Raw genomic sequence first — 57,671 nt, forward strand, 5'->3', positions numbered from 1 at the left:
CCATTGTGGTGTTGCCGCCGATAGAAACTCTTCCCACCTTTTGGGCAGGGATTCCCGCTTCTTTGACCAGTCTTTGGATTCCATTCTGTAAATCCTTACGGATGCTGGCCTGCAGCTCTTCTTTTTTGCCGTCTATGGATGCCTGGATCCTGGAGATCACGTCTGCGCCGTAAGCTCTCTGTCCGTTTATAGCAGTCACTGTATGCAGGCTCCTTTTACTGTCGCGGCCTATCAGCTCCATGGCAATGGTGGTAGTACCGATATCCACAGCAATGTCATAGCCGCTTTCCTCGGAGATTTCCCCGTTGTTTTCATTCTGGTGCTCACTGAGGATCTCAAACTGTGATTCGTCTCCCAGCTCAAAGGAAACGGTAAGCTCCTCCATGGGATAAACCTCGCAGGACAAACGCCATCCCTGTTCCAGCTCTTCTTTGGAAAAGGCTTTTTCATCCTCGGGCGTGATCAGGACTTCCCCATCCAGAACCCGGATCCCGCACTTGCCGCATCGTCCTTTTCCGCCGCAGGGCGCACTGATATAGTATCCCTCCCGGATCAGGGCTGACATAAGGGATTCCGTCCCCTTTACCACGATTTTTCTGGATTCTTCCCCTTTTTTCACCGTTACCTCAGTATCCGGGATATTCCGCATCTTACAATTTACATTGGGGCATTTCCTGCAGTCATGCTGTGCCTTGAAAACCGTTTCATCTTCTGTCAGAATAAATACCTGGCAGGATGTCTTTACCGGATCAAACATATAGCCGCTGCTGATATCAATGCCAAATCGTTTCTGTAATTCCAGGTACTCCCATGCTTTTCTCTGGGATTCCATGGAAATGTCATGAGGCGCCTCAAGCCGTTTCAGGATTCCAACGTGATGCTCGCTGCATACCTCCTGAAGCTTTTCCATCATCCGGCCCTCCAGGGAAAACAATGCTTCATCGGCAATGGCATCGCATAACATGCCTTTTACATAATCTCCTTCCTGGAAGCCTCTTGTACTGCACTGTTTGATTCCATCGCCTATGCTGATGACCGCATAGATGATAGGTGTTCCCTCCTTGTATGCCTTTGTCGCAATTTCTTTCGGCATGGTTCCCACTCCCAGGATTCCCACCGGTTCTGCAAGCGCCAGCATCTCCTCATGGATTTCGTCATACTCCTGCATCACTTCCTCGTACACCGGACTGTCCTCATAGCATTCCATTGCTTTCAGGACTGATTGTTTATTCAATTTTGCCGCAAGGCCGTCAATTTCATAAAATTTCTCCATTGAATTACCCCCATTTTACAAAAAAAGAGCTGTTACAAAAAGGCAATCGCCTTTCCTAACAGCCCCTTTGGTACTCGATTCTGTTTGACTCTTCAGTTTATATTAAGAAGCTTTTCTTGCTTCTACAGCAGCTTTTGCTGCCTCTGCAGCGGAAGTAGCATCCTCTGTATAATAGTCTGCTCCGATCTGATCAGCAAAACTCTGGTTAACCGGTGCTCCGCCTACCATTACGATATACTTGTCACGAAGTCCTTTTTCATTCAGTGCATCGACTACGCCCTGCATGTTCGGCATGGTTGTCGTAAGAAGTGCGGACATACAGATTACATCTGCTCCAACCTCTTCTGCTTTTGCAATGAAAGTATCTGCATCAACATCTGTTCCCAGATCATAGATTTCAAAACCAGCGCCCTTCATCATCATAACAACAAGATTCTTTCCGATATCATGAAGGTCACCCTTTACAGTACCGATCACTGCTTTTCCGATAGGCTCGTTTCCTACCTCTACCAGCTTCGGCTCCAGAATGGTGATTCCTGCTGTCATTGCTCTGGCTGCTACCAGAACCTCAGGTACGAAAACTTCGTTTCTCTTGAATTTTCCACCTACGATCATCATACCTGCGAGAAGTCCATCATTCAGGATCTCCTTTGCATCAACACCCTGGTTTAAAGCTTCCTCAACCAGTTTCTTAACGTTTTTTGCACGGCCTTTCTGTAAAAATTCAGAAATCTCTTCTACAATTGCTGTTGCCATTACTCTACCTCCTATGGTCGCTTTCTTTGGAGGTTCCGCAAGCCTCCAAATCTCCGCTTGTTTTTATGAATCCTATTATACCGTCAATCCCAAATTTTTTTTGATTATTTTTTAGAAAATCTATATATTTTTTTGGTTTTTTGTTGTAATATAATATTTGCAAACGCAATTTTTGTATTTTTTTTGGAATTAAGGAGAGAATTTTATGCAGCCTGTACTATATACCATCATTAAGAAGCAATCACTTCACGAACTGCTGGAAACCTTTTACCAGTGTATTGACCTTCCGATCCAGGTTCTCGATGAACATGGTGAGGTTCTGGACAGCTTTGGAAAGATCCATGAATACTGCAGCATTTTTAAGCAGTTTCTGCCCTCAACGGAATCCTGCGCCAAACTCCATTCCAACGCCGGAAAGCTTGCCATGAGCCTTGGTGAAACCTATATCTTCTCCTGCCATTCCAACCTGAATCATATTGTATTCCCCCTGTCCAATAACGGGGTTTTGCTCGGCTCCATTCTGGCAGGTCCCTTCCTGATGGACAATCCGGATTCCCTCCTGCTTTTTGACATTTCCAAAAAATACGATATTCCCACGGTCAACATTCTGGAAATGTACGATGAGGCCAACAAGCTTCCGATCATTGAGCCTGCCAGAGTTACATATATCAGCCGTTTGCTTTACTATATGTGTTCCGGTCTGGTCACGGACAGCAAGAGCAATTTTGTCCTGAATCACAATAAGCTTTCCCAGCAGTCCAAGATCAACGAATCCATCCAGATGTATAAGGCAACCACCCATATTAATCAAAAAGCCTATCCCTATGAAAAGGAAAAGGCTTTGATCACGAAGCTTAAAACAGGAGATACCGAAAAGTCCAAGGCCCTTCTCAACGATCTCCTGGGTTATGTATTTTTTGCTGAGGGCAATAATCTGGAGGTGGTAAAGTCCCGCGCCATGGAGCTTTCCTCCCTCTTATCCCGTGCTGCCATCGAAGGCGGTGCCACCAGCGATAGCATCTTAAAAATAAACAATCAATTTCTCAAGGATCTCCAGGATATTGATACTCTTGACAATCTCTGTTACAAGCTCCAGGAAACCATTGACGTCTTTACAGACTGCATGTTTAACTACATTCCCAGCAAGAGCAATGAGATTACCAAAAAGGCGATCCGCTATATTTCCAAAAACTTCACACGGAACCTTACACTGGACGATGTGGCAGGTCACGTACACCTGAATCCGGCGTATTTTTCAACCCTGTTCAAACAGTCCACAGGCTCCTCCTTCAAGGAATACCTGAACATGGTTCGGATCGAGGAGAGCAAACGTCTGCTTGCCAACACAGACTATTCCATCATTGATATCGCACTGGCAACAGGCTTTGAGGATCAGAGCTACTTTTCAAAGGTATTCAAAAAGTACACTGGCCTGACCCCTAAGCAGTACCGCTGATTTTCAGCCTGGTCCGATCTTTCCCTGCACGATCGCATGGACGGTCTCCTCCAGAAGAAGACTGCCCAACTTCAATATGCTCTCCTTTTTGGAGATTTCAATTTTCTCCATCAGCTCTCCCGTTGCCCCTCTGCTCCGCGCCTGCCGGACAGCCTTGCGGAGGGCTTCTTCTTTTGCAAATGCAAGAGCTTCCTCGTGCTCTTCAAAGACCACGGATTCCTCTCCCAAAACCATATAGTCCGGCGACGCATTCTGAAAGTTTACCGGTTTAACGATCACCTGGGCATCCACTGTTACATTCCCCACAATAGCCCCTACGGCATTTGCTACCGCGGCGTGAGGAGGAATCACCGCATGGGTTCCGAAAAGTCCGGCAACCTCATCCAGAAAAATATGGGTCGGCGCACCAATCCCTACAAATACTGCCTTTGTGCGGAAAATCGTGCCAAAAAACGCATTTTTTTCCTGACGTGCTTTTCTGTACAGTACCTTCAAAAAGTCGTCCAGATCCTTGCTTTTCTGCGTCAGGGCAAGCCCCTCATATTCAAATTCCAGCAGGATCCTTGCCAGATTGCAGAAAAGCTTTTCTGTGATCAGATCATAGACCACTCTTCCAAGCTCATCCTTGTCAATTCCGCAAGAACGCGCCACGAATTCTGCCCCATAAAGAGCGGCTTCCCGATCAAACGCCTCAAACTCTCCGCGGAGGTGCATAATATCAGTAGGCGTCAGCCCGGCCCGGAGAATAAAGCCTTCCTTTTCCAGCCTGGCTGTATTTATTTCGTAGATCTCCCTGTCCACAGCATCTGCAGCCTCTTCCAGACTGAGCGGGCCTGTTTTTAACGCCCGGCAAAGCCCCCGCTCCACCTTTGTATAGACGGTGCTTTCGGGAAGCTCTTTCTGCAGACATAAAAATTCGTGGAGGTAAAACTCGGATATCCGCTTCTCCTCCTGAAGCTTTCTCAGCTTTTCCAGCACTTCCGGATGATCCTTGGCAAGGCAGCAAAGAGGGATGATCCTGTAATCCTCCAGATAAAGATTCCCCTCATCGTCGTAGTGGACTGCTGTATCGCCGCCCAGGGCAAAGGTGTCCACATACAGCCCCTTTACAAAGGTTTTCCAGCTTCCGATCTGAATTCCGTCCTCTGCTTTTTTGGGTACTCCGTCTTTTACGATTGCCACATCTGTGGTGGTTCCTCCAATATCCACGATCACTGCATCCGGCTCTTCCGTAAGGTGGACAGCACCCACCACACTGGCTGCAGGACCGCAAAGAAGCGTCTCAACCGGACGCCTTCCTGCAAATTCCTCGTTCATCAGAGAACCATCGCTTCGCACAATAATCGTGGGCAACTCCAGATGAAAGTCCCGGAACACCTGCTTTACTGCTGCCAGAAACTCGCATATTACCGGCACAAGGCGGGCGTTTAAAAGCGCTCCTGCCCCTCTTTTCACAGCATTCAAGTCCTGGAACAGATCATGCCCCAGTATGACCGGAAGGTTCCTGTACCTTTTCACGATCTCCTCAGCTTTTTTCTCATACGCGCCGTGATGTTCCCTGGCAAAAACCTGCACGATACTCAGACCGTCACAGTTTTCCAGAAATTCCGGCAATTCCTTCTCAAAGCGCTCCCAGTCAGGCTGCTGACTTTTCTCCACGGAATGATACAGATCACATTCCAGAAGGTAAACATCCTGCGGATCATCAATTCCGTAGGAAGCATATGTTTCCTGAAAATTCTTTTTAGGAATTCCGATGAGGATCAGTTTTCCCCGTCCGCCCTTTCCCTCCACGCAGGCGTTTGTAGCCAGTGTGGTGGAAAGAGCCAGCATCCCACATTTACGCAGGTATTCCTCCGGCAGCTTCTTCAGCACATTTCCGATCCCAATTTTCAGATCTTCTTTTGTAGTCAGAGACTTACCGCTTGCCAGGACCTGCTGTTTCTCCATCTCATATACCACAGCATCCGTATAGGTGCCTCCGGTATCAATGCCGATTCCAATCATTGTCTAAATCCTTCTTTTTATTCTGGCAGCCTTCCGCCGTACAGCAGCTGCCGCTTATTTATTGTAATTCTGCTACACGCACTGGTCTATTCTGCTGACCAGATCCATGATCGAGTCCGCGTATTCAGCCAATGTTTTTCGCCAGTTTGAGAGGCATTCTCTTCCGTCTTCGGTAATACGGAACTTCATCTTATACTTATTTTCCCCTTCCCGGCTTTCGAACTTCAAAAGAAGTCCTCTTGACTCCATGACCCGGAGATATCTGTATACTCCTGTCACATCAGGTTTGTCCTGCCGGAACATGGAAAAATCACCCATTTTCTTGAAGATCCCATAGCCCGTCTCCGGTCCATCCATAAGGATCTGCAGAATGATCGGCTGAATAAACCGTTCCAGATTTCCTCCCTTACAGGCACACTTTTTTTCTTCCTGTTTCAAAACAATCCTCCAATATACTCATCAAGCCATTTCATTTTCCCGGATAATAAGGGCATTTTTCCTTTTTACATTCCTTATTATCCGAAAAGTAATGGCAGGTGATTTTTTCCGGTTTTTTTAATTCGATCCCAAGTCGCTCCTGAATGATCTCCACAGCTTCCTCAAAAGCAAGGAATCCGTTTCTTTTACAGCATCTCGGACCTTCCACAGAAGCAATGTGGATCAGGCTTCTTCCCGTAGCCTCATTCACCCACTGCCAGCTCTTGTCTGATAGCGGTGAGGTTTCCGTATAAACGCTGAGAAAGATCCCCACCCCTACACCGGCTCCGCAGTTTCCATAATAGCCGCAGAAGCCGCCAAGGACTTTCTTTGCCCTCTTTTCCGCCTCGTTCAGCATTTTTGAAAGCTTTTCTTCACTTTGACCGTCCTCACGGGCACAGGCGGTAAGCAGTACGGCTGGAAAAAGAAAGTGATGCTGGGGACAGTGCATAGGCAGGCCCTCCAAATCCATACATTCCATGGCCCATTCCCAGATGGTGCGTGTCTCCTTTTCCTCCAGAAATCCCATACATTTTTCTTTTATTGCCACGTAATAATCCATTTCGTTCCTCCTTTGCCTTTCCCCTGGATCCGGCGCCGCGGTTTCCCTTATTTTTTGGCAGGTCCAAAACTGTCAACTTTGCCGGGATACCATTTCATAGCTTCTTTAATGCTCTTTGCCGCAGGAAGTCCGTTTCCTGCCAGGACCACGATCTCATTGATCCCACTTACTTCTCTGTCATATTCCTCCATCCGGAACAGATTTCCCACACAGTCCAGAAAATAATGTTTTCCCTGAAGGCTTACAAAGCCTTTTACCCGATAGGTATCCTCCAGAAACATTTCTACAAATTTCTCCAATTCATAGGGAGTAAAAGAATCATTTATTCTTAATATGTAGCTGCGAAGGGTGATATCCTTTGTCTGGATCTCCGGTTTTTCTGTCGTCAGCGGCGGCTTTTCCATTTCCTCCAGCCATTGATCCTCGATCTTTCCAAAGCTTGTCTCAAACACCGGGATATCAGGACGGTGATCCCGGATGATCTGCCGGACATTTTCCAACTCCTCCTCGCTTGCCAGATCGGTTTTGTTGATCAGGATAATGTCGCTGATGCTGATCTGTTTTTTCACCACAGTAGCGGTACGGTATACTTTATGGAATCTTTTAGCGTCCAGAAGGCAGATGCTTCCCATATACTCAAGATTTTGGAATTTATCCTTCTGCGCCATGATCTTTCTCACGTTAGTAGGGTTGGATAACCCGGATGCCTCAATAATGATCACATCCGGCTCCTGGCTTAATGCTTTTTGCAGGACCTCCTCGAACTTGTCCAGTCTGCAGGAGCAGAAGATAGAGCCGTTGTTGATCTCATCCAGAACGGTTCCCACCTCTTTCAGAAGCTGGCCGTCGATTCCCTCTTTTCCATATTCATTTACAATAATATGAAGTCTCTGATCCTGAAAAAGCCGGATAAAATTTTTCAAAAATGTTGTCTTTCCGGCTCCAAGGAAGCCTGTCACTAAATATAATCCGGACACTTTTTCACCTCCAAAAAATGTCTCCTATAACGAACCTTTTATCAGACCATGTCTGATAACTATATTCATTATAGGAGACTTTTCCTTTTATTACTATGACTTTTTATTTATTATTTGTATTATTTTTGTGAACTGCAGGGATTACAGAACTTCCTTGATCGCTGCCTCCAGCTCTTCCTTGGACGGAACGATGGAGCTGAATTTAAGCTGACCGTTGATGTAGATGGACGGCAGGTTCTTTACGCCCATTTTCTTGCATCTGGCAATGTTTTCTTTCTCTGTAAATTTATACTCGATCATGTCAATCTGGTCGCCGAAGGTTGCCTTTGCTTCTGTAGCAGCTCCCATCATATAGGTGCAGGCTGCGCAGGTAGCGGAATCCAGGGTAAATACTTCCATGAACGGTTTTGTAAGATTGTCATAATCCGGCAGCTCGATCTCGATGTCATCATCCACTGCCACATAGTTTTTCACCATCTCACGAACCTCATCCGGCTGGGTCACTGCCTGTACAGCGCCGATGGTATTTTCTACCGGTACTGCATATGGCATATCGCATCCAGGGGAAAGGATGAAGTTTCTCTTATCCGGCATGCTGTCCAGAAGGTCGATCACATATTTCATGTTGTCCTGCTGTGTTCCGTGAAGCATAATGGTTGTCAGCGGAATATTTCCTCCGATGCAGACATTGTATTTGTCTGTGATCTCTTTTGCAGCCAGAAGGTTTACATTTTCATCCACAGAGATGGCATCCGGTTTTGTATGGCACATAACCTCGATATTTCTCGTAGCATCGCCGCAAACAAAGAAGGAGGAGCATGCTCCCAGCTCTCTGATATGTGCAAACAGCTCTGTAAACGGCTTTGTCATAAATTCCTCGAAATGGTTGGAGGAAATCTGGGAGATCAGCGGGTCTACTACCGCGATCACGTCCATTCCTGCCTCGATGTAGTAGCCAGCCATTGCTTTTGCCACCTTGCAGCAGTAATCCAGGAAGTCCTCAACAGCCTCCGGATCATCAAACATATCCATAAAAATATCATTTCCGCGAAGATGTGCAGCCAGTGTGAACGGTCCGCAGATCAGTCCGTACAGCGCAGTCTCCTCTCCCAGTGTCTCCTTTACACGCTTCATAACATCCAGGATCATGGGGATACGTCCGTCTTCCTTTGTCGGGATGGTACAGTCACATGGCGTTACCAGGTCCTCATCGTCTTCCATAGGATGAGCGGAAACAGACGGCGGTGCGTCATCTGCCCATGTCAGTTCACAGCCAAGGCACTCAGCCTCTACCTGGAGGTCAAAGATAATGGGAAGTCCGGATGGTTTGTAAAGCTTATGTACCTCCATCAGTGCGTTGTACAGGTTGTCTCCGTTGGAAAGCACCTCTCTTGCGTTGCAGCCTATCAACTGTCCGGCATGTACTCCTGCGAAGGGAACCCAGGCTACCTGCGGGGTCTCCTCATGTCTTAAGGTTGCTAAAATCAGCTCTTTTGGTGTCATTTTCATGTCCGCCTTTCTTTATTTTTTTAGTACGGTTAACTCTTAATTTCATTATAAGTTCTAAAATTTATTTTTCAATAGCTCCGGTCGAAGTGACAAATTACGTCTCAAAATTCAATAAAAACTCGCAAAAACGCAATTCTTTAGACCATGTCTAATATCTATTTTTCTCTTTCCCGAAGCATTTTGGTAATTTTTTTGGAACATATTGTAATTTTCCGCAGAATTGCTTGCTTTTCTTTCAAAATCCTCCGTTTTTCCTGATGGAATGCCTGCATTAATCTATAATTTTTTCATATTAAAAACGGAACAGCCCAGGCAGCCGCTCCGTTTTCTCTTTACTTAGGCCATCAGTCTTCCGATTTCCAGACTGACATCCTCGTATTTTCTCTCTGTTTCATTGAGATCGTTGATCTCTCCCACGATCTCCTGGTCCTTAAATACCAGGATTCTTCTGGCAAGAGTAATCATCTCCGGCATATCGGAGGAAATCAGGATAATGGACTTTCCTTCCTCCTTTGCCAGTGACCAGATCAGGTCGTGGATATACTTTTTCGCACCTACGTCTACACCCACGGTCGGCTCATCAATGATCAGGATATCGCAGTTTGCTGCCAGCCATTTTCCGATGCTGACCTTCTGCTGGTTACCACCGGAAAGACTTCCTACGCTTGTCTTTACACTGGGAGTCTTTACCTTCATTTTATTTACCATGAAGTCGATGATCTTATTTTCTTCCTTAATATCGATCTTCCGGAATTTGTTGATGATCTGGGGCAGTATAGCAATGGAAAGATTTTCTCCCACAGAGAAATCAAGAATCAGGCCTTCTTCTTTACGGTTTTCGGAAACATAGCCAATCTTATATTTTTCTATGCTGTCCTGGACCGATGTAATATGCGCTTTCTGTCCATGGACAAGGATTTCTCCGGAATCCATCTTGTCAATGCCTGCGATCAGCCTTGCCAGCTCCGTTCTTCCGGAACCAACCAGTCCATAAAAGCCTAAGATCTCGCCTTTTTTCAGTTTAAAGCTTTCGCCCTTTGCCCTTCCATAGGCAACTGCATCCTTTACCTCAAGGACCACTTCATCCTGAACATCCAGGAAGCCCATATGTTCTGTGGATTCTTCACGACCGATCATCATCTTTACAATGTCCTGGCGTGTAATTTCCTTACAGCTCTTTGTGCCTACGTATTTGCCATCCCGCAGGACAGAAATCACGTCACACAGCTCCATGACTTCCTCGATCTTGTGGGAGACAAAGATGACTCCCACGCCGTTTTCCTTCAAAACCTTTACCAGCTTGATCAGGTTATTGCTTTCATAGGTAGTCAGGGATGAGGTCGGCTCATCCAAAAGGATATACTGAGCCTGCGCCGACAGAGCTTTTGCAATCTGGATCAACTGCTTCTGGGCTGCTGTCAAATGCTGGATCTTTTCAACAGGACTGACGTCCAGCCCTACCATATCCAGATACTTTTTGGCTGTCTCATTAATCTGGTTCCAGTCAATTCTGCGCCCCTTCTGAAACTTGTCAATTCTGTCAAGCACAATATTTTCCGCAACCGTAGCTTCCGGTATGATCTGGATTTCCTGGCTTACCATACTGATCTCATGGTCTACCGCGTCTCTGTAGGATTTCATTTCAACCTTTGTTCCATCCAGGTAAACCCCACCCATATCCGGCTGGTAAATTCCTGTGATAATCTTCATCAATGTCGATTTTCCTGCACCGTTTTCACCCATCAGTGCATGAATTTCTCCCTTTTTGAAAGACAGGGAAACGTTATCCAGTGCTTTGACACCCGGAAATATCTTACTTATGTTTTTCAATTCCAGCATAGCTTTTACCTCACAATCTTCCTGTCCCTGGTGACTTTATTTTGTTAAATATGTAGTTGTAAGTTCATCCAGAATACCCTGGGTTACCTGATCCAGATCATCCTGGTATGTGTCCATGTTGTCCTTGGTCACAAGTACTGTTTTGGAATCGATAAAGTACTGGTCATCCTTTACCGTATAGCCCTCTCCCAGGTATTTCAGTGCCATACAGGAAATATAGCCATGACCGATGGAGTTCTGTGCGATGGTTGCATCAACAGTTCCGTTTTCAATTCCCTTCATAACACCGTCATCTGTATCAATACCGATTGCGTAAATGTGCTCAGCATCGCTCTGTTTTGCATAGAAATCGTCTAAGGTCTGGGTCATACCAACGCTGGAGATCATACCTGTACAGATGATACCATTGATGTTTCCAAGATTTGCAGTCAGAGCGCTCTCGATCTTGCTTACAGCCTCTTCCTGGGTCTTGATCCCTGCGATCTCCTGGATGATCTCTACATCCGGATATTTTGCAACAACTTCCTCTACACCCTCTTTACGAAGTGTGGTGTTCGGGTCCTCCAGTACCTCCAGGACGTTCAGAATGTTTCCTTTTTCACCCATCATCTGGATCAGGGCTTCTGTTGCGTCCATAGCTGCCTGTTTAACATCTGTTGCTACTGCAAAGGATGCGGTGGTCGGCTTCTCTGTATCAGTACCAAAGTTGATAATGTTTACACCCATCTTGTCATGGATTTCTTCATAAAGTCCGTTTGCTCCGGAAGCATCGCTTGGATAGATGGAGATAGCGTTTACACCCTGCGCTACCAGCGCCTCAACCTTCTCATTTTCACTTGCCTGTGTCCAGTCCGGTCCGATCTGGATGTCTACCTCTACTCCGGTGTCCTCAACAAACTGCTCAACACCTTTTTTTACCTCATCAAAATACGGATGCGGTGCAGGAGCATACCATGCGATCTTTGTTTCGTCCGCCATTACTACGGATGGAGCCACCATACCCATAACCATTGTTCCACAGACTGCCATTGCTGCAAATTTTTTGAACTTCATACCTTTTTCCTCCTTTTGGTATTTATATTTTATTTTATTTGCTTTCATATTGTTTTTTCAGTTCTTGTTTCAGTTTTCTGTTTGCGATAATCTGTTTGATACTGTCAAGAGATACAGCTACCAGCAGGATCAATCCCAGATATGTCTGCTCGTAATATACGTTTGCATTCAGCATAACCAGTCCGTTTTTCACCATAACGATCAGGAAGCCTGCAAAGAATACGCCGATGGAGTTAAATACACCGCCCTTTAACAGGGTACCTCCGATAACCGCAACAGCGAAAGAAATAACCATCCAGTCAGAACCGGTTGTAGGCTGTGCAGAGCCTGTCCTGGAGATCCAGAGGATACCTGCTATGGCTGCAAATAAGCCGGAGCCCACATTTGCCAGAATGATCATTTTGTCTGTATTCACACCGGACAGTCTTGCTGCCTCCAGGTTGCCGCCGGAAGCCAGATAACGTCTGCCTGTTACGGTAAAACGGAACACATAAGCCAGGATGACAAGCGCGATCACTGCAAGCCATAAAAGGTATGGTACATTAAGGAGTCCTTCACGTCCGATATAGGTAAATCCTTCTGAAATATCATTGTAGGGATGTCCCTGTGAAATACCGTTGATAAGGCCAGTATAAATAAAGGATGTTGCCAGTGTTACAACGAAAGAGTTCAGCTTCAGTCTCGTGATGATCAATCCGTTTATAACGCCGGTCAGGATACCGGTCAGAAGACCTGCCAGTACAGCTACGATTGCCGGAAGGCCAAGGATTTCCATGCAGTATCCGGTGATGACTACCGTCAGTCCGCCCTGGTATCCCAGTGCCAGGTTCATGCCCCCTACGATCACTACCAGCGCCTGACCAATGGCGATGAAAATGTAAATAGCTGCTGTCCTGCTCATATTGAACACATTGTAAGCTGTCAGAAAGCTGTCAGAGAAAGCCGTAAAAATGATTCCAAGAACCAGCACCGCCAGTATTACGGTCGTTTCGCTTCTTGAAAGAATCTGTTTGATCCTGCCTTGTGATTTTGTTTCTTTCATAATGTCCTCCTACACTATTTAACACGGCGCATTATAATTTTGCGTCCGCAACGGCCTTATACATTGCCACGATATTTTCCGCAGGAACATCGGGCATAATGTTGTGCTCCTGATTAAATACGAAGCCGCCGTCCTTCATGAATATGTCGATCATTCTGCGTGTGTAATCATAAACCTCCTGAGGTGTGGAACGGTTCAAAACGGTTCTGGTATTGCATCCGCCTCCCCAGAAAGTGATGTCTTTTCCAAATTCCCGTTTCAGAACTTCCGGATCCATCTGTCTTGCAGTGGTCTGGATCGGGTTTAAGATATCATATCCTGCATCGATCAGATCCGGGATGATCGGATAAATGGAACCGCAGGAATGAAGGAAGGTCTTCATCTTGCTGTGGGTATGTACATATTCATTCAGTTTTGTGTGATGCTTTTTGAAATGCTCCTGGTATTTTTCTCTGGACATGAACATTCCCGTATCCATACCAAGGTCATCGCCGAAACGAAGGATATCGACAATATCTCCAACGGATTCGCACACATTCTTTAAGGTTTCCAGATGTCTCTCCATCAACTGTTCGACCAGTGCGTCCACTTCCTCCGGCTCAGAGTAAATATCCATCAGGAAGTTGTCAATTCTTCTGAGGAAGGTCCCCCACTCAAACAGGTTGCATCCGCAGGTGATGACCAGTGCCCGATCTGTGGATTCACGCAGCTTTAAGGTTCTTGTACGAAGCTCTTTCCAGAAATCCTTATCTCCGGAATGATCCCATGGACTGTGTACCAGAGCGCTCCATAATACTTTGCCCATTGCATGGTCCAGATCTGAGTAATCGTCCGGATACTCGTCCAGGTATGGGAAGCAGGTCTGATCAAAGAATGTTGCTCCTACAGGCATCCTTGCGATCTGTGTGCCTTCCTTGTCGAAAACCAGGTAGTCGCCGTTTGGCTGCTTCTGTGGTTTGAACCATACCGGGTACTGTGCTGTGGTTCCATCTGCAACCGTGGTGTCGTACCAGTCGGAATCCTCAGTATTAAATACTCTTCCGATATCAATGGTGTCCACTCCAAAATGATCCATAATTTCGATTTCCGGATAAACCACCTGCTGTACTACGTCAAAAATCCTGGTGTGTCCGCCTTCCATTCCCAAATGTTTTTTCAGACCATTGTAGGCAATTGCAGAAATACCGGAACTGGGTGTAGCTCCCAGGTCAAGCGGAACTCTGTCCGGCTGTTTGTGATTGACAGATGCCATCACTCGCTCTCTCGATGTCATAATCGCTCCTCCTTTTACCGTTTTTTCTAAACGTTTAGATTTTAGTTTAAAAATTAATCCAGATGATAAACTTCTTCCATTAAGCTCCACCATTCACCTGATTTTGCTGAGGGAACAGGTTCCTGGCAGGGGTCTGTTTCTTTCCACCATTCCTGTGTTTTAGGATCCGCAGCCATCTTTGCCATATCCCCGTCAAAATCCTCTCCAACATACTCAAAATAGCTGAACAGATATCCATCTCTGTAATATATGGAGTAATTTCTGATATTGCACTTGCGGATCATCTCATTGACTTCCGGCCAAGGATTGGCATGAAGCTTTTTGTACTTATCCAGAAATTCCGGTTTTACTTTTATAACCTGACCATAGCGCTTCATTTTCTCTGCTCCTTCCGTTGTTTATAGTACACATTATACCTGCAAAAAAATAAAAAACAACCCGTTTTTCAAAATTATAATCTAAACGTTTAGATTATTGACGTATCCTATTTATTGTGTTAAATTAAACATAAAATATGATGACTTTAACTTTCTTATAAAAGGAGAACCCTATGGCCACATTAAAGGATGTTGCAAAGGACGCCGGTGTTTCCATCGCTACTGTTTCCTGCTGTCTCAGCGGAAGCCGCCAGGTAAAACCCGAAACCCGCATGCGTATCATGGAATCCATCGAAAAACTGAAATATATTCCCAATGCTTCTGCCCGAAATCTGAAAATATCCGATTCCAACAGTATTGGTATCGTTTTGACAGACATTGATAACCAGTATCACTCCGAGATCTTTAAAGGAGCCTCCGATTACCTGCAGCGTCACGACTATACCATAAACGTGGCCTTTTCCAATCGCTCTCCTATCACGGAGCAAAAGAAGATCAATGAGTTTATCAGCCAGAATGTAAGTGGTCTGCTGATCATTACTTCACAGCCCCAGAACACAGATTTTTTTAACAGCCGGATCAAAAGCTACTCCATCCCCACTGTTTTCATGGAGCGCCGCCCGGAAAATATCGATACCAGCTTTGCCTGCTTTGATAACTACAGGACCGTGTATTTTCTCACAGAGCAGCTTCTTCTGAAGCATTACCGCCGGGTTGCACTGATCACCGGACCGGACTATTATTCTTCTGAGAGTGACTGCATCCGCGGATACGAAGCTGCTTTCCAGACCTATGGAATCCCGCTGGATAATTCATTGATCCAGCGAACCAACATGTCCAAGGAGGATGCCTTTAAGATGGTTCTCAATAATCTGGATCTGGATACTATCGAAGCGATCATCACTACCTCGGAAAATATTGCGGACGGCATCCTGGAGGCGATTTCCATTCTGGGCATGCAGGTTCCAAGAGATATCCAGCTTCTCACCCTTGGCGAAGAATGCTGGAACCAGTCTGCCCGTAAAACCGGTGTGATCCATACCAGCCGCAATGCTTTTACGCTTGGCACCGAAGCCGCCAGGCTCCTTGTCCAGAATATCCAGTCACCTGCTTTATTTGAGGAGAAGACCCTCTCTTTTGCAGACAAGATCGTATACAGTGACCTGAAGCTTCTTCCTCCTCCCTCCAAGGCTCCCTTTCACCTTGCAGGCGACATGGAAGCTCCCCCTCTGCGCATTCTGATGGCAGATCTGGCAACCTCTCATTCTGTTAAGCTTTTGTCCAGAGCCTTTACCCATCAGACCGGAATCCCTGTACATATCGATTTTGCTCCGCAGACGGCTTTGCTGGAACTGATCATGAAGGATATGGCAAAGGCGTACCATGATTATGATATCTATATGTATGATGTTCCCTGGCTCCAATACATGGTACAAAACGGGCTTGTCAGTGATATTTCCGAATTCATCAGCCAAAATCCGGAGCTGATCAATTCCGTTTTTCCGGAGAACCGCGATAATTGCCAATATGAAGGACATTATTACGGGATCCCCATTGTAGGCGGCTCCCAGATTCTTTTTTACAGAAAGGATTTATTTGAGGATTCCACTATCCTCCGGAATTTCCAGAAGCAATACCAGATTTCCCTGCGTCCGCCCCGTACCTGGACGGAGTTTAACGGGATTGCCCGCTTTTTTACCAGAAAATATAATCTCTATTCCCCAACGCAGTATGGCACCTCCCTGGCGGGGATCACCGATGAGGAGCTGGCTCCGGAAATCCTGATCCGCCTTTGGTCCAGCGGAGGCTCCATATGGGACAAATATAACCGTGTCTCGTTAAATACGCCGGAAATCGCCAAAGCTTTTAACAGTATCTTACAAACTCTGGAATATACAGGACGGGATCCGTTTGAAACCTCTATCAGTCAGACGGTTGCGGATTTTTCCTCCGGGAAAACGGCTATGCTGGTAACCTACTCCGAATACGCATCGGAAATCAGCTCCTCCATATCCAGCAACATCATTGGACGGGTGGGATATGAAGCGCTTCCCGGCCGCACTCCTATCAGTGTAGGCTGGAATCTTGGACTGAATCCATATACCAACCAGTCAGAGGCTGCCTATGAATACTTTAAGTGGCTTTGCAGAAGTGATATCAGCTTTTACATGACCATCGTGGACGGACAGTCACCAGTTATGGCCCCCTATAACAGCCATGAACTGCTGAAGCTCTATCCATGGATGGAGCTGACGGAAAAAAGCTTTGAATACTGCAGAAAACGAACCGGACCTTACCGGCAGAAATCACTTATTATTCCGCAGAACAAGCTTGAGAGAATCCTATGTGAAATACTGAAAAACATTTTACAGAAAGGCATGACCGTATCGGAAGCTCTGCTTGCAGGTCAAAAAGAAATGGAGCTTCTGTTTAAGTCCTACGGCTATCCAAAGCCCCTGCATTTCATCTGATTTTCGAGTACTTTTATAAGCCTTTTTCTCGTAATTGCGGTTTTTTTATGATATAATGTGCAATAGAATGGAGACCTTAAGGAGAAAAAGATGAAATTACTGATTGTAGATGATGAGGAGCTGACCCGCACTGGTGTCATTTCTTCCCTTGACTGGAAAGCTCTTGGCATAGATGAGGTCATTCAGGCTGATGACGGCATAAACGGCCTGGAAATGGCCAAAAAACATAAACCTGAGATTATCCTGTGCGATGTTCGTATGCCGCGCATGGACGGAATCACCATGCTGGAACGGTTGGACAACATCCTTCCTGATGTTGTCCCCATTTTTATGAGCGGCTACTCAGATAAAGAGTATTTAAAAGCAGCCATCAAATTAAAGGCTGTCAATTATATCGAAAAACCGATCGACCCTAAGGAAATCCGGGATGCAGTTTCTGAGGCCAGAGAGCTGTACAACCAGAAAGTCCGTACCCACAGGGGCGAAACCTTTCATTCAATGGAGACAGCCTCCCGTCTGGCTCTCCTTTTAACTGCCCCTTATGATTCCAACCGGGAAGCTATTACCCAGCTTACAGAGGAGTTGAATCTTCCCATTACCTCAACCACATGTTTTACAGCTATCATTATCAAAATCGACACGAGCATGGATTATTCCGCCTCCTCTGAAGATAAAGTTTACCAGGAAATACGGGATTTTCTGGGCCTGTACCGCCTGGACTGCATTTATGTGGAGAAACGCATGCAGTATCTGGTATATTTTGTATTTGGGCCGGCACTGACTTCAGAGACAATATTGGAAAGCATCCGCGACGTATTCTGCCGCCAGTATTCCAGCTACCGCAAGTTTTATCTTGCCGCCGGAGAAACTGTCCAGGGGATTTCCAGAGCTTACCAGTCCTACACCTCCGGAGTGATCCTTCTTCAGAGCAGCTTCTTTTTCCCAATAGGTATTTTCTTAAGTTCCCGGGCTGCTGTTACTCAGGAGCCCTCCGGCAGCCGCCCTACGCTTCCTTCAAACCCTATGGAGGTTTTTCAGGGCCTTTTGGATACACGGGATGAGAAGGGAAGCCAGGATTTTCTTCAGACCTTGCAGCTTTTTTACGACAGGAATAAAAGTGTACTGCCCAATCAGGCAAAGGATTTGTATTACAGGCTTTTCCGCTGTGTGGAGGATGTTTCCATGCAGCTCCAGATCACTTCCGGTTCAGAGCCGGAAAACGTTATTGATACCCTTGAAAATATTTTTTCTTTCCAGGAGCTTCATGAAAAGCTCTGCAGCAAGACAGAACAGTTTTTCAAGGATGCCAGCAGCAATATACAGGAAAATGCCACCATCTTTCTCATCAAAGACTATATCAGTAAGAATTATATGAATGAAACACTCTCCGTAAAGGATATCAGCAAACAGGTTTTTCTGTCTACCTCCTATGTCTGCACCTTCTTTAAAAACGAGACTGGACAGACCCTAAATCAGTATCTCACGGAGTACCGCATGGAGAAGGCAAAACAGCTTCTGGCAAACCCGCTCTATAAAATCGCGGATATCTCCTCAAAGGTGGGCTACAGCGATGGAAATTATTTCGGGAAAAGCTTTAAGAAATATACAGGGCTTTCTCCCTCAGAATACAGGGAAAAATTGTCATAGCGAAAGGATTTGAACCTATGGGAAATGTATTTCGCAGGATCAGACAGACATACGGGGATATGAAGCTCCAGACAAAGCTTACCATTTCATTGCTTCTTGCTGTAACTATACCGGTATTAATGTTAGGAGCTTTCTTTTACGGAAAGCTTTATGACATGGTAGTGTCCTATACCATCCGGCAGGAGCAGGATGCTTCCGCTAAGACTTCCCCTTTAATAGAAGAAACTGTGCAGAAGGTGGTTGATACCTCTTCTGCTTTTTCTACACTGCCGTTTTATAAAAAGCTTTTTCACCAGCCCGTAAACTCTCCCATGTCCACTCTGGCAGAGTCCGCTCAGGCGCAGGAATTTGTCCGGCAGGTACAAAAGATCACAGACCAGGAGCCCATAACCCGTATCCGGGTATATATTGATTGGCCTAATGAAAAATCTCCTCTTTTTGCTTCACCGTCCACAGGTGAGGTTTTTGCGCCCTTTTCCCAGATAAAAGGAACTTATTGGTACGGTATCTTTCAGGGTACAGGGGCTTCTGAGCTGTATTGCCCCTCCTTTTACCTTGGCGCCCAGGAGCAGACGGAATACGGGGACATGGCATACATCCGCTCCGGCTCTCTGTATTATCATGGAGTTTCTTATAAAACTTATGTTGCAGTTTATTACTCCAGTGCTACCCTTACCTCGGTTCTCAGTGAAAATCTGGCTTTGGAAGGCAGCGTTTCCTATATCATCAACGAAAGGGACAATCTGGTAGCTTCCTCGGATAGCTCTCTGTCGGGCATTTACTGGCTGAGCTACGGTACCATTGAAGACTCCTTTACGTCCTCCAACAATTTTATTGAACGGACCATTTTGGACAGTAAGATTTATGCAGGCTTCTACCGCATCAATAAGCCCGGCTGGTTTATGGTGACTGTACTCCCCTCCGGTCCGCTTATTGACCAGAGCAATCAGATCATGGTTCAGTATGTGATACTTTATCTGGTGTTCCTTGCTCTTGCATTGTTTCTGTCAACCCTTTCTGCCAGATCCATCACCGGGCGTATTTCCTCTGTCAGCAATCAGATGAAAACGGTTCGCCAGGGACCACCTGTTCCAATGGAAAGTCCTGCCTTTCATGATGAGGTAGGTGATCTGATCGACACCTACAACTACATGACCAGACAGTTGAACCAGCTTCTGGAAAACCAGGCGAAGGCGGCTGAGGATCTGCGCATTGCAGAATTTAACTCTCTGCAGGCACAGATCAATCCGCATTTTCTATACAACACCATGGATATGATCAACTGGATGGCGCTACAGGGACGGACCTCCGAAATCAGCAATGCTGTGCAGAGCCTTTCCAGATTTTACAAGCTGACCTTAAGCAGAAAGCAAAGCATCAGCACCATTGCCCAGGAGGATGAACATGTTTCCATTTATGTTCATCTGCAAAACATGAGATATCACGACAATATTGAATTTATCTCGGATGTTCCTGATGAACTGATGGAATATCAAATCCCAAAGCTGACCCTGCAGCCTGTTGTGGAGAATGCAATACTACACGGAATTTTGGAAAAGCCCTCCAAATCCGGGACTATTGTTCTCACCGGCTGGATGGAGGGAGAAGATATTATTCTTCTGATTTCCGATGACGGGGTGGGAATTGCTCCCGAAAAAATGCCCACCATCCTTTCCGGCACAGGTCAAAGCGCCTCCGGCGGTACAAATATTGCCATTTACAATACGCACAGACGGCTTCAGATTCTTTACGGAGAAAATTACGGTCTTTCTTATTCCAGTGTTCCCGGCGAGGGAACAGAGGTGCAGATCCGTATTCCTGCCAAAAGAGAGTCCCATCTTTCCTCTACAGAGTACAGGAAACAGCTTTCGTAAAATTCAGGTAGCATTCATCCGGTCATGCCTGACAGAGTAATTGTCATATCTTCTCCATAATAATTTTCCGGATTAGTGGTATCCTGGCTGTTAATAATCTCCTCCGGCACAGGCTGCCCGGCAGGGATATCGCCCACATTCGGCAGGTCTTTTTTCAGTCCCATGAAGGACAGGAGAACGGACTGAGGGTCGTCCTCCGGTATTTGGTAATAAAAGCCGTATTCTATACAGGGTGCGGCTTTTTCGCTGTCCTCTGAGATGTCCGTTTCCGTGTCTGCGGGATACGATATCACATAATTGCTTTCATCGCGAAGCTGTGACTCCTCACCGTCATTAAATATTCCGAACGAACCTCCCAGTCTTTTCCAAAATGTTCCTTCCCGGCTTCGGAAAAGCAGCTCGGAAATCTCTGTATTTCCCTCCACATAAGCTGCTCTCTGTTCTCTTGTCATTTCCACTGTTACTTTTCCCTGAAGAGATGTGAGGGACTGTTTTAGGTCTGTTACTTTTACGCTGTATTCTTTGCAGACAAAACTCTGGTCCGGCAGTTCTTTTAGCTGTGCTTCGATATCTACAGTAAAGGTCAGATCCTGATTCTCGTACCGTTTTCCCCCGTGGTATACCCGCAGCGGAATTGTTACTTCGAAGGGGGATGTCAGTTTCAAATCGTCTGTTTTTGTTTGGAAGATATAATAATCCTGTTTTCCCAGATTATCCTCCATTTCGATGGGCCCGATAAGCTGGTCGTTTATCCGAAGCTCCCACGCCTCACAGTCATACTTTTCTCCTTGCTCTGTCGGTTCCGCGTAGATGGCAAGGCGCTGCCCATCGTAGAGTACCATGGGAATCGCCAGGATGGGGTCGTTGCTTTCCCGTTTTTCAAAGCTTTTGATCAGATCCGGATCCATATCCTCCTTGTAGGTTGGAGTTTCCTCTGCCTTTACCGTAACGTCTTTTTGCAGTACCGAATCAAGGTTGTTTCTTTCTTCCAGACCCAGAGTTTTCATAAATATTGTCTGAGGACTTTGCTTTTGCTCCTTTTTGGCTGCTGTTACGCCCATAGCGGCTACAATTCCAGCCATCAGCGCCGCTGCCAGGAGCAGCAGGTATCTTCTCTTTTTGCGTCTTCCTGTTCTTACAATTTTTTCCGGTTTCCCGGATTCTGTTTTCAGATTTTCTTCTACCGCACTCCTCACTGCCAGCCGAAAGGCTTCCGGCATCTGCGGATATCCCTGTTCCCACATTTTTTTATCCATTACGCTTCCTCCTCTGCCAATAATCCTTTTAATTTTTCCCTGCCTCGGTGGAGACGGCTCTTTACAGTTCCCGGAGGGATTTTCAGCATTTCTGAGATTTCCTGTATCTGAAAACCTTCCAGGTAATGAAGGACCAGCGCCACCCTGAATTCTGCATCCAGCTTCTGAAGTGCCTGGTAAAGGCGGCTGTAGTTTTCTTTTTCAGGTGCCGGAACGTTCCATTCCTCTGGCATTGGCTGTTCCTGTTGCCTGCGCTGGGCCAGCCTGCAGCATTCGTTGATCAGGATCCGGATCAGCCATGTTTTTGCATATTTATCTTTCCTCAGTGTGTGCAGATTCTCAAAGGCTTTGGTGATAGCTTCCTGCGCCGCATCCGCACAGTCCTCATCCCGCCTCAGGATGGCTTTTGCAATTCGGTATAGCTGTGCTTCGTTTTCTAAAACCAGATTTCCAAATGCGTTCTTGTCCATAATTTTTCCCTTCCTTTTGTGTATCTGCCTATTAGACATTATAAGGCATGAAAAGGTTCCCGCATACGGAATATTTCTTACAAAAATAGACTTCCTTCATACTTTACTCATTACGATCAATTGGGATTACTGCAATTAGTTTAGATTTACTTTTTTATATAAATTAGGTATACTTTGTTGAGAAGATAAATATGAGGATTATTTTTGGAGGTGACCGTCTATGTCTCAGACTCAGGTTTTATTATACAATTTTACAGATCAGGAACGGCTGCGCCGAATACGGCGCTATTTGAATAAAGAGAAAATTTCTGCCCGCATTGTGCAGGCTCCGGAGTTTCTGGAAAACCTTGGATATCTTTTTGAGATACCCGGCTTTTCCAAGACTTCTGCATTTAATCTTGGCGGCAATTTTCATGAAGAAATGATGGTTATGAAGGATTTTTCCGATGAACAGATGAATGCCTTTTTTGCATTTTTCAAAAAAAACAGCCTCCCGCCTGTTAGCTTGAAGGCTGTTCTCACTCCTATCACCATGCATTGGACTTCCCTGCAGCTTTTCGAGGAACTTTCGAAGGAGCATGCTTCTCTGAAAAAGTTCTAAACTTTACAGAATCAGGCATTCCTTGCAAAATCAATGCTGATTTTTCCATTGCTGGTAAATACCTTCAGCCTTCTGCCCTTTCCGGAACGCATATCAGTGGGCAGAGTGCTGCTTGCGTTTGATGTTCTGCTCTCAATATCATAATCACTGATATTTCCCTGCACTTTGCCCCGCACTGCTCCGTTGGAGGTCTGCAGTGTAATATTTCTGCCGCTTATTCCCGGAACCTCAATGGCTGCATTAGAGGTTCTTATCTCAATATTTTCTGTAAAATCCCCTTCCTCCAGCACAATATGTCCGTTGGAGGACTTTGCATGAAAATCTCCGCCCACTGCGCCGGACACAGAAATCTTTCCATTGGAGGTTTCCAGCCAGATTCTGCCAGCCTGCACACGGCTCATGTTGATATGGGCATTACTGGTTTTTGCTTTCAGGCTTTCCAACATTCCCGTGTTTTCCAACTCGATCTTTGCATTTTTGGTGATCAGTTCCACACTTCCGCAAAAGCTTTCCGGAAGCTCCACTGTGATGCAGCAGCTTCTTCCAAACTGCAGAAGATCAAAAAGCCACAATTTCCGTATCTTTTGTTGAAAAGTAAAGCCTCCGTTTTCCTCACTGGTCCGTATCTCATCCACGCCTTCCCTTGGCTCAAAGAGCACCCGCACCGTGTTGCCTTTTACTGTATTTACCTGGATTTTTATATTTTCTGCCTGTACCCGCAAAAACTGCAGCTCCTGCGCTTCTTTTCCACTGCAAAAGACACCGTACTCTGCCCTGCTTTGCTTTTCCTTCCCGTAATTCTGTGAACTGTCTACTCTGGGATCATCAGCCTCCATTCTTGCTGTGTACTCGCTTCTGAGTTTTTTCGCTGCCGCTTCCGGGGATCCGATATTTTTAAGAATCTCCTCTTCTGTCTCGCCCGCTTCCAGCCTGTCGCAGATCATTTCCTGAAAATACTCACGAATCTGCTCCTTATCCTCCTGTGAAAAATCATCTAACTCTTCCATGAATTTCCTTAAATACTCTTCCTGTCTCATTGCTGCGCCTCCTTATTTCGTTCCTCCACAAACGTGTAAATCCTTTTTATTTCCTCCCATTCACAGAGAAATGCCCGGATTTTCTTCTGCCCATCTTCTGTAACTTCGTAATACTTCCGCATACGCCCGTTATGTTCCTGCTTATAGGTAGTCAGACAGCCCGTACTCTCCAGCCTTTTCAAAATGGGATATAACGTTGATTCGGAAATCTCAATGCATTGAGAGACCTCCTTCACGATCATATATCCATAAGAAGGCCCCTTCTGCAAAACTGACAGAACGCAGATATCAAGAATACCTTTTTTTCTCTGAGTATCCATTTCCACTTCCCCTTCCTATGCAAAGCATGATATTATGTAATACATAGTATATATAATATAGTATTATACTGTAAGCATTTTGTCAATAGAAAAACGCCGGTTCCCCGGCGTCTTTCTTTTTGAATATATGTATTATGATAGATTGATGGCTTTATTTCATCCTTATCTGGTAACGATCTCAACCTTTACATTGAAAATCTTAGCTACCTTCAGAATGGTATCGATATGTCTGCCTGTAGCGGCTGCAAAATGATGGGTCGGGCCGCATTCGCTCCAGCGGTTTACAAATTCTCTTGCTCCGCAGGTGAAACGGGTTCTCATGTTGGTATCACCGAAGGAAAGGATCTTACCTTCCTCATTTACACCCTCTGCAACGATAAACTTGAAGTGTCCGTCGCCGTCCTGAGTGATTGCCAGGTAGGTAACCGGGCCTGTGTATGGATAGAACTGTGTCAGATATCCGCCGCCGGTCTTTCCGTGGAATACTTCTACGATCTTCATAGTAGGTTTCTTATCGGAAATATCTGCATCACCGGATCCGCTGTGTCCAATGATGGCAATGTCATCATTGAAATCAATGGAATACATCTCAGCAAGCTGTCCGGTTCCGGAGATTGTCTTCAGAATGCTCATTGCCATGGCAACCTTCATGTCACCCTCAACTGCGCAGGCAACACCCTGTTTGATCAGCATAGAGAATGCCGGGATCAGCATACTGTCAAGGACACCAGCCTGTCCCTGTGCAAATCCGTCATAGTGGGAAGCGATCAGACCGAGCTGCTCGTCCTTACACCACTGCTCGAAAGCAACCACATATTTTGCCATATCCCATACTTTTTCGATGGTTCCGCCGCCCTCGATATCAAAGGTATCAAGAATATCCTGTGCTTTTGCACGGATTGCTTCTTCATCTGTAATATTGTCTGCGATCACCCACATTTTTTCCCAGTCAAACTGTTTGGTATACAGATGCATTCTTCTGTATAAGTTGGACTCGTCGATGTACAGGTCCATCATGCCAGGATAAGGTCTTCCGATCTGTGCAATGTTTGTATCACGGAATCTTCTTCTTGTCTGAGCAGCACGGCACCAGTCTTCGATCTCTGCCTGAACTCCCGGATCTCCGCCTTCTACAACACCGGTGATCACAGCATGTCTCTTACCGTAACGCTCAAGGTCAGCTACCATCTCGCCTACAGCGCCGCAGGCATAGCCTTCGCCAAGCCAGGAAGCGATATCAGTATGGTCATAATCCAGTGCTTTCAGCTTCTGAACATTGACAAGAACAACCGGAACATCCAGATCTTTCACTGCCGGAAGCATATTGTAGGATGTGGCATAGGTAAGTAACTGCAGAAATACCAGGTCAACATCTGCTGCACGGAATAAATCACCTGCTGCCTGTGACTGCTCTTTCGTTGTCACCATGCCGCCGTCAATGATCTCAACCGTATCCGGAAGCGTCTTTTTAAACGCCTCATACTGGCTTTCAAATTCCGGTACAAGCTGCGGGAACTGCGGCAGATACGCTCCTAATGCGATAGAAAAAACGCCTACCTTTGCCTTTGTGTTAACTAACATAATACGTCCTCCTAAATGAATTATATTTTCTAATTATAGATTTTAATATCAAATGATTCATGGATAGCCGTACGTGCAGCTTCAACAGAATCAAAGTCTCCTGCCTTGATCATCTGGGCAGTGATATTTCCGATTGCAGTAGCCTCGCCCGGGCCTGCATGGATCTCTTTCTTTGTTGCCTTTGCAGTCAGCTCATTTAAGTAGCCTGCATTGGAACCGCCTCCTACAATGTGGATACGGCTGTAGGTTCTTCCAGTCATCTCTTCCAACTCTTTTGCAGTCTTTGCATAGCACTCTGCAAGGCTGGTGTAGATAACGGTTGCAATTTCTCCAAGTGTCTCGGGAACCTGCTGCCCTGTTCTGCGGCAGTAGTCCTTAACCTCTTCTACCATGCTCTCCGGTGCAAGGAAGCACTCATCGTTTGCATCCACTCTGGACGGGAAATCCTTTGCCTCCTCAGCCATTGCACAAATTTCACCAAATCCGTATTTATCATCAAATTCATGACGCACAGACTGAATCATCCAAAGACCCATGATATTTTTCAGATAACGGAAACGTCCTCCATAACCGCCTTCATTTGTCAGGTTCATCTCACAACTCTTCCTGGAACAGTCCGCTTCCGTTCTCTCAAGACCCATCAGAGACCATGTACCGGAGCTGATGTAGATAAAGTCGTCGTCATTTGCCGGAACAGCAAGAACTGCGGAACCAGTGTCATGAGTAGCCGGAGCTACAACTTCCAGATCAAATCCAACCTCTTCTTTTACTGCGTCGGAGAAGTGACCGATGCTGGTGCCTGGCATGATCAGCTTCTGGAACATCTTTCTCGGATATCCAAGCATGTCGATCAGTTCGTAATCCCAATCCTTAGTAACCGGATTTACAAGCTGACCTGTGGTTGCCTCTGTATACTCACAGGTCTTCTGTCCGGTAAGCAGATAATGGAAATAATCCGGCACATGAAGCAGAGTTTCTGCCTGCTCCAGATATTCCGGATGCTGCTTCTTTACTGCCATCAACTGGTAAATGGTATTGAAGATTGCCTTCTGGATACCGGTACGCGCATACAGATCTTCCAGTGAAATGATCTTGTAAACCTCTTCGTCCATGCCCTCTGTTCTGTGGTCACGATATCCTACGGTGTTTCCAAGGACCTTGTCATCCTTGTCAAGAAGTACGAAGTCAACACCCCATGTGTCAACACCCATGCTTACAGGAATCTTGCCGATCTCTTTACATTTTTTCAAACCGATCTTGATCTCATTGAAAATTCTGTCAAACTCCCAGCAAAGCTCACCGTCTTTTTTTACCATGCCGTTCTCAAAACGATGAATCTCCTCCAGTACCATCTTTCCGTTTTCCAGATGTCCCAGGATCAGTCTTCCGCTGGATGCTCCCATGTCTACTGCTGCATAATATGTTGCCATTTTTAAAACCTCCTCAATATGTAAGTTTTGCCGCAAAAGCCCTGGCAACTCGCCAGTTATCTGCTTTTGTCCGTTCATTTCCTTCATTATTGATGATACCATATTACTACACATTCCATCAAGAGAGAAGAACCTTGTTTGTCAAAAAAAGTGTCTTTATTTGCAGCTTTTTTTACATTTCCGGATATAATGGTTTTAATGCCTGATAGGCATCCTCAAAGACCTTTTTGGGTTTTTCATATACTCCCTTGTTCTGCTCATCCGGCACAACGGGAGCCCGGAATTCCAGAAAGCTGTGAATGGCGCCAAAATCCCTGTATATGCCGCAGCCCACCCCTGCGATCACCGCAGCCGCAATGGAGGTGGCTTCCTCCACATGGTCCGGACGCACAAGCTCTGCATCCAGCACATCCGCCAATACCTGCGCCAGTACATCCCCTTTTGCCCCGCCTCCGGTAAGGATCATCCTGGGAATGTCCAGATATTTCCGGTACGCCCGCAGAATCAGCTCCAGATTCATGCCCACGCCCTCCAGGACCGCCCGGACATAATCCTCTCTTGTATGATACATGCGGATTCCCAAAAATGCAGCAGAGGCATCCGGGTTCCACCGCGGTGCCCGTTCTCCTGTGAGATAAGGCAGAAAAACAAGCCCCTTCGCCCCGGCAGGCGAACTTTCCACCAGGGCATTCACCAGATCCCAGGAGCTGATCTTTTTTTCTTTTGCCTCCCGTATCTCCTCGCCCAGAAAGGTATTCCGGATATAGGAGTAGGCGCTTCCCGCAGACTGCATTGTGCCGCAGGGCATATACTGTCCCGGGATCACATGGGCAAAGCAGAAGAATATCTGATCCTCATCCAGAAATTTCTTTTCTGTAGTTCCTCCGATCCACGCTGAGGTGCCAAAGGTGAGAAACATCTGGTCCTTTTCAATGCAGCCTGCCCCCAGAGCGGAACAGGGACCGTCCCCGCCTCCGCAGACCACCTTTACCGAAGTGGTCAGACCAAGCTCTTTTGCCGCTTCCTCTGTAAGAGTTCCAATAACATCAATGGAATTGTGAAGCTTGGGCAGCTTTTCCATGGGAATTCCGGCAGCATCCAAAATTTCCTGTGACCAGCAAAGCTTTTCCAGATCCAGGGCATTTGTGCCCGAGGCATCGGAATAATCTGTGACAAATGCGCCAGTCATGCGATAGATAATATAATCCTTGACCTGAAGCATCTTATATGTCTTTTCATAAATATCCGGCTCATTGTCCCGGATCCACATCAGCTTTTCAATGCTGTAGGACGGGCTGATACGATGCCCCAGAAGCTGGTACGCATAAGCTTCATCAAGCCGCTCTCTAAGCTGCTGTGCCTGTGCCTCTGCCCTCTGGTCGGCCCAAATGATAGCGGGCCTTAGCACCTGTCCCTCTCTGTCCACTACAAGGCAGCACTGCATCTGACCGGAAAAGGAGATTGCCTCCACACTATCAGCGGGAATGTCTGCCGTGATCTCTTTTGTGGAACGGCAGACAGCGTCCCACCAATCCTGAGGATCCTGCTCCGCACGCCCTCCGGCTCCGTAGTTTACCGGATAGGAAACCGTAGTGCTTCTGATCAGCTCCCCTTCCACGGAAAAAAGAGAGGCTTTATTTCCGGATGTTCCGATATCATGCGCAAGTAAATATTTCGCCATATGTATTTCCTCCGAAAAATTCTGGTTCTGTATACAGCCCCCATTCTTTACAGCTCGTATATTTTCTTGTCTCCGTATGTTTTGATCCAGTCTTTTTTGAATCCCTCCACAGCAAAATCGATGATAGCGTTTTCCACCATTGTGGTCAGAAGATCTGCGGAAACGGTGACAGCCTGAGCACCTACTGTCAGGGCATCCATCACCTGTTCCGTGTTTTTAAAGCTTGCAGCCAGGATTTTTGTGGGCTTATTGTGTATGCGAAATAAGCTGACCATATCCCCGATCACCTTTTTGCTGTCCACATTCAGGTTGTTCATTCTGTTAAAATAGGGTGCAACATAATCCGCACCTGCGCTGGCTGCCATCATAGCCTGCTGTGTGGTATATACGGCTGTTCCTGTTACGCGGGCTCCTTCTGCCTTCAGATGCTTCATGGCGCAGATTCCCTGCTCTGTGGTGGGGATTTTAATGTAAGTGTCCTTTCCAAGCTTTTCCCGGATGCAGTCAGCCTCCTTCAGCATTTCCTCCCATGTATCCGCAGTTACCTGTACATGAAGCTGTTTGTCACCGATGATTTTCCGGATTTCCAGCAGCAAAGGCCAGAATTCTGCGTGTTCCTTTGAGATGATGGTAGGATTGGAAGTAACCCCGGTAATCTCATAAAGCGCTACATATTTTTTGATCTGCTCCAGATTGGCTGTGTCTAATAAAAGTTCCATTTTTTCTCCTCCATATCAATTCGTTATTTTATCAAGAATTCAGATAGTGTATCTTCTGCTGCATCTCCGTCATAGAAGCTGCAAAGCCTGCTGATGCAAGGGACTGCAAGGCAGCACCATAGGCAGCCTCCTCCTCACATGCCGGAATCGCCATGGGCATACGGAATAAATCCTCTGCCAGCTCTCTCATCAGCTTATTTCTCCGGATCCCGTTTCCGGAACCCACCAGATGTGCTGCCTTTGTCCCTGTCATGCTGCACATTTGCCGGTACATCTCATGAAGCTCCTCCAGAATCCCCTGAAGCATCCCCACGGTCATGGCGCCGGGATGGAAATTTTCCACACCGATTCCCGAAATACTTCCACGCTCCCTTGGATTGCTTCTTGTGCCGGAAAAGGTGGTCCTGATCTTCCAGGCTGCCTCTTTTCCATAGGTATCAATAAAATCCCTTGCCTGCCTTTCCATGACCGAGTACAGCGCTTCCTCGTTTTCCCTGCCGCAGGCCTCCCGGTAAAACTGCTCCAGCATGGCATACGCCCTTCCTCCGCAAAGTCCGGAGCCTGCCATCAGATACAGCTTTTCCGTGCATGGCCTTAGCTCAATGCTTCCCTGGGCTTCCAGATACCTTCCTGTTCCAAAGGATACCTGGCTTCCGGTTCCGATGTTGACCAGCACCGTATTGGACAGATCCCTGACCGAGCCAAGCACACTTGCCTGGTTGTCTCCCAAAGACGCAGATACCGGAATGCCCTCGGGTACCTCGCCCTCTGTTCTTCCCACCACAGGATGCCCGCTTACGATTTCCGGGAGCAGGTCAAGCCTTACCCCAAGGTTTTCAAGCTCATCCCTGCAGAAATCCCCGATCTCCAGATCAAAACAGCCCCAGCTCGCCGCCATATCCCTGGCGATGACCGGAATCCTGTTTCCGCACAGCTTCATTGCGATATAATCGCTGATGGTGGTCATCTTCTCTGCTTCAGCCGGGATCAGCCCCTTTTTCTGCAGGTAAAAATGAGTGGTCAGTCCGTATCCGGAAGCCGCGGACCCCGTAGCTTCCCGGAGAATGTCCGCATATGTCCTCCCATCCTCTAAAAGCTCATTGCCGCTGCCGTCCTGCCATGTATACAGAGGGCTCACTGCGTCCCCCTTGCCGTTTACATAGAGAACACCGTGCATCTGCCCGGTCATTCCTATGCTGTCCGGTCTTCCGTATTTTTCTGTCATTTCCGCCACTGTCTGCCGTGTCAGCTTCCAGATCCGCTCCGCGTCCTGGATCCGGCTGGCGGCGCTTCCTTTCAGAAAGGCTTTGTGGGCAATGGTGCTGCTTCCCAGAAGCGCTCCGCTGTCCCCGTCAATCATAATGATGCTGATGGTCGTTGTTCCAATATCAATTCCCATTGCACGCATAGGTCTGCCTCCTTGTAATTTTTTCCTGAATTATTGCGGCTCCTGTTCCCCGGCTGCCTTTTCCGTTCCCGGTGCCATCCTGCCCTTTACCTGGTAAACGCCTGCTTTCCAGGCGCTTCCCTCCTGGTTCTGCCGCTTCAGGCAGTCAAAAATTTTCTCCGACATTTTCTGGAAATCCTGCTCCATAACCGGAATTCCCAATTCCTCCGCACCGGGCAGCATGTCGATCATCGCCGCCCTGTGGAACATTTTCTTTTCCCTTGCCCGGCGCTCAAAGGGGATTCCCAGCTCCGCCACGCTGTAAATGACTCCGTCACACCCGGAAAGACGTTCCAGACGTTCCTCCACATCCTTCATGGGCATTTCCTCCGGACGGTTTCTGTATTTCCAGGACATCCGGCAGACTGTCGCTTCCGGATCCAGCCTGACAAGTTCTCTTTCTCTTGCCCGGACACTGCGCACCAGCATCTCATCCCATCCGACATAGCCGATCCTTGTACAGCCCTTTTCACGAAGCAGACTGTAGAGACGCTTCACCGCATCACAGTTGTTCAGGCAGACGGCGTCTGCATAAGCGCTTTTAAAGGTAGTGTCAAACAACACGATATTCATACCCAGCCCCCGCAGCTTCCGAAGCGCCTCCTGGCTCAGCTCCATATCCTCCAACCAGAGCACCACATTTCTCAGATCTTTTTCGTAAATCTGAAAAAGGCATTTTTCCAGAGAGCTGTTGGCGGGCTTTTGCTTAAAAAGCACAAGGGAATCCAGTTCCTCCGCAGTTGTCTGAAAGGCATCGATAAATCTGGAAAAAAAGGCATTCTGAGCTGGCGCTACCAAGGTGATGATGTCCATACTTCCCTCCCGCGCGCCATACTCCAGCGCTACCCGGGTACCGCTTCCCTGTATCCGCTCAATAATGTGCTCCTCCTCCAGAAGCTTTAGGGCGCGGCGCACAGTAACCCGGCTTACGCCCAGCTCCTCGCTGAGCCTGCGTTCCGGCGGGATCAATTCTCCGTCCTGATACACATCCTCGTAGATCATGCGGCAGATTTTCTTTTTTACATTCTGATATAGGTTTTTTTCTTCCAAATCCAACCTCCCTCTTCCCGGCGGCTGGTTCACCTTATGCGCTTAAGGAAGTAGAACCCGGGTCAAGACGTTTGATGATATCCTCCTGAATCTCCGGTGAGAGATCGAGGAAGTTTACAAAGGTTCCGTGAATACGCACAATATACACGCCGCTTGGTGCATATTTCTTCGGGTCTGCCAGCACCTTGCGCAGCATCTCCGGTGTTGTCACATTTACATACAGGTAGAACGGGGAAACCGTTTTTTCATCGTAAGTATTAAAGAATAACGGAGTGAAGATTTTATTCTTAAATTCCAGCCCTTTCTCTTCCATGGTCACACCCCTGAAATAACCCGGGTTGATGCCGAAATGGGATGCATAGCCGCCGTTCATGGTTTCAAAGGGCAGATAGCGGTTGGAAAGCATTCTCATGCCAAGACCGCCGGATGCCTCGCCGTACAGCGGGTCTACGCCGTAGTTCAGCATTTCTCTTGATTTTCTGCCGTCCGGGGTCGCGCCTACCCAGTAGCCGTACATCAGATGGGTGGACGGAGTGGAATAGTCCGGTCGGAACGGATTGCCCAGGTAATTCTTCTTGGATGCCACCATTTCGGAAACCCTGTCTGCGATCAGCTTTGCTTCCCTGTCAACGCGTTCAATATTATTGCCGAACTTGTCGCACTGCAGCAGATACTGGTGCATTTCCTCATCCTGCTCAAAATTGGTGCGCAGAGCTTCCAGGAATCTGTCCGCATCCTGGGGACGTTCTTCCAGGATGGTATCAATGGCGATAAAGGAATCTGCCATCACGCTCAGGCCGTGGATCAGGCAGCCGCTGCCGTTATACTTTGTTCCCTGTTCTTTTGTGTCGCGCATATCAACGCCGCTCTCGATTCCTCCCATCATAGCGGAAAGGAATGGAACCTGATAAAGGCTGATGGCACGGGATGCGCCGTTTGCGGCTTTTACCATTTCATCTATATAAAAATCAAGCTCTTTGTAGAATACCTCGCGGATATTTTTCAGAAGGTCCAGATTGTTGTCATAGCCCAGCTCTTCCCTTGTTTTTCCGATCTGCGTTCCTGTGATCTCGGATTTTCCACCCTGGAGTACCAACTCCAGTACCTTGGGCAGATTCAGCCAGCTATTAGTGGTGTTGCCGTTGTCTTTTCCCATGATAAGCGGCTCCTGACAGCCTGCTACGGAATAGTCTGCCAGATCTTCCTCCGCTACGCCGTTGTTTTTCAGCACTTCGAAAAGGGCATCATCGTTAAACAGGGACGGTGTTAGCACGCCCGGGGTAAAGAAGAATCGTCCCATTTCCTCGTACAGCTTATCCGGGGTGTTCTTGTGAAGCTTCACGGAAAGGATTGGTTGCGGAAGGTTCATGTCAAAATATGCGTCAAACAGCGCATAGGAGGTTGGATTGGTCAGGTCATTGCCTGCAGTATCCCTGCCGCCGATAATAAGGTTCTGGGAGATTGCCCAGCTTCTGTCCGCCACATTAAAGAATACCAGCATGTGTTTTAACAGGGAAGCGGTCAGATCACGGTCAAGGTCCTCCTTTGCGCGGTACGGCTCAAAGATACGGTCCGCATTTCCAACGGAAAATGCGAAAGGATTAGGCGTCTGCTCCACTGTCATGGTCTGCCAGATCAGGACAAAGGACTGGATTGCCTGATACAAATTTTCCGCGCCCTTCGCAGGAACTGTTTTTAAGGTTTCTGCCATCAGGGTGTAGCGCTCCTTTGCTTTTCCGGCAGCAGCAGCGGCTTTTTCCTCCGCCATGGCCGCATAGCGCTCAGCAAGGATCAGCATTGCCTGGATGGAGTTTTTCATTGCCTCATAATACTGCTTTTTGCCCTCGTCTTCGGTCTGCGCCTGTTTTTCTGTGATTTCATTCTGGACATAGAGCGCGCCCTTTTCCAGAAGGTGGCGCACATCGGGAATCACATGGCCGGTTACCTGCTCGATGAAAAAGGCAGCCTCTGCGGTGTATTTTTCTGCCGGAGCGTAGGCTGCTGTAAGAGCCTCTGCAAAGTCGTTCTTTGCGTAGTATGCTTTTACCTTTGCGATGCGTTCTTCTGTGATATCCCCGATTGGGTCAATGTCCCCGAAAACAGCAGTTGGGTCGCAGTAGCCGCAAAAAGAGCTTACCTGGAACGCTGGATTGATCAGCGCATAAGAGCGGGCAAAGGCATCGTCCTGGGTTCCCGCAAATACATGGTAATCCCCCAGTGTAAGAGGGATGCGTTTCATTACCTCCACCAGCGTTTTTGCAATGCGCAGGCAGTCCGGTTCGTCTTTAAAGGTTTCATCGCATTCCATGGCGATCTCTCTGGCAAGGAACCAGCCCTCCAGATGGTTTAAGGCTCTTTCCTCCTGAAAGCGCTCTTTCGCCAGATTTGTGATTTCTTCTGCTGTGTAAATTTCCTGGATTCTCATAATACTTGTGATTCTCCTTTCTGTTTTTAGCTCAACTATTTTTACTTACCGTTATCAGGTTCTTACTACCTGTATTCCTTCCTCTCGGAATCGTTTTTCAAAATACTGCTGTGTTTCCGGTGAAATCCTGCCCAGCTTCATGGTGTAGGTATAACCGCACTGCTCCCATTTGCCTTTTCCAAATTCATGATAAATAAGGATTTCCACTCTGACATTGGAGCGCCCCGCAGCGCAGCCTTTGAAAAACTCTGTAAAGGCTTCCGCGTCCTCCTTACTGTCGTTAAATCCCGGGATCAAAGGGATCCGAAGAAGCACATCCGGGTGTTTCTCTGCTGCCATGCGGATGTTTTCGATGGTATGTACATTGGATACTCCAAGCCACTCTTTATGTTTTTTTGCATCCATATGTTTGATGTCCATGATCCATTCATCCACCAGAGGCAGATACTCTTCCATATGGGGATGGGTGCCGTTGCTCTCGATGGCGGTGTGGATCCCGGCTTCCTTCAGACCTGCCAAAAGCTCCTTTACAGCCGCAAACTGCATGGTGATCTCTCCTCCGGTCAGAGTTACTCCACCGCCGTCAAAAAACATGGGTCTGCATCCCTCACATTCCCGGATCAAATCCCTTACCTCAAATTCCTGATAGGAAAGCCGTATTCCTTTTTGTCTGCCCTGAATGCAGGACCTCTCCCGGCAATCCTTACAGACACTGCGGTCAAGGCTCTCCTCCTTCACTGCCCCTTTGGGACAGCAGCTTTCCTTCAGCCACTCCTTTTCCACAAACAGAGCCCCTTCGGGCGACATTCCCTCCGGGTTGGAGCACCACGGACAGTGCATATTACAGCCCTGTAAATGCAGAATCAGGCGATTTCCCCTGCCGTCCTGGGAGTAATTGAAGCCTTTTTGAAATACTTTAATTTTCATCGCTTCCTCCTGCAAATTGGTATCATATTATAATACCAATTTGTCTAAAAAAATAAATCGCTTCTGCTGTTTTATTAATATGATAATACGATATTGCTTATGGTATTGTCAACCGTTTCTGCGGTGCATTCTTGCACAAAACGGCAAGGGGATTTTTGTGCGTTTTTCCGCGAAAAAGCGATCATGGAGTATCTTTTACCTGAAAGGTACTCATGACCGCCATTTTACACTCTTCGCTTAAGTGCATCCGATCGATCCTTTTCATCGGGATACACGAATCTTATTTATAGTAAGCCTTGACAAAATTTTCAGCCTCGCTTCCGGTCAATTGGAATTCTTCTACTATCTTTTTTATTACCTCCTGCTTTGGCATTTTCCAGTCATATGCGGCTTTTACAAGGGCCGTAATGCCTAATTTTTCTCCCAGCTTTTTCCCTTCTATTTTCCCTTCTATTTTCCCTTCTATTTTCCCTTCTATCTTACCTTCTATTTTCCCCTCTCTTTTTCCTTCCATTCTTCCCTGTTTTTTCGCTTCCTCAATATCCTCGGCAAATAGTCTTCTTAATGCTTCGCACATTTTTCGTTCCTCCTCTGCTTCTTTCCAGTTCGCCTGCATAATTACTTCCATCACATCCTGATAGAATGGGTGTGTTTTCTTTTCATCATATGTTTCTATTAGATCCTGTATTTCTCCGCCTGAGCGCAGGTCGTTTCTCAGGTTTTGCATCCAGTAATTTTTCTCTTTTGTAAGTTCATGGGTAATGATCAACTGCATGGGGATTGGATCTCCGGACAGTTCGTAGATTCCATCCTCACGCTTTTTTACAGTGATCCCTCTTGCATCCCGGAGGTGTTTGAGCATTTTTCTGGGATAATGGTTGCAGACAAAGGTAATCCCTATGTCCTCTGGCGGGATTTCCATTACTTTTTCTGTGTCAGACTGATAGAAACAGGCATATGCGTATACCTTATAGAAATCATTGATGCTTAAGCTGTCCTCAGGAGATTTATATTCGATAATATTATGCTCCCGGAAAAGCTGACCTATGTTTTTGTGAATCTGCTGGTTCTTGTTACGCTTTACCACAAGACAATCCACCTGCATTGGCTTGCGACCAAGTAAATGTTCTTCTTCAATCTGCACTTTTTCAAGCTCATCGGCCAATTCGATCCGCAGAGCTGCTGCAAACGCAGGATGCCACTGTATCTTTCCATCCTTCATCTGTCTCTCCTTTCATTATAGTACATAGAAACAGGGCATCGCAATATAAAGTTGTAAAGTTACCAGTGAATTCTCTGACCGAGATGGCCTTGAAATGAATTCAGAATTTTCTGTTAGGACAGGTCGAAAAACTGTCCCGATCAGGTGGAATCAGAATAGCATATATTTGAAAAAAATACAAGTCTGCAATGTCCGAAAAAGTATCGATCCGGCAGCATCGTTTGGTAACCTATGCTGCCGGATCTTGACAAATCCCAGGATTTTATTTTTCAAAGCTGTCATAGAGACTGTATATTTCCGGCTGGTTTTCAGCTTCCCGCTCCAGCGTAATATACTTCTCCTGCCCGGGAACCAGATCGAAATAATTATCGGACAGAAGTATGTCCTCTCCGAAGTCGACCTCCACAAATTTCGCGAACTGTTTTGAGGATATTTTCCATGTACAGGTGCCTGTTTTTTCACAGACGATTTCCGGTTCAGGAAATTCAAAGTGCTTTGCCTGAACAAAAAGCACAGTGCCTTCGCCAACCGTCCTGCCCTCACTTTCGTAAGAATAGGCAAGATAATATTCCCGGGCATCCTGCCTTGTCTTAATGATCCCGTCAAGCTCCAAATGTGCGATGCGCTCCGTATGCAGCCGTCTCACCTGGCAGGGAACCGCAGCTTCCTTTACCAGACCGTTCTTTACATGGAAAAGCTTCCACTTCACTGTTCCCCTGGTACTAATCAGGGTTTCATTGCTCACATACAAATCTACGGTTGTCCCCTCCTCACAGGCCGAGACAAGCACTGGCTCATAGAAACGCTTTGCACCATACTGAAGCCCTTTCCATCTTCCAAAGCTGTCGATGCTTGACCAGGAAGCCACAGGCCAGCAGTCGTTGATCTGCCAGAACAGGGTTCCCATACACCGTCTGTCATTCCGGTTTCTGCGCCAATGCTCCACACCGTACCGGATTCCCTCCATCTGGATCATCTGGGATAGATAGATCAATGCACGGAAATCCTTTGGGAATTTAAAATACTGGCTCACATAGGAATTGATCACACGATTGCCGTTCTTGCTTTTTTGATGATTTTCCATTACATAGGAAAAAATATTTCTGTCCTCCAGCAGGGTAAAGCTTTCAATAGTCTTCATGCAGGGGAAAGACTGCAGACCGAACTCAGAATTAAATCTGGGAAAGGTACTGCGGTAATGGGTAAAGGGCAGCTCTCCGTGCCACACTCTCCAGTCATGGGAATCTCCGTAATTCTCATTTTCTGTATCCTTCATGCTTCCTGTCGCTGAAGGGGAACTGGGCCAATAGCAGATACCCGGCGCCTCTCTTTCTACAATTGCAGGCATATCCACTTCATATTGGCGGATGTACATCTCCTTATATTTCGGATTCATGTCCTCCCAGATCATCATTTCCGTTTCATTGTTTCCGCACAAAAGCGCAATGCAGGCATGATCCCGGAAACGTCTCGTCTGCTGGATGATCTCCCGGGTCATGTTCTCCTTCTCCTCCCCGCTCCAGATCGAGACAATATTGGCAAACATAAAGTCCTGCCAGATCATGATCCCCTTCTCATCACAATAGTCCAGGAATTCATCAGAAGGGTACACGCCTCCGCCCCACACGCGGATCATGTTAAAGTTTGCCTTCACGCAGCTGTCGATCAGCTTTCTGGACCGTTTTGGTGTGCATCTTCCCAGAAGGCTGTCCTCCGGGATATAATCTGCACCTCTGACAAAAACCTCCACACCGTTTATCTCAAAACAGAAGGTGGATCCCCAGGTATCCTTTTCCTGGCAGAGCTTCAGAGTGCGAAGCCCGATTTTCTTCTCCGACTCACAAAGAACTGTTCCATCACAGGAAACCAGCTCCGCCTTGATCCTGTAAAGTGGCTGTTCCCCGTATCCGGCACACCACCAAAGCCTTGGGTTTCTGATCTCAAATTCTGCCTTTCCATCCACAGCTTCCTGTACGCACAAAAGCTCTCCTTCCGGATCAAAAACAGATATCTTTCCTGTCAGTTCCTGAGACGCTGCCCCAAAGCGCTCTGTCTCCATGCTGCACTTTAAAGTTACCTTTTCAAATCCATGTACCTGATCCGCCTTAAGCTGCAGGATCCTTCCCTTCTCATATCCACAGATCCCTATGGATTTCCAGATTCCCATGTCCGCCAGTGCAGGACCCCAGTCCCATCCAAACATATATGCTGCCTTGCGCATCTGCAAATGTGCCTGGAAAAGGTGGCCTTCCAAATCCATATCCGGATGCTTTGCTTTGACCACCTCCTGATATGTATAAGGGGAAGTGAAATGCACAAGGATCTCATTTTCTCCCTCATGGAGCGCCGGAGAAATCTCTGCCTCCCAGGTTCTGTGCATATTGTCACATTTCAGAACTGATTCCCCGTTTATAAAAATCTCCGCAATGGTATCAATGCCCTCACAGCAAAGCACCACCCGGTCCATGGACAAAAGCTCCTTTTCCGCCAGAAACGTTCTCCTGTAAAAATAATCCTTTTCCGAAACCTCTTTCGCTCCAATCTCGTTCTCTCTGTAAAAAGGGTCCTCAATCCTTCCTGCCTCCAGCAGATTTTGATATACGCTGCCCGGAACCTTTGCCTGCATCCACTGCTGCTCCTTTTCGCTTCGCATCTCCCAGATTCCATCTAAAGATAATTTTACCATTCTGTCTCTCCTATCTCCCAAGTCTCATCCGGATTCAATTGTTTGGTCACAGTTTTATTGCCGCAGCAAACCTTGCAGGAACCGCTTTTTCCCGGATATATCACTGCTTTTTTCAGCTTTCCATTTTCCCACCAAATGTCCGCCTTTCCTCCGTTTTTCAGGGAAATTCCAAGCAGATACCCGTCCTTCCACTCACCTGGCAAAGCGGGAAGCAGTGTAACCGTATTCTCGCTGCTCTGCACAAACATCTCAGACATTGCGGCTGTCAGACCAGTATTGCCGTCCAGCTCCCAGGTGCCGCGCCACATACTTTTCTCATCATCCATGACGGATGCCAGGTTGCAGCGCACAATCCTTTTAAACGTTTCCCGGAGAATTTCCCGGGATTTTTCTCCATCTCTAAGTCTGGCATAATATCCAAGAAGCATGTTCATGCCCCAGGATGTAATCTCAAAATCCTCACATCTGTTACGAATACTCACCCTTGCCGCCTCCGCCAGATCGGTATCTCTCTCCGGAAGGATCTGACAGAAGGGATAAAGACCAAGAAGATGGGAGGTATGTCTGTGGTTCGGAATCGGCTCCTCAAAATCATAGAACCATTCCTGCACCTGTCCTTTTTTTCCAATCTGATAGGGCGGCAGATTCTTCAATACCTTCCGTGCTTTTTCCAGCAGTACGCCGGACACCTTTCCGTCAAGCTCCTGCACAGCCTTTTCATAAACCTGAAGCAGCTCTCTGACCAAAATGACGTCACAGGTGTTGGACAATGCCAGGAAGTAATTTTTTCCATTCACACCAAACTGGTTTTCCGGTGAATAGGAGGGTCCTGTCATATAGTAACCGCTCTTTTCATCGAAAAATACATAATCCAATACAAAACGGACTGCATCCTCCAGCATTGGGAAGCCCCGTTTTTCCAGGAATTCCCTGTCACGGGCATATTCATAATAATCCCAGATCATCACAGCGCACCACGCTCCGCCCAGGGACCATACGCCCCAGTTATAAGCCCATCCAAGAGACGTAAATCCCCATGGATTGGAAACCACATGCGCTGTCCAGCCATCCGCTTCATACGTTACCTTTGCCGTTTTCCTGCCGGATGGAACCAGTACGTTTTCCATATAACGGAAAAATGGCTGATAGCACTCCGGCAGGCTGCACACTGCTGATGCCCAATACTGCATCTGCAGGTTCATATCAATGTGCATGTCCTGGGTACAATCAATATTGTTATAAATATTGTCATTCCAGATTCCGCCCATATGGGTGGGAAGGGGAGAGTCCTCCCTGGAGGAAGCGATAAGAAGGTAACGCCCGTACTGATACATCAGTGCGTACAATGCCAGGTCTTCCTCTCCCTTTGCCATATTTGCAAGGCGCACATCTGTTGGAAGCTCATTTTTTTCTTCCTGTCCAAGAGAAATATCCATTCTTGCAAAAAGCCCTCTCACGTCACGGACATGTTCCTCTCTACAGGAATCATATCCCTTTTCACAGGCACGCTGCGCCCGTTCCTTTGCAGTCATGCCCGGATTTTCAAGGAACATAGTCGTTTCCAGATCTATAAAAAATTCTGCTTTTTTTGCACCGGAAAGCTTAAGGCAATGGGCGTCACCGGATACCCGTCCGTCTGTAAGGACCTTCACGCATCCCTCCAGATGAACCCCGTGCTTTCCGTCACTGTGAAGGGTTTCCAGCGCATCTCCCGAAATTTCCGCACAGCTTCCGTCCCATCTGCCAAGGAGTGTATTGTTCCCAATGCCCTCATACCGAATCTCCATTTCAAACGGTTCCTCGGTCTCTACTTTCATGCAAAAGACCTGTGCAGGGTCAGATACAAAGCATTCTCTGAAAAAACGGCTGCCCTTGTATGTAAATTCCGTTCCCGCGAGCCCGCTTTCCAGATCCAGATATCTCACATAGTCCTGTATGTCTCCGTCCCCGCCCTGACAGCCGCAGATTTCCAGCTTCAGTTCTCCAACCGGCATGTTGGTTCCATACTGGTTTTTATTCCCTACGAAATCATGACCCAGCTCGTCCGCCTTCTCATAATCTTCTTTCAAAAGCTCTGCCCGGATTTTTTCCATAAGCTGTTTCGTCCCGGGACGGCTGTTATTCTCAGAAGGAGCGCCTGACCAGAAGCTGCTCTCGTCAATCTGTACCTTTTCCTTAAGAGTACCGCCGTACACCATGGCTCCCATCCTGCCGTTTCCTATGGGCAGCGCCTCGATCCACTGCTGTGCCGGATTTTTATACCATAATCTGTTTTTCTGTCCCATACTTATTCTCCGCTTTTTGCCTCATATTTTCTTCTTTGTTTAGCCCTTAACGGCTCCGCCGATGGTAAGTGCTTTTTCTACCTGCTCACTGAAGATCAGATACATTACAATTGTAGGAATACTGGAAATCACAAAGCAGGCTCCCATAGCGCCCCAATCCGTGGAGTGCTGTCCCACGAAGGAGGACAGACCAATGGGAAGAGTCTTTACTTCCGGTTTGGAAATCAGGATGGATGCCAGTGTGTACTCATTCCAGATATTTAAAAATGCAAATATCAGGGAGGTGGCAATCGCCGGTTTTACCAGCGGCACCATAATATGTATAAATGTTTTCCACACGCTTGCCCCATCCAGAAATGCAGATTCCTCCATCTCCTTTGGCAATCCGCGGAAGGAGGTAGAAATAACCATTGCAGTAAAAGCCAGGTTAAAAGCAATGTACGGAATGATCAATGCCAAATAGGTATTAGCAATGTGCATCTGCTTTACCAGGATCGCCAGAGGAATGATGATAACCTGGATAGGAATGAAAAGTCCCATGGTAATATAATTCACTGCCGCATTTTTTCCCTTCCACATCATTCTTGTGGTTGCATAGGAAAATGGCAGCGCCAGTACCAGGATTCCGGCTACTGAAAAAAACGTTACCACGATGCTGTTTTTAAAATATCCCACAAGGTCAAAGGCATTAAATGCGCGCACATAATTATCCCACTGAGGATGCAGGGTCGGTCCGAAGGGATTTGTGAAAAAGATTTCATTGTTCGTCTTTAAAGAATAAAACAGCAGGTAAATCAATGGATAAATACAAACGAGGCTGAACAGAAACAGCAGCGCAATGATCACATATTCAATCGGCTTCTTTTTCATTTTCTACTCCTCCTTTAATCTTCTTTTACGCTGAAAAGCTTGTTGATGATAAATGTTGCAAGCAAACACTGAACCACAAGGATTACTGCGGAAGCACAGCCGTATCCGTATTTGCCGACCTGGAATGCGGAGCGGAAGGTCATATACGTCAGGGTATAGGTTGCAGTTCCGGGACCGCCCTTTGTCAGCAGGTTCATGTGAGCGAAGGCATTGAAACCGCCTGTGATGGCAAACACGAAACACATACGGTATGTATCCTTTAACATGGGAAGAAGGATCTTCAGATTGATCTGCATGTTGGTAGCGCCATCGATTTTTGCCGCTTCCAGATAATCCTCCGGTATGGATTTTGCGCCGGAGTACATGATGGTAAACTGATATCCGGTAAACTGCCACACATTTACAAACGCCACTGCTATAATAGCCACATTCAGGTCAGACAGCCAGTTCTGCTGGTAATTTAAACCGATCGCCTGAAACAGGTTGTTGAGCAGACCAAATTCCGGATCATAAATGGAAGACCAGAGCTGGCAGGCAACTGTTACGGACAATACAACAGGAATGAAGAATGAGGAACGGAAGAATCTCTTAAAAGGAATATGGTTATTCATCAGGGCAAACATTAAAAGTGTAGCAAGCCCCATCTGGAATACCACCAGGATAGCTGCAAAGATAATTCCGTTTTTCAATGATTCGTAAAACAGATCGTCGGTAAATAAGTCTTTGTAATTTTCAATTCCTGAAAAAACAGCCTGTGACAGGCCATCCCAGTCATAAAAACTCTTTTGCAGAGTCTGAAGGATGGGATAAAATACAATTACGGTAAACACTAAAAGCGCCGGTACTGTAAAGAGCGCGATCATTTTCTTGTCGCCCAGCATTTTCTGCATAGCTTCTCTCTCCTCTCATATGAACCTTTTTAAAAAGTAAAGGCGCATCCCGGTATGAATCGGAATACGCCTTTTCTGCCAGAGATTTTATAAATTACTTGGTTGTCTTCTCAATGCTCTTATCAACATTTTTGATAAAATCTTCTGCAGATTCTCCTACCAACAATTTCTGTAATTCTTCAATCATATCTGCTGAGAATTCTGTATTGATAAGAGTGTGAATGAATTTAGAACCATATGTATAGGTCGGAACCTTTTCCAGAAGAGTCTGGCGCAGCGGCTCAAGCTCGCCTTCAATCTGCAGCTCATCTGTTTTAACCGGAACGGTAAGCTGTTTGTAGTAGGTAAACTCTCGCTCTTCTCTAGCAGCGGTAAAGATACCAGCTACGTCCATGGCGATCTCCGGATATTTGGTGCTTGCAGATACTGCCATACCGTTTGTATCCGGTCCGCCTGCCATACGGCTCATGCTTTCTTCGCTCTCTCCTGCATCAGCAGTAGGATAAGTATCCATGATGGCGCCATTCTCACCAAGGCCCTTGATCACGTCAGCAACATACCAGCTTCCGTTTAAGAACATTGCGGCCTTGCCTTCCATGAAAAGTGCGTTTGCAGTTTCGTAGTCAGTATTTGTTACGCCATCCTGGAAGATTCCTGCCTCTACAGCGTCTGCAATCTTGTTGATTGCTTTGGTGTATCCTTCATCAGATGCCATTGCGGTTCCTTCGGAGAGTGCTTTTACACCGCCCTCATTTTCCTTTACTGCAAAGGAATCAAAGAATGCTCCAACAGGCCATGGCTCTTTGCCGAAAAATGCAATCGGGATAATATCAATTGCTCTCAGTTCCTCAATTGCTGTCATCAGTTCATCATAGTTTGTAGGAACCTTGATGTTGTTCTCCTCAAAGATCTGTTTGTTGTAGTACCACAGTACCGGTGCGATACCGTCAACCGGGAACTGGTAAATGTGTCCGTCAGAAGAATACAGGCAGCTATCAATTACATTCTGCGGGAGATTTTCCGTATAATTGCTCTCCTCAATGTAATCATCCAACTGAAGGATGCTTCCGCTCTTGATCAGTGTTTCGCAAAGACCGCCATCCACTTTAAAGATGTCCGGAAGATCTCCTGTTGCAGCCCTGGTCTTTAATGTCTGTCCGCCATCCTGTTGGTAATCCTCAAATACCAGTGTCACGTTAGGATATTTTTCTTTTACTTTTTCTGCAGCATATTCTGCCAGATCCTTGTTGTCATCATAGTAATGGATGCAGACATTTAAGGTAATCTCTTCGTCAGTTCCCTCTGCGTGAACTGCTACCGGCATAACAAAGCTTGTTGCCGCCATTGCCAGTGATAAACCTAATCCCAGTGCTCTTTTCATTTTCATGTTGCTTCCTCGCTTTCCTCTATTTGATGGACTAAGTATACCATCCTGACTTTTCCTTCCGTTAGAATTAACCCGGCTTGAAATGGAAAAAAACAGGCATTTCCTGCCTGCTTTTTCCTAATGATCCTGAAGCTGGTTCAAATACTGCCGCGGAGAGACATGATAATACTTTTTAAAGCATTTGCTGAAATAACCTGCATCCAGGTATCCGCACTGCTCTGCTGTCTCTGAAATAGAACAATTCTGCTGCTCCAGCTTTTCCTTTGCCGCCCTCATCCGCACTGCCGTAATGTATTCCTGTATGGTATAGCCTTTGTATTTGGAAAATATCTTTCGGATGTAACTGATATCAAGAAACACTGCCTCCGAAATATCCTCCACGGTTAATTCAAAATCAGAATAGTGCTCCTGGATATACTTTTCTACGTCTCCAATGATCTGGTCCGCACGTTTGGAACGAGGCCGTTTGAAATAATCCACTGTTGCCCCAAAAACCTCTGCCAGCCACTCAAAGCATTCCGACATAGATTCCTTCTGCTTCAGCTCCTGATAAGGTGAAAACTGTTTGCCCAGAATCTCCTGGATGTTCCCCTTCATCTCTACAATATAGGAAAGGCAGATCGATAAGATCCCCATGATCGCAGCGTTTGCATAGTCCATTGAATAATGGTTTTCTATCATTTCCGCCTCCACAAGCGCAAGGTTCTCTTCCACCTTTTGCCTGTCGTTCCTCCGCAGATTGATCAGTAACTCTTCATTCAGATCCAGCCTGTAAAAATCAGCCTTTTGGTTCTCCTCAGCCAGCTTATTGTAAAGGATCACTCTCCTGTTTCCTAAGATAAATTTATTCTGTAGGGAAACAAAAGCCTTTCTGCAGGATTCCGGTATTCCTGCAAATTCACTGCATTCCACTCCCACGCCTATGGTGACGGAAATTCCAAGGAGACGGTATACAAGATCGCAGAGCTGCTCCATAAGCTCCGGGATCTTCTCGATCTGCTCCCTGCTTTCGCATTGCCATATGGATATCAGCCGGTTCTCATAATTCTGAAAAACGATCTGGGATTTTCCTGCATTGTCCCCCAGTTCTTCCAGAATATTCCGGATTCCGAAAAGCCAGAGCTGCCTGTCCTCTTTTAATATTTCTCTTCCTTCCGCCTTGTCCATCTCGATCATAGACACCGTATAAAATGGCGCATCCAAATTACAGCCGAGCTGCTCCAGTTTTGCCCGGTATTCCTGGAACTCTTCCATGTCCTCACTTTCCAGGCGCACCAGCCGGTTCAACATCTCCTCACGGATAATTCTGCGGCTGCTCACATTCTGTTTCTCGTCCTCTTTCTTTTTCAGGATGTTTTCCTTCAGCTTCAGCATTACCTTGCTCAATTCTTCCTTTGAAAAGGGCTTCAGAAGATATTCACTCACTCCCAGCTTCACAGCTTTTCTGGCATACTCAAATTCCGAATATCCTGTAATAAAGACCACATAGGTATCAGGAGATATATCTTTCAGCTTCTCCGTCAGCACAAGCCCGTCCATTTTCGGCATATTGATGTCCAGAAGGGCAATATCCGGCCGCACATTTTCCAGAAGCTCCAGCACCTGCTCACCGTTGGACGCAATTCCGCAGATTTTGAAATCCAGCGCCTCCCAGTCCAGAACTCTTTCCATATATTCACGAAATCTTTTTTCATCGTCTGCAATTACTACTTTAATCATAATACGCCTCTATCTTTGGAATACGGATGCGAATGCAGGTTCCCGTTTTTTTCTCTTTATCTATGGATAGTCCATATTCTTCACCGAAATATAACTGAAGCCGCTCATGGACATTTTTCAGGCCAAAGTGCTTCTTCCCCCGTTCATCCTTTTTCTCCAGGATACTGTCAAAGATCTCCGGCTCCATTCCAATTCCATCATCTATTACTTCCACGATCACGAATTCTTCTGATTCCATCACCTCAATGGAAATACAGCCTCCCTCCTCTTTCTCTTTCAAGCCGTGGTAAATCGCATTTTCCACAAGGGGCTGCAGGGTCATTTTGGGAATCTTGTATTTCAGACAATTCTCTGCCGCACTCATATGATAAGTTATAATGTCGCTGTACCGTTCTTTCTGGATGTAAAGATAGTTTTCTGTATTTCGCAGTTCTTCCCCAATGGAGATCACCTCCGAACCTCCGCTCAAACAGGTGCGGTAATAGTCCGCCAATGCCTTGGCTATTCTTCCCCCGGTTTTTCCATCATCCATCTCGCAGCATACATAAATTAAATCCAGTGTGTTGTAAAGGAAATGGGGCTTAATCTGTATCTGGAACAGTGCCAGTTCTGTCTCCCGCTTTCTCTTCTGCTCCTCTTTGACCTGCTGCAGCAGGTTCTGGATACGCTCCAGCATTTTGTTAAAGGTTTTGGAAAGAACGCCTACCTCGTCCCGACAGTCTACCACACATCTGCATGAGAGATCTCCAGCTGATATGATGGAGGCTGTGTCTGTCAAGGCTTTGATAGGGTTTGTGATGACTCTCGACAAAATCAGGATAAAGATTACGGACAGTACGATGCAGGCTATTCCGATGAGAACGATCATGATCGTCATCAGGTAAATGTCTTTCATAATATCGTGAATGGGAATCTCGTTTATTATGGTCCATCCGAATTTTGAGTTTTCTCTGGTGGTGATCAGGCATTTTTCTTCATTCACAACGGACTGAAAGCTTTCTTCTCCAAACTGGTTTATCTTTTTTATAAAGGAGGGATCTTCTTCTTTCAGAATGCCCTCAGTATTTCTGGTGACTACGACTTTATTTCGGTCATCCACTATGTAATAGTTTTTTCGATAGGCTATGTCTTTATTGTCCGGAAAAAGCTCGGCTATGGCGCTGCTTTTTATATTTATGAAAAGGTATCCCAGGGTTTCACCTGTTTCTATGCTGATAACGCGTACGCCCTGGGTCAGGATTCCCTCTCTTTCGCTTCCTCCCAGAAATTCTCTGTTTTCAATGGGAAAGGTGATGCTGGATATGGGACCAACAGGCGGAATCTGGACCAGTAATTCTTCCAGGTCTTTTTTGTTTGGTTCATTTTTCAGTCCTACACTGACAACGTTATTGTTGTTGTCTACAAAGACCAGGGAATTTACAACTGAGATGCAGCTTTTGTAATAACTTAGCACTGTGCGCAGGCTGTTTTTTATGGAAATAATGGATACCTGGTCGGTCTCGTCTATTTCTCTTTCCTGGTAGACCTGGTTGATTCCCTGTATGGTGCTGCTCTGGCAGATTTTCAGGCTGTCGTAAAGGTTGCTGATCTGCAGGTTTATCATGTCGCATTCATCCTGGATGGTCCGTTCTATTTTTGTTATGTTGGAGTGGTATAGAATTACGTTGGAGCTGGCCAGAACCAGTATTATAAAAAATAGGAAGACTGCCATAAACAGGATGATGATCTTTTTTCGTATGGACATGTCCTTGTAGCGTTGTTTGAGTTTTGGGGTCAATGGTGTTCTCCTTTGAGTGGTTTGGGATGTCTTTATTGTTTCATAATTGGGGAGGTCTGTCAATTTGTTTTTGTGAGGAGAGGTACTTTGCTTTAACAAAAAAAACGGGAGTGGTGGACTCCCGTTTTTTTGCCTTGATTATGTTAGGTTGTTTCTCGTCTCTGGGTGAGACAGAGTGGCGGCGTGAGCATCGCGCACACTACTGGCGCGAATGCCACTTCGGAAGCTTCGAATCCGCATTCGCTTTAGTCGTACAGGTTCTGTGCGATCTCTTCGTCTTCCATGTTTTCAGCGGTGTACCACTGGCAGCCGGTGTCAACGTCGGATACTTCTTCGCCGGAAGCAGCTTTGCAAGCCAGCTCAACAACGGTTTCGCCCATAGCTACAGGAGCCTGGGTGATAGCGCCTAAGAATGTTCCGTCAGCTACAGCAGCTTTGATAACAGCACCGGAGTCAAATGCAACACCGATAACCTGATCTTCGCCCTGGCCGAATTTCATAAGGTTTTCATTACCAGTTACCATAGCTTCACCGGAGTGCTGGTTGGAACCATATACACAGATGATGTCTTCTTTGTTTAACAGAGTCTGGCAGTCGATAGCGGACAGCTCAGATGTTACCTGTGAAGGAACAAGTGTCTCGATGATAACGTTACCGTCGTCTGTAGACTCAACCTTTGCATCGTTTACATATCTGTCGTTACCTTCCAGTTTAACAGTATTTCCATCAGCGATTGCTAACTCACCGATTTTGTCGATAAATCCAAGACCGCGGTTTACAACGGACTCAGATACAGCATCCTGGCCCATAACACCGATTCTTACAGCACCTTCTGCGTTAGCGATTCTGTCTTTTAATACTTCGTAGGTCTTCTCTGCTGCAAGCTCGCCTGCTGCATAGTTGTCAGTAGAAGCGTTTGCATAGATAGCACCATCCGGAGCCCCTGGAACACCAGAGTCAAATCCGATGATCGGAATACCAGCATCCTGAGCCTGAGTGATAGCGTCAAGGCAGGATTCTGTATCAAGAGCTGCCAGAGCGATTGCTCCAGGACCTGCGTTAATAGCGGAAGTAAGCATCTGAACCTGGTCAGCGTAATCGGACTCGGAGTTCGGTCCTACGAAGTTGATGGTGCAGCCTAATTCTTCAGCTTTCTGCTCAGCACCTTTTAAAACTGCCTGCCAGTACTGATGCTGGAAGCCTTTAGATACGATTTCAATCTGTAATCCGGAGTAGTCTGCTGCGGATACGTTGGTAGCACCTACCATAGTACCTACCATTGCTGCACATAATGCAACGCTCATCATTTTCTTTCTCGTCATGTTTGGAGTCCTCCTTAATGATATTATATAGTTTTTGTATATGTAAACCGCCTGTTCTGATTCGGGCAGTACATATCATATATTAATCTTGACTCCCGGAATTCCGGTGCCGGGCCACCATATACAGCCATCGCTGCAATTTTCTTTGCAAATCACAGCGCGGCAAATAACTTCGCTTATGCTGTTTTCTTGTTCTTCAGTACGTCGATGAAGATTGCAAGGATCAAAACCAGACCTGTAATGATCTGCTGCCAGTTTGCCTGTAATCCGATATATGGAAGACCGGTTTTCAGCAGAGACATTACGAATACACCAAGCAGTGTTCCTGTGATGGTACCAACACCACCATTCATGGAAGTACCGCCGATGATCGCACCTGCAATCGCATCCAGCTCAAGACCTGCACCGGTACCAGGCGCAATTGCCTGGAAGGTAGCTGCATATGCAACACCTGCAAGACCTGCAAAGAAACCGGAAATAATGTACGCGATCGACTGATATTTCACTACATTTACACCAGACAGACGGGTTGCTTCTTTATTACTTCCGATTGCGATGATGTAACGTCCCGGTCTTGTCTTATTCAGGAAGATAGACATTACAAATATGCACACCAGAACAAGAAGGAAACCTATCGGAATGATCCTTGTTGCTGTTCTTAACTTAAAGATGCTTCGGAACCAGCCCTGTTCAACAGCCGCTGCCGGCCAGGTAACACTCATACCGCCTGTAAGAATGGAACCAAGTCCTCGTGTGATCATCATCGTACCAAGGGTAGCGATAAATGGAGGAAGATCCATCACTGCAACAAGCACTGCGTTTAACACACCGATCAGAACACCAAGCAAAATAGTTGCAAGAATTCCTACACCTACCGGCATGCCCACTTTGGTGATCAGATGTCCGCCGAACAGACCGTAACAGATCATACCACAGCCTACGGAAAGGTCATTACCGCCGGTGATCAGACAGAAAGTAACGCCGATTGCCATGAAACTGATATAATATGAATAGTCAAAGATGCTGACCAAAGTTGCATACTGTCTGAATGCCGGACTCTTAATGCAGAAGAATGCTGCCAGCAAAACAATTACCAATACTACTACTACCTTCTGGACACCAATCGCTCTTACAATGGGATTATTTGTAAAAGCATTGCCCTTTTTCTCTTTACCTGCCATCTTTCTCTCCTCCTCCTAATTTCTAAGGGTTGCCGCATGCATGATGTTTTCCTGGGTTGCTTCAGAGATATCGATCTCCCCTGTTTTCTTGCCCTCACACATTACTACAATACGGTCACTCATTCTTAAAATTTCTGTCATCTCAGAGGAAATCATGATGATTGACTTTCCTTCTGCTACCAGTTCATTCATCAGATGATATATCTCACTCTTCGCTCCTACGTCGATACCTCGCGTAGGCTCATCAAAGATCAGGATGTCGCAGTTTCTTACCAGCCATTTTGCGATTACTACCTTCTGCTGGTTTCCGCCTGACAGGTTCACTACTAACTGGTCCACGCTCGGCGTCTTTGTTTTCAGGGATTCCACATACTTCTGGGCTGTCTCGGCTTCTTTTTTCTTATTGATGAAGATTCCGCTCATGAATTCGTCCAGATTTGCCATTGTGGAATTCTCTGCCACACTCTTTCCTACAACGATTCCATATCTCTTACGGTCCTCAGACAGATAACCGATTCCGCACTTTACTGCGTCCATCGGGTTCTTGATATCCACTTTCTTGCCGTTTACATAGATATCTCCGCTCTCCTTCGGGTCTGCTCCGAACAACGCCCTTGCGGTCTCTGTTCTTCCTGCTCCCATCAGTCCGGAAAAGCCTAAGATTTCTCCCTTATGAAGCTCAAAGCTTACGTCCTGCACCATCTTTCCTGCGTTCAGGTGTTCTACCTTCAGCACTACCGGCGCTCCGGGCGCTACTGTGCTCTCCGTCTTCGGGTCCTCATAGATAACACGGCCTACCATCATGTTGATGATATCGTCCTTCGTAGAGTCCTTCGTGATCAGCGTTCCCACATAGCCTCCGTCTCGCATGACGGTCACACGGTCTGTGATCACCTTGATCTCATCCATACGGTGTGATATGTACACAATACCAAGCTGCTTTTCCCTCAGATCACGGATGATCTTGAAAAGCTCCTCGATCTCCGCCTCTGTCAGCGCTGCTGACGGCTCGTCAAAGATGATGACCTTGGCTTCATGTGAGATCGCCTTAGCGATTTCACACATCTGCTGCTTGCCGACTGTCAGGTTTCCCATCTTCTCCGTCGGGTCGATTTCAATGTTGAGCTGCTTAAACAGTTTCCTGGCTTCTTCATTCATCTTCGCATCATTGATCAGCTTTCCGTTCATCATTTCACGACCGATGAAAATATTCTGAGCCACTGTCAGGTGGTTCATCATATTCAGTTCCTGGTGCACGATCACGATACCTGCTGCCTGGGCCTCACGGGGATTGGAAAACTCCACTTCCTTGCCCTCATAGGTAATACTTCCGGAATCTTTGGAATAAATACCTGTGAGCACCTTCATCAGTGTGGATTTCCCGGCTCCGTTCTCGCCCATCAGTGCATGGACCTCGCCTTTTCTTATCTCTAAGTCTACATGGTCAAGAGCGTGTACACCCGGAAAAGACTTGTCTATTCCTTTCATTGTTAAAATGACTTCACCCATGTCTTCACCTATATATCCTTTCTAAACAAATAGGAATCAGTTCTTTCTTCTCCTGCTTCGTACGTCAGCGTAAACTGCCAGAAGAACGATGATACCGGTAATAACATACTGGTAATCCTTCTGGAAGCCCATTGCCAGAATACCCTCCTGCAGAAGGGAGATAATCATAACACCAATAATACTTCCGCCGATAGAAGCAATACCGCCGGACATGGATGTTCCGCCCATTACACAGCTTGCAATCGCCTCATTGTTAAAGTTATCTCCAAGACCAGGGCTGACTGTGGTATATGCGCCTACATAAGCGATGGCTGCCATACCTGCCAGAGTTCCGCAAATAATATAAGCGATCATTTCCCACTTCTTAACATTTACACCAGATAAGCGGACAGCCTCTTTGTTGCTTCCAAGGCAGAGGATATAACGTCCAACCTTTGTATTATTCAGAATAATCGCACAAATAACTGCCACGATCAGAAGCCATATAAGACCTGTCGGGATGTTCGTACCGCCGACTTTCAGTCTGATCAGGTTACGGAACCATCCGTTGCCGCTCTCATCAGCAGCCTGCGGCCAGCTTATGGACTGTGTGGATGTGAAAACAGAACCAACACCTTTTGCCAGCATCATCAGGGCCATGGAAGAGATAAATGACGGCAGTTCCATATATGCTACCAGGAATCCGTTTGCTACACCAAAAATTGCTCCGACTAAAATACATACCAGCAGAGCTACAACTACGGGAACACCGTCCTTTACAAGAAGGCGTCCGCCGATCAATGCTGCACAGAACATAACCGGTCCGATTGAGAAGTCAATTCCGCCTGTTGCAATAACAAAGGTAACGCCCAACGTCAGGAATCCAAGGAAATACATGTAGTTCATTGCACTCATGATATTTGCATAGCCAAGGATTCTTCCGCTTCCGATGGAAAAGACGATATACATTAAGATCATAACGCCAATTAACACAAGTCGGTTGAATCCGATTTTTTTCACCAATGGATTGTTTTTAAAATTTTCCATTTCTGTTCCTCCTAATTTCTAAGGGTTGCCGCATGCATGATGTTTTCCTGGGTCGCTTCGGAGATATCGATCTCCCCTGTTTTCTTACCCTCACACATTACTACAATACGGTCACTCATTCTTAAAATTTCTGTCATCTCAGAGGAAATCATGATGATTGACTTTCCTTCTGCTACCAGTTCATTCATCAGATGATATATCTCACTCTTCGCTCCTACGTCGATACCTCGCGTAGGCTCATCAAAGATCAGGATGTCGCAGTTTCTTACCAGCCATTTTGCGATTACTACCTTCTGCTGGTTTCCGCCTGACAGGTTCACCACTAACTGGTCCACGCTCGGCGTCTTTGTTTTCAGGGATTCCACATACTTCTGGGCTGTCTCGGCTTCTTTTTTCTTATTGATGAAGATTCCGCTCATGAACTCATCCAGATTTGCCATTGTGGAATTCTCTGCCACACTCTTTCCTACAACGATTCCATATCTCTTACGGTCCTCAGACAGATAACCGATTCCGCACTTTACTGCGTCCATCGGGTTCTTGATATCCACTTTCTTGCCGTTTACATAGATATCTCCGCTCTCCTTCGGGTCTGCTCCGAACAACGCCCTTGCGGTCTCTGTTCTTCCTGCTCCCATCAGTCCGGAGAAGCCTAAGATTTCTCCCTTATGAAGCTCAAAGCTTACGTCCTGCACCATCTTTCCTGCGTTCAGGTGTTCTACCTTCAGCACTACCGGCGCTCCGGGCGCTACTGTGCTCTCCGTCTTCGGGTCCTCATAAATAACACGGCCTACCATCATGCTGATGATATCGTCCTTCGTAGAGTCCTTCGTGATCAGCGTTCCCACATAGCCTCCGTCTCGCATGACGGTCACGCGGTCTGTGATCACCTTGATCTCATCCATACGGTGTGATATGTACACAATACCAAGCTGCTTTTCCCTCAGATCACGGATAATCTTGAAAAGCTCCTCGATCTCCGCCTCTGTCAGCGCTGCTGACGGCTCGTCAAAGATGATGACCTTGGCTTCATGTGAGATCGCCTTAGCGATTTCACACATCTGCTGCTTACCGACTGTCAGGTTTCCCATCTTCTCCGTCGGGTCGATTTCAATGTTGAGCTGCTTAAACAGTTTCCTGGCTTCTTCATTCATCTTCGCATCATTGATCAGCTTGCCGTTCATCATTTCACGACCGATGAAAATATTCTGAGCCACTGTCAGGTGGTTCATCATATTCAGTTCCTGGTGCACGATCACGATACCTGCTGCCTGGGCCTCACGGGGATTGGAAAATTCCACTTCCTTGCCCTCATAGGTAATACTTCCGGAATCTTTGGAATAAATACCTGTGAGCACCTTCATCAGTGTGGATTTCCCGGCTCCGTTCTCGCCCATCAGTGCATGGACCTCGCCCTTACGGATTTCCAAATCCACATGATCTAACGCATGTACACCCGGAAAGGATTTGTCAATGCCTTTCATGGTTAAGATAACCTCTCCCACTTTTTTCCCTCCATTCCTTTCCTAAAATTATGGTCAGACGACCATAGTGGCACCCGCAAAGGGATACCCTGTCCTAACTATGGATATTATATGTCCAAATCCCGAGAATTTTAATGGAATATTTTCTAAAAAAAGGTTAAAAATTTACTGTATCGTAAATTTTCGACCTTTTTTATTGCGAAAGACCAACTACTACTCCTCTTTTAAATTGGCAAAAGGAAACAGAAGCTTCTCAATCTCTCTGTCATACATATTCTCCTGTGTTACAAGCTCGCAACCTGAATCCTGGTTGCTTTCTACCTTCTCGCCTTCCAGCATACGGACGGTTTCCTTGATTCCCATGTAGCCCATACGGAAAGCCTTCTGAACCACGATTCCCTGAAAAACGCCCTGTTCCATCAGCTCTACAGCCTCCTGGGAGCTGTCCACTCCCACTACCCGGATCCTGCCCTGAGCACCGGCATCCCGTACTGCACGAGCCGCTCCCACTGAGGAATATTCGTTCATTCCCGCTATCATCTCCAGATCCGGATACTTTTCCATCAGCTCATTTGTCAGCTCGTAAGCTTTGTCAAACAGAGAATCACAGTATACAACCTCCACAATATTATCCGCCAGATCCCCCAGTCCTTCCCGCAGACCCGCCTCGCGCTCTACAGCAGTGGAAACGCCCTTCACATGACTGACAATAGCAATGCGGGAATCCTCATTCAGCAGTCCCCTGGCAAAATTTCCCAGCCGTCTGCCTACCTCCAGGTTATCTGTAGCCACAGTCAGATCCTGAAGCTCCTCCTGCGTATAGGAATCGATAAAGGTAATACGAATCCCCTTTTCTCTTGCCTCCTTTAAAAGCTCATCGGACGCAGTAAAACTGGAGGGAGAGATCAGAATTCCATCCGGCTGCTTTTCAATCGCTCTTTTCAGCAGCCTGTTCTGCTGCTCCACATCCTGTTCTGTTTTAGGGCCTTCCACCTCCAGCTCAGCGCCATATTCCTGGGCTGCCATTCTGGCGCCGGAAATCAGAGATGTCCAGAAATCATTTGTTCCGTCCTCTGTCTTAGGAATATAAATAAGGGACCATGGCCGGCTCTTCTGATTCTCCCTCTGCTGGTAACCAATCAGGAGTGCGCCTGCGATCAAAAACAGAAACACGGCAAAAGGAATCCATTTTTTATACTTATTCATGGCGCACCTCCAGTTTCTTTGGAAAAGTGATGGTAGCAGTTGTTCCTTTTCCCTTTTCGCTTTGATACGTGATTCCGTAATCGCTTCCATAGTAAAGCTGCAGACGCTGCTGCACATTATAAACGCCCACTCCGTTGGAACGGTAATTTACCTTATGCCTGTCAAAAATATGGGCAAGGGTTTCCGCATCCATTCCCACTCCGTTGTCCTGAATTTTAATCACCACATTTTCCCCGTCCTGGTACCCGTGCACCAGAAGAAGCCCTTTGCTTTCTTTATATTTCAGCCCATGATAAATGGCATTTTCAATAATTGGCTGAAGCACCAGCTTTACGATCTGTGCTCCTCCGATAGACGGCTCCACATCGATCTGAAACTCCAGCTTGTCCTTATACCTCATTTTCTGGATCGTCAGATAGCTTCTGGCGTACTCGATCTCCTGACTGACTGATACCACCTCATCCTCATTGCTGATGCTCTGCCGCAGAAGCCTTGCCAGGGAAGCAGTCATGAGGACCACCTCCTCATTCTTTTTGCCCTCTGCCATCCAGATGATAGAATCCAGGGTATTGTACAGGAAATGAGGATTGATCTGAGCCTGCAGCGCCTTCATCTCGCTTTTTCTCTTTTCCTCCTGTTCGTGGACATTCTGCTCCATCAGCTCCTGGATCCGGTAGGTCATCACATTAAAGCTTTTTGTCAGGCTTCCTATCTCGTTCTGCGTGGATACCTCCACGTCTGCCTTGGAAAAATCTCCCTCCTGCACCTTTGCCATGGAATCACGCAGGCTCTGGATCGGCATGGTGATATTTCTGGCAATGACGCTGGAAAGAAACAATGCCACGATCACAAGTGCTACAGCCATGACCACATAGATGCTCTGTGCCTTTCGGCTGTCTCTTGTAAGCTCTGCCATGTTCATACATCCCACTACAGTCCAGCCTGTTTTTTCCGAACGGGACAAGGTATACATTTTGGCATTGTCTCCGCTTCCCCAGGTCACGGTTTCCGAATCCGCATTCATCACAAGATCTATGTTTTCCGTCTGCAGCTCGTTGTAGAGCTGTTGCTGCTGAGGATGATAAACAATATTTCCATCCTGATCCAGGATAAAGACATAACCCTTATCCCCGATACTGTTCTGATCGCAAAGCTCACTGATGGCACTGTAATTCAGGTCAATAAATACCACGCCTTCGCCGCCCCCGTCAGTATAATCCGGAATGAACCTGCTCAGAGTGATCACCCAGGGACGCTCTCCCTTAATGACATGCTGTACATGTGAGGAGGTAAGCACCGAATTACCGCTCCCAACGGCATCCGCAAACCAGGACTGGGTATTGATATCCAAATACGGATTTATCACCTGAAGCCCGTAATTGAAAAGAGCTTTCCCATCCTTTCTGATGATTCCGATGTTTTTAATATCAGCCCGGCTCTTTAAGATTGTAAAAAACTGCTCAACCAGACGCTTACTGTGCCCCGCCTCTTTTTCCACGCTGTCATCCTGAAAAAGATAGGACATGGCATCCTCCCCTGCGGAAATCATGGTGGCAATGTTATCCATATA

Annotated in this window: 44 protein-coding genes (2 of these 44 cut by a window edge); 5 read left to right on the plus strand and 39 right to left on the minus strand. The window is 46.6% G+C overall.

Annotated features, from left to right (window positions below):
- Positions 1-1,273, minus strand: the 5' portion of a protein-coding gene (locus tag ACESZH_RS06315) for an ASKHA domain-containing protein (RefSeq protein WP_373213064.1). The gene continues 923 nt to the left of window position 1, outside the view; only the first 1,273 of its 2,196 coding nucleotides appear in the window; its start codon is at positions 1,271-1,273; the stop codon falls past the left edge of the window.
- Positions 1,274-1,375: 102 nt separating this feature from the next.
- Positions 1,376-2,029, minus strand: a complete 654-nt coding sequence (locus ACESZH_RS06320) for a corrinoid protein (RefSeq protein WP_373213062.1) — start codon at positions 2,027-2,029, stop codon at positions 1,376-1,378.
- A 205-nt stretch (positions 2,030-2,234) separates the two neighbouring features.
- On the opposite strand from ACESZH_RS06320, the gene ACESZH_RS06325 reads away from it, so the two are divergent.
- The gene (locus tag ACESZH_RS06325) at positions 2,235-3,485 is read left to right on the plus strand and encodes a PocR ligand-binding domain-containing protein (protein ID WP_373213059.1); all 1,251 of its coding nucleotides are present in this window, start codon (positions 2,235-2,237) and stop codon (positions 3,483-3,485) included.
- Positions 3,486-3,488: 3 nt separating this feature from the next.
- Here ACESZH_RS06325 and ACESZH_RS06330 read toward each other — a convergent pair whose 3' ends face one another.
- From ACESZH_RS06330 to ACESZH_RS06375, 10 genes are all read right to left on the minus strand, one after another.
- On the minus strand, positions 3,489-5,492 hold the full coding sequence (locus ACESZH_RS06330) for a hydantoinase/oxoprolinase family protein (protein ID WP_373213058.1): 2,004 nt from the start codon (positions 5,490-5,492) through the stop codon (positions 3,489-3,491).
- Between the two features lie 72 nt (positions 5,493-5,564).
- The gene (locus ACESZH_RS06335) at positions 5,565-5,930 is read right to left on the minus strand and encodes a PadR family transcriptional regulator (RefSeq protein ID WP_373213057.1); all 366 of its coding nucleotides are present in this window, start codon (positions 5,928-5,930) and stop codon (positions 5,565-5,567) included.
- 31 nt (positions 5,931-5,961) lie between these two features.
- Positions 5,962-6,531, minus strand: coding sequence for a DUF5714 domain-containing protein (locus ACESZH_RS06340; protein ID WP_373213054.1), 570 nt, complete (start codon positions 6,529-6,531; stop codon positions 5,962-5,964).
- Between the two features lie 47 nt (positions 6,532-6,578).
- Positions 6,579-7,508 carry a GTP-binding protein gene (locus ACESZH_RS06345; protein WP_373213051.1) on the minus strand — a complete coding sequence of 310 codons (930 nt, stop codon included), beginning with the start codon at positions 7,506-7,508 and terminating at the stop codon, positions 6,579-6,581.
- Positions 7,509-7,649: 141 nt separating this feature from the next.
- The gene (locus ACESZH_RS06350) at positions 7,650-9,011 is read right to left on the minus strand and encodes a uroporphyrinogen decarboxylase family protein (RefSeq protein ID WP_373213048.1); all 1,362 of its coding nucleotides are present in this window, start codon (positions 9,009-9,011) and stop codon (positions 7,650-7,652) included.
- Between the two features lie 342 nt (positions 9,012-9,353).
- Entirely contained in the window at positions 9,354-10,856 is a 1,503-nt protein-coding gene (locus ACESZH_RS06355) for a sugar ABC transporter ATP-binding protein (RefSeq protein WP_373213045.1), read from the minus strand.
- Positions 10,857-10,892: 36 nt separating this feature from the next.
- Positions 10,893-11,909 carry a sugar ABC transporter substrate-binding protein gene (locus tag ACESZH_RS06360; RefSeq protein ID WP_373213043.1) on the minus strand — a complete coding sequence of 339 codons (1,017 nt, stop codon included), beginning with the start codon at positions 11,907-11,909 and terminating at the stop codon, positions 10,893-10,895.
- Positions 11,910-11,943: 34 nt separating this feature from the next.
- Positions 11,944-12,951, minus strand: a complete 1,008-nt coding sequence (locus tag ACESZH_RS06365; protein ID WP_373213041.1) for an ABC transporter permease — start codon at positions 12,949-12,951, stop codon at positions 11,944-11,946.
- Between the two features lie 31 nt (positions 12,952-12,982).
- Positions 12,983-14,224 (minus strand): uroporphyrinogen decarboxylase family protein, encoded by a 1,242-nt coding sequence (locus ACESZH_RS06370; protein WP_373213038.1) that lies wholly within the window; start codon positions 14,222-14,224, stop codon positions 12,983-12,985.
- Positions 14,225-14,277: 53 nt separating this feature from the next.
- Positions 14,278-14,601, minus strand: coding sequence for an L-rhamnose mutarotase (locus ACESZH_RS06375; RefSeq protein WP_373213036.1), 324 nt, complete (start codon positions 14,599-14,601; stop codon positions 14,278-14,280).
- Positions 14,602-14,774: 173 nt separating this feature from the next.
- Between ACESZH_RS06375 and ACESZH_RS06380 the strand changes: the two genes are divergently transcribed.
- The 3 genes from ACESZH_RS06380 (at position 14,775) to ACESZH_RS06390 (ending at position 20,593) form a co-directional block, all read left to right on the plus strand.
- Positions 14,775-17,072: an extracellular solute-binding protein gene (locus ACESZH_RS06380; protein WP_373213033.1), complete on the plus strand. Its 2,298-nt coding sequence runs from the start codon at positions 14,775-14,777 to the stop codon at positions 17,070-17,072.
- 90 nt (positions 17,073-17,162) lie between these two features.
- Positions 17,163-18,719: a response regulator gene (locus ACESZH_RS06385; protein ID WP_373213031.1), complete on the plus strand. Its 1,557-nt coding sequence runs from the start codon at positions 17,163-17,165 to the stop codon at positions 18,717-18,719.
- A 17-nt stretch (positions 18,720-18,736) separates the two neighbouring features.
- Positions 18,737-20,593 carry a sensor histidine kinase gene (locus ACESZH_RS06390; protein ID WP_373213028.1) on the plus strand — a complete coding sequence of 619 codons (1,857 nt, stop codon included), beginning with the start codon at positions 18,737-18,739 and terminating at the stop codon, positions 20,591-20,593.
- A 14-nt stretch (positions 20,594-20,607) separates the two neighbouring features.
- Here ACESZH_RS06390 and ACESZH_RS06395 read toward each other — a convergent pair whose 3' ends face one another.
- Positions 20,608-21,849: a hypothetical protein gene (locus ACESZH_RS06395; protein WP_373213026.1), complete on the minus strand. Its 1,242-nt coding sequence runs from the start codon at positions 21,847-21,849 to the stop codon at positions 20,608-20,610.
- Positions 21,849-22,319, minus strand: coding sequence for an RNA polymerase sigma factor (locus tag ACESZH_RS06400; protein ID WP_373213024.1), 471 nt, complete (start codon positions 22,317-22,319; stop codon positions 21,849-21,851). Before ACESZH_RS06400 ends, ACESZH_RS06395 begins: the two co-directional genes overlap by 1 nt.
- 220 nt (positions 22,320-22,539) lie before the next feature.
- Between ACESZH_RS06400 and ACESZH_RS06405 the strand changes: the two genes are divergently transcribed.
- Positions 22,540-22,920 (plus strand): DUF3783 domain-containing protein, encoded by a 381-nt coding sequence (locus tag ACESZH_RS06405; RefSeq protein ID WP_373213022.1) that lies wholly within the window; start codon positions 22,540-22,542, stop codon positions 22,918-22,920.
- Between the two features lie 11 nt (positions 22,921-22,931).
- Here the strand turns inward: ACESZH_RS06405 and ACESZH_RS06410 are convergent, their stop codons facing one another.
- The 25 genes from ACESZH_RS06410 to ACESZH_RS06530 all read right to left on the minus strand — a co-directional run.
- Positions 22,932-23,957: a DUF4097 family beta strand repeat-containing protein gene (locus ACESZH_RS06410; RefSeq protein ID WP_373213020.1), complete on the minus strand. Its 1,026-nt coding sequence runs from the start codon at positions 23,955-23,957 to the stop codon at positions 22,932-22,934.
- Entirely contained in the window at positions 23,954-24,277 is a 324-nt protein-coding gene (locus ACESZH_RS06415) for a PadR family transcriptional regulator (protein WP_373213018.1), read from the minus strand. The genes ACESZH_RS06410 and ACESZH_RS06415 overlap by 4 nt, the downstream gene beginning before the upstream one ends.
- A 162-nt stretch (positions 24,278-24,439) precedes the next feature.
- Positions 24,440-25,858 carry an arabinose isomerase gene (locus tag ACESZH_RS06420; protein ID WP_373213017.1) on the minus strand — a complete coding sequence of 473 codons (1,419 nt, stop codon included), beginning with the start codon at positions 25,856-25,858 and terminating at the stop codon, positions 24,440-24,442.
- Between the two features lie 29 nt (positions 25,859-25,887).
- Positions 25,888-27,288, minus strand: a complete 1,401-nt coding sequence (rhaB, locus tag ACESZH_RS06425) for a rhamnulokinase (protein ID WP_373213014.1) — start codon at positions 27,286-27,288, stop codon at positions 25,888-25,890.
- Positions 27,289-27,460: 172 nt separating this feature from the next.
- Complete coding sequence (gene xylB / locus ACESZH_RS06430) at positions 27,461-28,969, minus strand: xylulokinase (protein WP_373213012.1); 1,509 nt, start codon at positions 28,967-28,969, stop codon at positions 27,461-27,463.
- 47 nt (positions 28,970-29,016) lie between these two features.
- Positions 29,017-29,688 (minus strand): fructose-6-phosphate aldolase, encoded by a 672-nt coding sequence (locus ACESZH_RS06435; RefSeq protein WP_373213010.1) that lies wholly within the window; start codon positions 29,686-29,688, stop codon positions 29,017-29,019.
- Positions 29,689-29,719: 31 nt separating this feature from the next.
- The gene (locus ACESZH_RS06440) at positions 29,720-31,096 is read right to left on the minus strand and encodes a sedoheptulokinase (RefSeq protein ID WP_373213007.1); all 1,377 of its coding nucleotides are present in this window, start codon (positions 31,094-31,096) and stop codon (positions 29,720-29,722) included.
- Between the two features lie 30 nt (positions 31,097-31,126).
- Positions 31,127-32,185: a GntR family transcriptional regulator gene (locus tag ACESZH_RS06445; protein ID WP_373213004.1), complete on the minus strand. Its 1,059-nt coding sequence runs from the start codon at positions 32,183-32,185 to the stop codon at positions 31,127-31,129.
- 34 nt (positions 32,186-32,219) lie between these two features.
- A complete protein-coding gene (locus ACESZH_RS06450; RefSeq protein ID WP_373213002.1) occupies positions 32,220-34,610 on the minus strand; it encodes a pyruvate formate lyase family protein in 2,391 nt (796 codons plus the stop codon).
- 54 nt (positions 34,611-34,664) lie between these two features.
- A complete protein-coding gene (locus ACESZH_RS06455) occupies positions 34,665-35,537 on the minus strand; it encodes a glycyl-radical enzyme activating protein (RefSeq protein ID WP_373212999.1) in 873 nt (290 codons plus the stop codon).
- Positions 35,538-35,817: 280 nt separating this feature from the next.
- Positions 35,818-36,759, minus strand: coding sequence for a hypothetical protein (locus ACESZH_RS06460; RefSeq protein WP_373212996.1), 942 nt, complete (start codon positions 36,757-36,759; stop codon positions 35,818-35,820).
- Positions 36,760-37,021: 262 nt separating this feature from the next.
- Complete coding sequence (locus ACESZH_RS06465; RefSeq protein ID WP_373212993.1) at positions 37,022-39,445, minus strand: glycoside hydrolase family 2 protein; 2,424 nt, start codon at positions 39,443-39,445, stop codon at positions 37,022-37,024.
- Entirely contained in the window at positions 39,439-41,730 is a 2,292-nt protein-coding gene (locus ACESZH_RS06470) for a glycoside hydrolase N-terminal domain-containing protein (RefSeq protein WP_373212990.1), read from the minus strand. The genes ACESZH_RS06465 and ACESZH_RS06470 overlap by 7 nt, the downstream gene beginning before the upstream one ends.
- A gap of 39 nt (positions 41,731-41,769) precedes the next feature.
- A complete protein-coding gene (locus tag ACESZH_RS06475; protein WP_373212988.1) occupies positions 41,770-42,600 on the minus strand; it encodes a carbohydrate ABC transporter permease in 831 nt (276 codons plus the stop codon).
- A 14-nt stretch (positions 42,601-42,614) separates the two neighbouring features.
- The gene (locus tag ACESZH_RS06480) at positions 42,615-43,490 is read right to left on the minus strand and encodes a carbohydrate ABC transporter permease (RefSeq protein WP_373212985.1); all 876 of its coding nucleotides are present in this window, start codon (positions 43,488-43,490) and stop codon (positions 42,615-42,617) included.
- A 94-nt stretch (positions 43,491-43,584) separates the two neighbouring features.
- Positions 43,585-44,877, minus strand: coding sequence for an ABC transporter substrate-binding protein (locus tag ACESZH_RS06485; protein ID WP_373212982.1), 1,293 nt, complete (start codon positions 44,875-44,877; stop codon positions 43,585-43,587).
- A gap of 117 nt (positions 44,878-44,994) precedes the next feature.
- Complete coding sequence (locus ACESZH_RS06490) at positions 44,995-46,596, minus strand: response regulator (RefSeq protein ID WP_373212979.1); 1,602 nt, start codon at positions 46,594-46,596, stop codon at positions 44,995-44,997.
- Positions 46,589-48,373: a histidine kinase gene (locus ACESZH_RS06495; protein WP_373212976.1), complete on the minus strand. Its 1,785-nt coding sequence runs from the start codon at positions 48,371-48,373 to the stop codon at positions 46,589-46,591. The genes ACESZH_RS06490 and ACESZH_RS06495 overlap by 8 nt, the downstream gene beginning before the upstream one ends.
- Before the next feature lie 245 nt (positions 48,374-48,618).
- The gene (locus ACESZH_RS06500; RefSeq protein WP_373212973.1) at positions 48,619-49,695 is read right to left on the minus strand and encodes a substrate-binding domain-containing protein; all 1,077 of its coding nucleotides are present in this window, start codon (positions 49,693-49,695) and stop codon (positions 48,619-48,621) included.
- 176 nt (positions 49,696-49,871) lie between these two features.
- The gene (locus ACESZH_RS06505) at positions 49,872-50,876 is read right to left on the minus strand and encodes an ABC transporter permease (RefSeq protein WP_373212970.1); all 1,005 of its coding nucleotides are present in this window, start codon (positions 50,874-50,876) and stop codon (positions 49,872-49,874) included.
- 15 nt (positions 50,877-50,891) lie between these two features.
- The gene (locus tag ACESZH_RS06510) at positions 50,892-52,385 is read right to left on the minus strand and encodes a sugar ABC transporter ATP-binding protein (RefSeq protein WP_373212967.1); all 1,494 of its coding nucleotides are present in this window, start codon (positions 52,383-52,385) and stop codon (positions 50,892-50,894) included.
- A 36-nt stretch (positions 52,386-52,421) separates the two neighbouring features.
- Positions 52,422-53,411 (minus strand): ABC transporter permease, encoded by a 990-nt coding sequence (locus ACESZH_RS06515; RefSeq protein ID WP_373212964.1) that lies wholly within the window; start codon positions 53,409-53,411, stop codon positions 52,422-52,424.
- 11 nt (positions 53,412-53,422) lie between these two features.
- Positions 53,423-54,916 carry a sugar ABC transporter ATP-binding protein gene (locus ACESZH_RS06520; RefSeq protein ID WP_373212962.1) on the minus strand — a complete coding sequence of 498 codons (1,494 nt, stop codon included), beginning with the start codon at positions 54,914-54,916 and terminating at the stop codon, positions 53,423-53,425.
- 192 nt (positions 54,917-55,108) lie between these two features.
- Positions 55,109-56,101: a substrate-binding domain-containing protein gene (locus ACESZH_RS06525; RefSeq protein WP_373212959.1), complete on the minus strand. Its 993-nt coding sequence runs from the start codon at positions 56,099-56,101 to the stop codon at positions 55,109-55,111.
- Positions 56,094-57,671 carry the 3' portion of a cache domain-containing protein gene (locus ACESZH_RS06530; RefSeq protein WP_373212956.1) on the minus strand. It continues 216 nt past the right edge of the window, so only the last 1,578 of its 1,794 coding nucleotides appear in the window; its start codon lies off the right edge, out of view; it ends in the stop codon at positions 56,094-56,096. The genes ACESZH_RS06525 and ACESZH_RS06530 overlap by 8 nt, the downstream gene beginning before the upstream one ends.

Origin of the sequence: Ruminococcus sp. 5_1_39BFAA (genome assembly GCF_964240875.1) — a bacterium.
Lineage (GTDB): Bacteria > Bacillota > Clostridia > Lachnospirales > Lachnospiraceae > Blautia_A.

Bases quoted from the DNA above. Each gene is read 5' to 3' on its own strand.
- ACESZH_RS06320 (WP_373213062.1), bottom strand. From the start codon at position 2,029: ATGGCAACAGCAATTGTAGAAGAGATTTCTGAATTTTTACAGAAAGGC.
- ACESZH_RS06325 (WP_373213059.1), top strand. From the start codon at position 2,235: ATGCAGCCTGTACTATATACCATCATTAAGAAGCAATCACTTCACGAA.
- ACESZH_RS06330 (WP_373213058.1), bottom strand. From the start codon at position 5,492: ATGATTGGAATCGGCATTGATACCGGAGGCACCTATACGGATGCTGTG.
- ACESZH_RS06340 (WP_373213054.1), bottom strand. From the start codon at position 6,531: ATGGATTATTACGTGGCAATAAAAGAAAAATGTATGGGATTTCTGGAG.
- ACESZH_RS06350 (WP_373213048.1), bottom strand. From the start codon at position 9,011: ATGACACCAAAAGAGCTGATTTTAGCAACCTTAAGACATGAGGAGACC.
- ACESZH_RS06355 (WP_373213045.1), bottom strand. From the start codon at position 10,856: ATGCTGGAATTGAAAAACATAAGTAAGATATTTCCGGGTGTCAAAGCA.
- ACESZH_RS06360 (WP_373213043.1), bottom strand. From the start codon at position 11,909: ATGAAGTTCAAAAAATTTGCAGCAATGGCAGTCTGTGGAACAATGGTT.
- ACESZH_RS06365 (WP_373213041.1), bottom strand. From the start codon at position 12,951: ATGAAAGAAACAAAATCACAAGGCAGGATCAAACAGATTCTTTCAAGA.
- ACESZH_RS06370 (WP_373213038.1), bottom strand. From the start codon at position 14,224: ATGACATCGAGAGAGCGAGTGATGGCATCTGTCAATCACAAACAGCCG.
- ACESZH_RS06375 (WP_373213036.1), bottom strand. From the start codon at position 14,601: ATGAAGCGCTATGGTCAGGTTATAAAAGTAAAACCGGAATTTCTGGAT.
- ACESZH_RS06380 (WP_373213033.1), top strand. From the start codon at position 14,775: ATGGCCACATTAAAGGATGTTGCAAAGGACGCCGGTGTTTCCATCGCT.
- ACESZH_RS06385 (WP_373213031.1), top strand. From the start codon at position 17,163: ATGAAATTACTGATTGTAGATGATGAGGAGCTGACCCGCACTGGTGTC.
- ACESZH_RS06390 (WP_373213028.1), top strand. From the start codon at position 18,737: ATGGGAAATGTATTTCGCAGGATCAGACAGACATACGGGGATATGAAG.
- ACESZH_RS06395 (WP_373213026.1), bottom strand. From the start codon at position 21,849: ATGGATAAAAAAATGTGGGAACAGGGATATCCGCAGATGCCGGAAGCC.
- ACESZH_RS06400 (WP_373213024.1), bottom strand. From the start codon at position 22,319: ATGGACAAGAACGCATTTGGAAATCTGGTTTTAGAAAACGAAGCACAG.
- ACESZH_RS06405 (WP_373213022.1), top strand. From the start codon at position 22,540: ATGTCTCAGACTCAGGTTTTATTATACAATTTTACAGATCAGGAACGG.
- ACESZH_RS06410 (WP_373213020.1), bottom strand. From the start codon at position 23,957: ATGAGACAGGAAGAGTATTTAAGGAAATTCATGGAAGAGTTAGATGAT.
- ACESZH_RS06415 (WP_373213018.1), bottom strand. From the start codon at position 24,277: ATGGATACTCAGAGAAAAAAAGGTATTCTTGATATCTGCGTTCTGTCA.
- ACESZH_RS06420 (WP_373213017.1), bottom strand. From the start codon at position 25,858: ATGTTAGTTAACACAAAGGCAAAGGTAGGCGTTTTTTCTATCGCATTA.
- rhaB (WP_373213014.1), bottom strand. From the start codon at position 27,288: ATGGCAACATATTATGCAGCAGTAGACATGGGAGCATCCAGCGGAAGA.
- xylB (WP_373213012.1), bottom strand. From the start codon at position 28,969: ATGGCGAAATATTTACTTGCGCATGATATCGGAACATCCGGAAATAAA.
- ACESZH_RS06435 (WP_373213010.1), bottom strand. From the start codon at position 29,688: ATGGAACTTTTATTAGACACAGCCAATCTGGAGCAGATCAAAAAATAT.
- ACESZH_RS06440 (WP_373213007.1), bottom strand. From the start codon at position 31,096: ATGCGTGCAATGGGAATTGATATTGGAACAACGACCATCAGCATCATT.
- ACESZH_RS06450 (WP_373213002.1), bottom strand. From the start codon at position 34,610: ATGAGAATCCAGGAAATTTACACAGCAGAAGAAATCACAAATCTGGCG.
- ACESZH_RS06455 (WP_373212999.1), bottom strand. From the start codon at position 35,537: ATGAAAATTAAAGTATTTCAAAAAGGCTTCAATTACTCCCAGGACGGC.
- ACESZH_RS06460 (WP_373212996.1), bottom strand. From the start codon at position 36,759: ATGAAGGATGGAAAGATACAGTGGCATCCTGCGTTTGCAGCAGCTCTG.
- ACESZH_RS06465 (WP_373212993.1), bottom strand. From the start codon at position 39,445: ATGGTAAAATTATCTTTAGATGGAATCTGGGAGATGCGAAGCGAAAAG.
- ACESZH_RS06470 (WP_373212990.1), bottom strand. From the start codon at position 41,730: ATGGGACAGAAAAACAGATTATGGTATAAAAATCCGGCACAGCAGTGG.
- ACESZH_RS06475 (WP_373212988.1), bottom strand. From the start codon at position 42,600: ATGAAAAAGAAGCCGATTGAATATGTGATCATTGCGCTGCTGTTTCTG.
- ACESZH_RS06480 (WP_373212985.1), bottom strand. From the start codon at position 43,490: ATGCAGAAAATGCTGGGCGACAAGAAAATGATCGCGCTCTTTACAGTA.
- ACESZH_RS06485 (WP_373212982.1), bottom strand. From the start codon at position 44,877: ATGAAAATGAAAAGAGCACTGGGATTAGGTTTATCACTGGCAATGGCG.
- ACESZH_RS06490 (WP_373212979.1), bottom strand. From the start codon at position 46,596: ATGATTAAAGTAGTAATTGCAGACGATGAAAAAAGATTTCGTGAATAT.
- ACESZH_RS06500 (WP_373212973.1), bottom strand. From the start codon at position 49,695: ATGACGAGAAAGAAAATGATGAGCGTTGCATTATGTGCAGCAATGGTA.
- ACESZH_RS06505 (WP_373212970.1), bottom strand. From the start codon at position 50,876: ATGGCAGGTAAAGAGAAAAAGGGCAATGCTTTTACAAATAATCCCATT.
- ACESZH_RS06510 (WP_373212967.1), bottom strand. From the start codon at position 52,385: ATGGGTGAAGTCATTTTAACAATGAAAGGAATAGACAAGTCTTTTCCG.
- ACESZH_RS06515 (WP_373212964.1), bottom strand. From the start codon at position 53,411: ATGGAAAATTTTAAAAACAATCCATTGGTGAAAAAAATCGGATTCAAC.
- ACESZH_RS06525 (WP_373212959.1), bottom strand. From the start codon at position 56,101: ATGAATAAGTATAAAAAATGGATTCCTTTTGCCGTGTTTCTGTTTTTG.